Below are 55194 nucleotides of genomic sequence, written 5' to 3'. Positions count from 1 at the left end.
GGGCGAGCGCCTCACCGACTGACCCGGCCCGACCGGGCCTTGAGGGCCCCGCACTTCGCCTGCCCGGCGGTGCGGGGCCCTCAGCTTTGGCCAGCGTTGTCGACAAATACCCCGGCAGACCGACCATTTCACCCACGGCACGTCAACACCGCTCCAGAGAAACCTCAATTCGCGTCGCTCGACCGAGTGACTAAATGTCGCCAAATCATCACCGACCGCTACGCTCGCTCGCGTGACGCACTCCGCCAACTACACCCAGAAGCCGCGCCGAGCCCACCGAGGCCCCGCGCGCCGCATCGGCCGCACCCTCGCCCTCGTCCTGCCCGTGATGCTGGTGCTCTCCGGCACCCTTGCTGTCACCAGCGTCAACTGGTCGGGCAACTCGTCGGACTCGATGCTCACCGCGTCCGCCGGCGACCTCTCCGTACCGGCCAAGTCCCGCGCTCCGCAGGACGTCCTGCGCGACCGGCTGCTCCTGGAACTCCAGGACAAGAACCCGGGCGTCGCTCTCACCCACCTCCAGCAGGAGGTGAACCGCCACCCGTCGCTCGCCCGGCACTGCGCCTCCATCGCCCGCGCCCTCGGCCGTGCGGCCGTGCGGGCGTACGGCCCGACGCGCGCCCAGTCGTACGCGCGCCCGGTCTGCGACACGTCCTTCGCGACGGGCGTCGCCGCCCACCAGAACGGCTGACAGGGGCGCCACGTAGGGTTTCCGGCATGACCGGCGACCCCCACGCACCCAGGCCCACACAGGCCGTAGTCCTGGCCGGAGGCCAGGGCTCGCGCCTCCGTCCGTACACCGACGACCGGCCCAAGCCGATGGTCGAGATCCCCGGCACAGGGACCCCGATCATCGGCCATCAGCTGTCCTGGCTGGCCGCGGAGGGCGTCACGGACGCGGTCGTCTCCTGCGGCCATCTCGCCGAGGTCCTCCAGGAGTGGCTGGAGTCGGCGGACCTCCCGCTGAACGTCACCACGGTGGTCGAGAAGGAACCCCTCGGCCGCGGCGGCGGCCTCAAGTACGCCGCCCGTCAGCTGCCGCACGCGGACCGCCCCTGGTACGCGACGAACGGCGACATCTGGACCCGCTTCTCGCTGCGCGACATGGCGGCCTTCCACGCCGAGCGCGACGCCACCGCGACCCTCGCCCTGGCCCGCCCCCGCATCCCGTGGGGCGCCGTCGAGACGGACGCGTTCGGCCACATCACGGACTTCATCGAGTCCCCGCCGTCCCCGTATCTGATCAACGCGGGCGTGTACGTCTTCTCCGCCTCCTTCACGGAACTCCTCCCCGACCGCGGCGACCACGAGCGCACCACCTTCCCGCGCCTGGCCCGCGAGAAGAGCCTGGCGGGCTTCCCGCTGCCGCAGGGCGCGTACTGGCGGGCGATCGACACGGCGAAGGACCTCACCGAGGCGGCCAAGGAGCTTGCGGCACAGGGTCGTTGAGGCCCTTTCCTCCCCTTGTACGTGACTGGGGCCCGCACAGCTTCTGTGCGGGCCCCAGTCACGTACATACACGGCGCAGGACCGGTCACCCGCCGCCGAGCAGACCGCCCACGAGCCCGTCGTTGCCGCCGGTGCTGCCGCCCTCGGGCGCGCCGGTGCTGCCGCTGGACGTCGGGCCCGCGCCGGTGGACGACGGGGGCTGCTCAGGCGACGACTGCTGCGGCGGGGCCTGCCCGGTGCCCTGCGTCTGGGTCGGCTGCTGCCCGGAGCCGACAGTGCCGGTCTCGCGCGCCTCGGCCGGAGCGGTCGTGCCCGCGCCCTGCGTGGGGCTCGCGGAACTGCCCTGTGTCGGCGCCTGGGAGGCCGTGGGGCTCTGCGAGTGGCGCTGGCGCTGCTGCTTCTTGCCGGGCTCACCGGGGAGCGGTGAGCCGGGCAGTTCGTTGCGCGGCGCCTCGCCGGGCCCGGGCACGGTCACCCGGTCGGCGTCGCGCACGGCGCCGCCCAGCATGGAGCCGATCAGCAGCGTCAGGCCGACGACCAGCGCCGTGACGAGGGCGCCGCGCCGCAGCACACGCCGCCGCAGCTCCCAGATGTCGACGCGCGGACCGAGCGTCCGCCAGGCCTCGCCGGCGAGGCGTCCGTCGATGGAGTAGACGGGCGCACCGGCGATGATCAGCGGCGACCAGGCGGCCAGATAGATGATGTCGGGCGCGTCGTAGGCGGGGACGGTCTTCCAGCTGACGGTGACGATGAGCGCGGCGGACAGCAGTACGCCGACGCCGGCGGCGACCCGCTGCCAGAGCCCGAGCACCGTGAGCACGCCGACGATGATCTGCAGGAAGGCGATGCAGAGCCCCGCGCCCACCGGGTGCTGGAGGGCGAAGTCCCGCAGCGGCTCGGCGAGCGCCCAGGGGTGCAGCGAGTTCAGCCACTTGACCATGGAGCCGCGCTCGCCGCCGTCGAAGTAGACGGGGTCGCAGAGCTTGCCCATGCCGGCGTAGATGGAGATGAACCCGAGGAAGACGCGCAGCGGGAGCAGCACGACACCGAGGTTCATCCGCCGCCCGGGGTAATAGGCGTGCCGGACGGGATCGGCCCCGTGGCGCCGCCCGGGGGTCTCGCCGCTCTCCTCGAAATCGTCGTCGTCGTACGGGAGTTGCTCCCGCTCGTCGAGATCGCTGCCCGGCATCCGCATCTGCGGGAGCAGCCGGGTGCCGGAGTCGGGTTGGCGGGGCCCGATGACGGCGGGGGTGGCCTGCGTGATCTCGAGGTCGTCGTCGAGGTCGATGCGCGGGATGACCTGGGTGGCACCCCCGTCGTCGAAGGGGTCGGCGCCGCCTGCGGCCGATTGGCGCACGCCGGTGCCGCGCACCGCCTGCAGCAGTCCGGTCGCTCCGGGGTCGCCCGGATCCGACTTCCCGCTCCAGACGACGGGCGCGCGGCGCCGTGCGGCGGAGCCGACCGCGGGGATGCGCATGGTGTCACCGGCATTGCTCAAGTGCCGGGCGATACGCGGGGATTGGGTCCACTGCGCGGCGGGGAGCTGCACGCGGAAGCTCGCGTGATTCACGATGACCTGGGCCGGGTCGCTCGGCACCTTCACCATGCTCAGCGCGGGAGCTTCGTCGAACCCTGACGAGCTTCCCCCCGTGGGATTGCGGGGTGTTCTGGTGTCCACACTCATCTAACCGAGTGATGTGTGCTTAGGACACTGCCTTGACCGTGTGGAAATGTCCGGACCGCGTCAAAGATCGTCTTGCGTGCACCGCTTCACAAAAAACGCCGGAGGGGCCGTCTCCGGCCCCTCCGGCGTTCGAGAGCGATCTACGCCCGATGGCGAGAGGCCTCGTACAGCACGACACCCGCCGCGACACCGGCGTTCAACGACTCCGTGCCACCCGGCATCGGGATCCGCACGCGGTAGTCGCACGTTTCGCCGACCAGGCGCGAGAGGCCCTTGCCCTCGCTGCCGACGACGACCACCACGGGTCCTGACAGCGCCTCGAGGTCGCCGACCTCGTGCTCCCCGTCCGCAGCGAGGCCCACGATGGCGAGCCCCTCCTTCTTGTACGCCTCAAGGACCCGCGTCAGGTTCGTCGCGCGGGCGACCGGCGTCCGCGCCGCCGCACCGGCGGACGTCTTCCACGCACCGGCGGTCATGCCCGCGGCACGCCGCTCGGGAACGACGACACCGTGGCCGCCGAACGCGGAGACGGAACGCACCACGGCGCCGAGGTTCCGCGGGTCCGTCACACCGTCGAGCGCGACGATCAGCGGGTCCTGCCCCGCGTCGTACGCGGCGGCGGAGAGCTCCTCGGGGTGCGCGTACTCGTAGGGCGGCACCTGGAGCACGAGCCCCTGGTGGTTCAGTCCGTTCGTCATGCGGTCGAGCTCGGGCCGCGGCGCCTCCATGAGGTGGATGCCGCCGCGCTCACCGGCGAGCTGCAGCGCTTCGCGCACCCGCTCGTCGTTGTCGATGAACTGCTGGACGTAGAGCATCGACGCGGGCACGCCCTCGCGCAGCGCCTCGACGACGGAGTTGCGCCCGACGACCATCTCGGAGCTGCCCTTGCCGCCGCGGCCCTTCACGGGACGGCGGCCGCCGGGGGACGACGCGGAGCGCTTGGCCTTCGCGTTGGCGAGGCGGTTCTTCACGTGTCCCTTGCGCGCCTCGGCGGGCGGCGTCGGGCCCTTGCCCTCAAGGCCGCGGCGTCGATTTCCGCCGCTGCCGACCTGCGCGCCCTTCTTGCCGGACATGCGGCGGTTGTTAGCGGCCATGACCTACCTGTCTGTCGTGTCGCGTGCGGCTGCACGCCTACTGCGTATGTCTATGAAGTGTGCACGTCCGCAGGCGCGGATGCGTATGCGTACGTAATGAAGTGTGCCGCCCGGGTCGCCGGGCGGCACATCACGAGGTCAGAGCGCTCAGCGCGGGCCGAGCGTCCACCGCGGTCCGGAGGGGCCGTCCTCGATGACGAGGCCGGACTGGTTGAGCTGGTCACGGATGGCGTCGGCGGTCGCCCAGTCCTTGCGGCCGCGCGCCGCCTCACGCTGCTGGAGCACCAGGCGTACGAGGGTGTCGACGACCCCGTGGAGGTCTTCGCCGCGGTCGCCCTCGCCGGCCCAGTGCGGGTCGAGCGGGTCGAGGCCGAGGACGCCGAGCATCGCCCGGACCTCGGCCAGGCGCGCCACGGCGGCTTCCTTGTCGTCGGCGGCAAGGGCGCTGTTGCCCTGCCGGACGGTGGTGTGCACGATCGCGAGGGCCTGCGGCACGCCCAGGTCGTCGTCCATGGCGTCGGCGAAGGCGGGCGGCACCTCGGGGGCCGGCTCGACCACCCCCCCGGCCTTCTCCACCACCCGCTGCACGAAGCCCTCGATCCGCGCGAACGCGGACTCCGCCTCGCGCAGCGCCTCCTCCGAGTACTCGATCATCGAGCGGTAGTGCGGGGTGCCCAGGTAGTAGCGCAGGACGATCGGGCGCCACGTCTTGACCATCTCCGAGACGAGCACCGAGTTGCCGAGCGACTTCGACATCTTCTCGCCGCTCATGGTGACCCAGCCGTTGTGCACCCAGTACCGCGCGAACGCGTCCCCGAAGGCCTTGGCCTGCGCGATCTCGTTCTCGTGGTGCGGGAAGATCAGGTCGATGCCGCCGCCGTGGATGTCGAACTCGCGGCCGAGGTATTTGTGCGCCATCGCCGAGCACTCCAGGTGCCAGCCGGGACGGCCGCGGCCCCACGGGGTCTCCCAGGACGGCTCGCCCTCCTTGGCGGCCTTCCACATGGCGAAGTCCCGCTGGTCACGCTTGCCGGTCTCGCCCTCGCCCTCGGGCTGCAGGAGGTTGTCCAGCTCCTGGTTGGACAGCTCCAGGTACCCGGGGAAGGAACGCACGTCGAAGTAGACGTTGCCGTCCGCCTCGTACGCGTGGCCGCGCTCGATCAGGCCGCGCATCATCTCGATCATCTCGGTGATGTGCCCGGTCGCCCGCGGCTCGTAGGTCGGCGGCAGGCAGCCGAGGACGTCGTAGCCGTCGTTGAAGGCCCGCTCGTTCTCGTAGCCGATCGACCACCACGGCCGGCCCTGCTCCGCCGACTTCCGGATGATCTTGTCGTCGATGTCCGTGACGTTGCGGATGAACGTCACGTCGTAGCCGCGGTGGGCGAACCAGCGCCGCATGATGTCGAAGTTGAGCCCCGACCGGATGTGCCCGATGTGCGGGGCAGCCTGCACCGTGGCGCCACACAGGTAGATCGAGACACAGCCTTCGACGAGGGGGCTGAAGTCACGGATCTGCCGGGCGCTGGTGTCGTACAGGCGAATCGTCACCACACCAGGGTAGTGGGCGCAGCACAGTGCCCTGCGACCTCCTGGGCCAACAGGGCACGGAACTGTGACATGCGCCCGGACTCACGTCGGCTCACATCAGACGCGCGTCGGACTCAGATCCGGCCGACGACCTTGCGCGGGGTGACGCGGACGACGACGCGGGGCGCGTCGTGCACGGACCGCGGGTTCCACTCCACGTACTTCAGACCGGTGTACTTGAGCGAGAGCTCGTTGATGAGCTCCTGCCCGCCTTCCGTCGTCATGCTCGCCTCGCCGCGGATCTCGGCGTACGTGTACGGCTCGTCGAAGGGCTGGAGCAGCACCGTCACGCGCGGGTCGCGCCGCAGGTTGGTCTCCTTGCGGCGGCCGATCGTGGTGGAGAACAGCACGTCGTCGCCGTCCCGCTTCACCCAGACCGGTGACACCTGGGGGCTGCCGTCGGGCTGGATGGTGGCGACGGCGACGAACACCGGGGAGTCGAGCCGGGCCTTGAGCTTCTCGGACAGTTCGGCGGGCATGGAAGTCCACTCCTCTACTTCGACTGCTTGGGCGGCGCTTCGGGCCCTACACACCTACCCGCTGTCGCCGTCAGTGCGACGTACGCACCACCAGAGCCGTGGCGATGGCCGCGAGTCCGTCGCCCCGGCCCGGGAAGCCGAGCCCGTCGGTGGTGGCCCCGGAGACCGAGACGGGCGCGCCCGCGGCTTCGGAGAGCACCTGCTGCGCCTCGTCGCGCCGCTTGCCGATCTTGGGCCGGGGGCCGATCACCTGCACGGCCACGTTGCCGATGGTGAATCCGGCGTCCCGGACGATCCGCGCGGCCTCGGCGAGCAGCTTGATGCCGGGGGCGCCGGACCACTCGGGGCGGCCGGTGCCGAAGTGCGCGCCGAGGTCGCCGAGGCCCGCAGCGGAGAACAGCGCGTTGCAGGCGGCGTGCGCGACGACGTCCGCGTCGGAGTGCCCGGCGAGGCCGGGCCCCTCGTCCTCCCACTTGAGGCCGGCGCACCACAGTTCGCGGCCCTCTTCGAAGGCGTGGATGTCGGTGCCGATGCCGACCTGCGGCAGGACGACCGGCGGGGTCTCAGAAGCCATCGTTGAGCCTCCTGCGGGCGAGCACGGCCTCGGCGAGGACGAGGTCGAGGGGGCGCGTCACCTTGAAGGCCTCCTCGTGGCCGGGTACGACGACGACCTGGAGGCCCAGCTGCTCGACCATGCTCGCGTCGTCCGTGACGTTGTCGGTGACCGTCTCGTGGGCGCGCACGAGGATGTCGCGGTCGAAGCCCTGCGGGGTCTGCACGGCGCGCAGCCGGGCCCGCTCGGGGGTGGCCACCACGGGCTCGGGCTGACCGGGCTCGCCCGGCTCGACCTCCTTGACGGTGTCGGCCAGGGGCAGCGCGGGCACGACGGCGGGCGCGCCCTCACGGACGGCCTCGATGACGCCGTCCACCGTGTCGACGGGCACCAGGGGGCGGGCCGCGTCGTGCACCAGGACGACGCCGATGCCGGGCGGCAGCGCGTCGAGGCCGAGCTTCACGGACTCCTGGCGGGTGTCGCCGCCGGGGACCACGACGAAGTCGGTGCGCTCGGGCAGTGCGTGGTCGTCCAGGAGGGTCTTGACCTCGTTCGCGCCGTCCGGGGGCGCCACCACGACGACCAGGGAGACCGCGCGGGAGGCGGCCATGGCCCGGATGGCGTGGATGAGCATCGGAGTGCCGTTCAGCGCGCGGAGCGCTTTGGGGGCGCCCGGGCCGAGACGCACGCCGCGTCCGGCGGCGGGAATCACGACCGCGGTGCGGGATTCGCTAGACATCGGTTCCGTTCAGGTTTGTACGCTCGGCAGACATGGGTATGGCCACACCGTGCCGGGCGCGACGCCTTGACCGGACCCTTCCGTGACATCTGGTCGAGCCAGCTGCCCGAGCCCGGCACGCCAAGCAAGCATCGGGGGATTCTCGAAGAGAAGATACGTTCGGATACGAACATGCCGCAGCGCCCGGCGACACCATTGAGGGTCAGCGGGCACCGCGGCATTTCATGGCGCCAAGACGTATGCGTATGTCAGGACGCGATCAGGACGCGAGGACCTCGTCGAGCAGGGCCTCGGCCTTGTCCTCGTTCGTGTTCTCCGCGAGGGCGAGCTCGCTCACCAGGATCTGCCGAGCCTTGGCGAGCATGCGCTTCTCACCTGCGGACAGTCCGCGCTCACGCTCCCGACGCCACAGGTCACGCACGACTTCCGCGACCTTGATGACATCGCCGGAGGCGAGCTTCTCGAGATTTGCCTTGTAGCGACGGGACCAGTTCGTCGGCTCTTCGGCGTACGGCGCGCGCAGCACCTCGAAGACCCGGTCGAGCCCGTCCTGACCGACCACATCACGCACGCCGACGAACTCCGCATTGTCCGCAGGCACACGTACCGTCAAGTCGCCCTGAGCGACCTTCAGCACCAAGTAGGTCTTGTCCACGCCTTTGATCTGGCGAGTTTCGATGGCCTCGATCAGCGCGGCCCCGTGATGGGGATAGACCACGGTGTCGCCAACCTTGAACGTCATGTGACAGGTACCCCTTCCGTGGCTATCCATCCTAACACGAGAACGGCCTCTTCTGAATGGCGTTTTCGCAGGTCAGGGCATATCTCGGGGCTTGACAACAGCAACAGGAACGTGCTGCGGACGGCTAGCGGAGCGGGGTATTCGCAGGTGGGAGCCGCTCTCCGGGGAGGGTGAAACGTGCCCGTCACACGCCCTCCGAGAGCGCTCCACCAGGCCGAACGTCCCGGTTTGCCGGGTTCCAAGCGGTGAACTTCCGCTACTCCGTTCGGCGACGGAAGGGAGGTGCGACTCTTCGTTCGGCGCGAATCCGGAATTGATCAAGCGATCCTCGTGATCAATTTCCGGCACTTCCCCGGACCGCCATGCATTCCTTACCGGAAATCCGCAAGGCGGGCCGTGATGACTCTTGACGGCGCTTATGTGAATGGTGAACGAGAGAACAATGATCTCGCCGTGACAGAAGGGAAGCGGGTGGTGAGACGAGGGCGCCGTGGGGAGGCCGGCGGTGCCTAGGGGCGGGTCGGGTGCGGTGGTGCGGGAACGGCTCGGTAACCTAAGCCCGCTGACACACCCTTAGGGCGGCTTTACAGCCGCCCGCCCCTCCCGTACCGCTCTCGTTCAAGGAGTTGCCGCCGCCGTGAGCCGCAGCCTTCGACGTGGCGTCATCGCCGCCACTGCCATCGCGTTCTCGCTCACCTCGCTCGCCGCGTGCGGGGCCGGCAACGACGCCGCGACCAACGAGATCAAGCCGGACAACGCCGCGACCGCCGTCGGCGACATCAAGATCCAGAACGCCATGGTCATCACCCAGCCCGACCTGGAGTCGACGGGTCCCGCGGTGATCGCCGCGACGATCTTCAACAACGGCTCCACCGCCCAGACCCTGGACGGCATCACGGTCGTCGGCACCGGCAAGAAGGCCAAGATCACGCCGGGCAAGGACGACAAGAGCTCCAAGCGGGGCGGTCCGCTGACCATCCCGGCCGGCGGCTCGGTCATCATCGGCGGCAAGGACAACGCGTCCGCCGTCCTGCCCAGCAGCCGCGAGGCCGTCAAGGACGGCAACGCGCAGTCGGTCACCTTCGCCTTCAGCAAGACCGGCGACGTGAAGATGAAGACCTTCGTCATCCCGGCCGAGAGCTACTTCAAGAAGTGGGGCCCGAGCGAGGTCCCGAAGGCGCCGGACGCCAAGCCGTCCACGAAGCCGTCGGGCAGCGCGTCCACCGACCCGTCGGGCGCGGCCTCCACCAACCCGTCGGGCGCGCCGTCCGACGGCGTGAGCACCGACCCGTCCGGTGCGGCCTCCACGCCTGCCGACGGCGGTGCCGCCTCGCACGGCGCCGGCGAGGGTGCCGCCGAGCACTGATCGACGTACGTACGCATACGGAAGGGCGGGAACCCCGAGGGGTTCCCGCCCTTTCCCGTGTTCCTCGCGGTTTACGGCTCGAACTTGTAGCCCAGGCCTCGCACCGTCACCAAGTAGCGCGGCGCCCCCGGGTCCGGCTCGATCTTGGCGCGCAGGCGCTTGACGTGGACGTCGAGGGTCTTGGTGTCGCCCACGTAGTCGGCGCCCCAGACTCGGTCGATGAGCTGCATGCGGGTCAGCACGCGGCCCGCGTTGCGCAGCAGCATCTCCAGGAGGTCGAACTCCTTCAGGGGCAGGTCGACCTTGGAGCCGGAGACCGTGACCACGTGGCGGTCGACGTCCATCCGGACCGGGCCCGCCTCCAGGGCCTGCGGCGTGACCTCCTCCGGCTCGCCCCTGCGGCGCAGGACCGCACGGATGCGGGCCACCAGCTCGCGGGACGAGAAGGGCTTGGTGACGTAGTCATCGGCTCCTATTTCGAGGCCCACGACCTTGTCGATCTCGCTGTCCTTGGCGGTGACCATGATCACCGGGACGTTGGAGCGGCCGCGCAGCTGGCGGCAGACTTCCGTGCCGGGCAGGCCCGGCAGCATCAGGTCGAGCAGGACGAGGTCGGCGCCGTTGCGCTCGAACTCGTCGAGTCCGTCCGGGCCGGTGGCCGCGATGGCGACCTCGAAGCCCTCCTTGCGGAGCATGTAGGACAGGGCGTCGGAGAAGGACTCCTCGTCCTCTACGACGAGCACTCGGGTCACGGAAGGACCTCCGGGGCAGGGATGGGTTCGTACGCTGTGGTCTCGTCGGGCCGTGCGGTGTCGGCGTCGTTGCCGAGTCCGCCGTGACCGGATCCGCGGTCGCGGGTCGCGGCTGCTTCGGGCAGCCGCAGGGTGAAGGTGGAGCCCTGTCCCTCCGAGCTCCACACGGTGACCTCCCCGCCGTGCGAGGCGGCCACGTGCTTGACGATGGCGAGGCCGAGGCCGGTGCCGCCGGTGGCCCGGGAGCGCGCCGGGTCTACGCGGTAGAAGCGCTCGAAGATGCGCTCCTTGTCCTTGTCGGAGATGCCGATGCCCTGGTCGGTGACGGCCACCTCGATGAGATCCCCGCCGGGTGCGGTGACCCGGCGGGCGGCGATGCCCACACGGGTGCGGGCCGGGCTGTAGTTCACGGCGTTCTCGACGAGGTTGCCGAGCGCCGCGGCGAGCTGGCCGCGGTTTCCCCATATCTGCAGGTCGGCGGTGCCGCCCGCGGCCATGGTGATCTGCTTGTGGGAGGCCTGGTGACGGCTGCGGTCGATCGCCTCCGCCACCAGTTCATCGACACGGACGGGTTCGGCGTCCTCCAGGGGGTCGTCGTTCTGGACCCGGGAGAGGTCGATGAGCTCCTGGACGAGGCTGGTCAGGCGGGTCGCCTCGATCTGCATCCGGCCGGCGAAGCGCTCGACGGCCTCGGGGTCGTCGGAGGCGTCCATGACGGCCTCGGAGAGGAGGGAGAGAGCCCCTACCGGGGTCTTCAGTTCGTGGCTCACGTTCGCCACGAAGTCACGTCGTACGGCTTCGATGCGGCGGGCCTCGGTGAGGTCCTCGACCAGGAGGAGCACCAGGCGGGAGCCGAGCGGGGCGACGCGGGCGGAGACGGCGAGTGCCTCGCCCCGGCCGGTGCCGCGGCGCGGCAGGTCCAGCTCGACCTGGCGTATCTCTCCGTCGCGGCGGGTGTCCCGCGCCATCTGCAGCATGGGCTCCACGGCGAGCTTGCCGCCGCGGACCAGGCCAAGCGCGTACGCCGCGGAGCTGGCCTTCACGACGCTGTCCGCCTCGTCGAGGACGACGGCGGACGAGCGGAGCACGGAGAGCACCGTGTCGACGCCCGGTGGCAGTACGGGGTCGGTGTGCAGGGATGTCCGGGTGGGGCGTTTCAGGTCGCGCTCGCTCCAGCGGAACGCCAGCATGGCGATGACACCGGTGCACACCCCGGCGATCGCTGCCGCTGCGGCGACCGCCGCGTTCACGTCCATGCCTCCAGGTTATGCGCCCTTTACGCACCGGCCACAGCCATACGGGTGCGGCCTCGAACACTCGTCGCCCAGAGTTCACCGAGGGGACGGGGATGGTTCACTTCGACCGAACGGGCCGACCGGGGCCGGGCAGGGGTCTCTCCGGGGCGGACGTTCCCCGTCGCCCATAGTTCACCTTGGTGACAGTGACGGTTCATTTGGGATGTCGGAAACGGACGCGTCCGACCCGCACCGTGGGAGCGTGGGGGTCACCCCCCGGGACGTACTAGAGAGGGACATCCACATGCGGGACGCGTACCACGAGGAACTTGACTCGATCGGCGAGGGCCTGGTCGAGATGGCCCGGCTCGTCGGGTCGGCGATCGGGCGCGCCACCACGGCCATGCTCGACGCCGACCTGAAGATGGCCGAGAGCGTGATCGCCGCTGACCAGAAGGTCGACGATCTGCAGCACGAACTGGAGGCCCGCGCGATAGCCCTGCTCGCGCGGCAGCAGCCGGTCGCCACCGATCTGCGCATCGTCGTCACCTCGCTGCGGATGAGCGCCGACCTGGAGCGCTCGGGCGACCTCGCCCAGCACGTGGCCAAGCTGACCCGGCTGCGTTTCCCCGAGTCGGCCGTGCCGCGCGATCTGCACGCGACCATCCTGGAGATGGGGCAGCTCGCGCAGCGGCTGATGGCGAAGGCCGCCGAGGTCATCATCACCAAGGACGTCGATCTCGCGCTGCAGCTCGAGCAGGACGACGACGAGATGGACCTGCTGCACCGCACGCTCTTCCAGCACCTGATGGACGACCGGTGGAAGCACGGCATCGAGACCGCCGTGGACGTGACGCTGCTGGGCCGTTACTACGAGCGGTTCGCCGACCACGCGGTTTCCGTGGCCAAGCGGGTCGTGTACCTCGTCACCGGTGAGCACGCGGATGAGATTCAGCAGGCGGGGGCGCCTGTGGAAGGGGCCTGAGGCCTCCTTCTCCCGCTCGCATTCGCCGGCTCACGTAAAGGGTGTGCCCCGCGCTTTCCGCGCGGGGCACACCCTTTGGCGTGGTGACTGCTCGGCGTGGTGACTGCGTTACCCGCAGCCCCCGCCGCACTGGCACGATCCACCCTGCTGGCAGCCGCAGCCGCAGCCCGAGCCGCAGCCACAGGCTCCCAGCAGGACCAGTTCGGGCAGGCCTGGTGTCACGGTCGGCTGCTCCGGGGTGAACACGGGGTTGGGGGACTCGGCCATGGGTCTCCTCCTCGAAGGCGTACTGCCTGTCTCCCATCTCATGCCCAGACCTGACGGCGCATCAACGGCGCACGCGAGCGCGGGCGTCGGCTGCGGGAGCCTCCTCTGCGGTCTCTTCCGCGGTCCCTTCCGCGGTCCCTTCCGCGGTCTGCGAAGCCGGAGCCACCGGCACGGCCCCCGCCCCCACCTCGGTCTCCTCCTCCGGAAGCCCCCTCATCAGCGTCCAGTAGCCGAGCGCCGCGAACGTACCGATGACGGCGCAGATGCCCCACAGCCAGTCCGCCCCGAAGCGGTCGATCACGAAGCCGGACATCAGCGGGGCGACGAGCGCGGCCACGGCCCACGACATGGTGTACATGCCCTGGTAGCGCCCCCTGCCGTGGAGGGGCGAGAGCCGCACCACAAGTCCCGTCTGTGTTGGCGCGTTGACGATTTCGGCCAGCGTCCAGACGCACACGGTCAGCGCGAAGACGCCGATCGACCCGGCGAAGGCGGTGAGCCCGAAGCCGTATCCGGCGAGCAGCGCGGAGATGATCAGCAGCCGCTGCGGGTCCCGGTGCTCGATGAAGCGGGTGACCGGGATCTGCAGGACGACGATCAGTACGCCATTGACGGCGATGGCCATGCCGTAATCGGCGGGCGTGAAGCCGGCCTCGCCCATGGCGACGGGCAGCCCCACGGACCCCTGTTGAAAGATCAGCGCGATAAGGAACGAAAGACCCACGACCCCCATGAACCGCCCGTCCCGCAGGACCGTCCCGAGCCCCGCCTCCGGCTCGGCGTCCTTCTCCAGGGCGGTGCGCACGGGCCGTGACTCCGGCAGTTTCGCGAAGACGACGATCGCGCAGGCCATGGTCATGGCGGCCTCGATGAGGAACCCGGCGAGATAGCTGAACTCGGCGATGAAGCCGGCGCCCATGGCAGAGATCGCGAACCCGAGGTTGATCGCCCAGTAGTTGAGGGAGAAGGCCCGCACCCGGTCCTCGGGCCGCACGATGTCCGCCATCATCGCCTGGACGGCGGGCCGGGAGGCGTTGCTGGCCATACCGACCAGGAAGGCCACGGCGGCGATGGCCAGCGGGTCCTTCATGAACCCGAGCAGGGCGACGGAGAGCGCCGTGGAGGACTGGGCGATGAGGAGGGTGGGCCGCCGCCCGAGCCGGTCGGTCATGACGCCCGCGCCCAGCGAGGAGATGACTCCGCCGAGCCCGTGCAGGGCGGCGACGAGCCCGGCGTACGTCGCGGAGTAGCCGCGGTCCAGGGTCAGATAGAGCGCCATGAAGGTGGCGACGAAGGCGCCGAGCCGGTTGACGAGGGTGCTGGTCCACAGCCACCAGAACTCTCGGGGCAGCCCCGAGACGGACTCTCTTGCGGCACGTCTCATGGCGGCGAGCGACATCGGTTTCCCCCACAGATCAGGCAGGCGCGCGAACAGCGTGTGCAAGCCTGTGTAAGCGTCCACGTGTAAGCGTCTCTAGCGACGACTGCACATTACGATCCCGATGGTTCGGGGAGCCACCGGATTAACAGAAACCGTCAACTGACCACCCTGCGGCGGGGCCTGTGTCCACGCCCCGGCCGGGCGCGCGGGGCGCCCGACGGTTCGATTACGCTCAGGGGCATGGCCGACGCACCGTACAAGCTGATCCTCCTCCGCCACGGCGAGAGCGAGTGGAACGCGAAGAACCTGTTCACCGGCTGGGTGGACGTCAACCTCAACGAGAAGGGCGAGAAGGAGGCGGTCCGCGGCGGTGAGCTGCTCAAGGACGCCGGCCTGCTCCCCGACGTGGTCCACACGTCGCTCCAGAAGCGCGCGATCCGCACGGCGCAGCTCTCCCTGGAGGCTGCCGACCGCCACTGGATCCCGGTCCACCGCAGCTGGCGCCTGAACGAGCGCCACTACGGCGCCCTCCAGGGCAAGGACAAGGCGCAGACCCTGGCCGAGTTCGGCGAGGAGCAGTTCATGCTCTGGCGCCGCTCGTACGACACCCCGCCGCCGGCCCTTGACCGCGATGCGGAGTACTCGCAGTTCTCCGACCCCCGCTACGCGACGCTGCCGCCGGAGCTGCGCCCCCAGACGGAGTGCCTCAAGGACGTCGTCGTCCGCATGCTCCCGTACTGGTTCGACGGCATCGTCCCGGACCTCCTGGACGGCAAGACGGTCCTGGTCGCCGCGCACGGCAACTCGCTGCGCGCCCTGGTCAAGCACCTGGACGGCATCTCCGACGAGGACATCGCGGGCCTGAACATCCCCACGGGCATCCCGCTGGCCTACGAACTGGACGCCGAGTTCAAGCCGGTGAAGCCGGGCGGCACGTACCTGGACCCGGAGGCGGCGAAGGCTGCCATCGAGGCGGTCAAGAATCAGGGCAAGAAGAAGTAGGCAGAGCTGAAGAAGCCCCCTACCCGCGGATTCTCTGCTGGTAGGGGGCTTTTTGCTGTGCTCACCCGCGAGGCCGGACGGCGATGGTCCGCGGCTGCGAAGAGGTCATGTGCCTATGGGATGGTGGTCGGGTGACGACGCTGGAGGATCTGGTCCGGTTGCGCCGGGCCCGCGACACCATGGATCGCGACTACGCCGAGCCGCTCGATGTCCCGGCGCTCGCCCGCGTCGCCCTCATGTCGGCGGGCCACTTCTCCCGCAGCTTCCGTGCCGCCTTCGGTGAGACGCCGTACAGCTATCTGATGACGCGCCGCATCGAGCGGGCCAAAGCGCTGTTGCGGCGGGGCGACTTGACGGTGACGGATGTCTGCTTCGCCGTGGGCTGTACGTCCCTCGGGTCCTTCAGCTCGCGGTTCACCGAGCTTGTCGGTGAGAGCCCGAGCGCGTACCGGGCCCGGAGCCATGATGAGGGCGCCGACGTCCCTGCCTGCATCGCCAAGATCCACACGCGACCGGTCAGGAACGGAGAAGCCGGATCCGGCGCCCGACCGTAGCGTGGAGCGCATGGACATCAAGCTTTCCCAGACCTTCATCGCCGTCGACGACCACGACAAGGCGCTCGCCTTCTACCGCGACATTCTCGGCCTCGAGGTACGGGGCGACGTCGGGTACGCGGACATGCGCTGGGTGACGATCGGGGCGCCCTCGCAGCCGGACGTGAACATCGTCCTGGAACCCCCGCTGGCCGACCCGAACGCATCGGAGGCCGACAAGCAGGCCATGGCCGAACTCCTCGGCAAGGGCCTGCTGCGCGGCGTCGTCTTCTCGACCGACGACGTCGACGCGACGTTCGAGCGCATCAGCACGGCGGGCGGCGAGGTGCTGCAGGAGCCGGTCGACCAGCACTGGGGCGTCCGCGACTGCGCCTTCCGCGACCCCGCCGGGAACATGGTGCGCTTCAGCCGGCCGCGCGGGAAGTGAGCGCCAGGTGTCACGGGCTGCCCACCTCAGTGACGCCCTGCGCGACCTCACCCACGGCGTCCAGGATCCCCTGCCCGAAGGCGGTCGGGGCGATCAGCACCCCGAAGACCAGCACGACGGCCATGGTCATTCCTGTGTCGAGCCGCGTCCGAGGCGCTACGCGTCTACGCCACAACAGGACGATGACGACAGCCAGCAGAACCGCGAGATCGATCGTCAGCACCACTGGGCCAGTCCTCCCGTCAGGCAAGAACGTTCCAGTCCTCCTGTGTAGCCCGAACCACGCGCCGCGGTCGATCAGTTACCGACGGTTGGCGACATTGTGTGCATCCGGGGCCGGATTGACTCATGCCCGGCGCCTATGCCGGATGCACGCTGCGCCTCGTACAAGTTCCGGGGCCGGACCACATCCGTCGTCCCATAGAGCTCGATGCGCGAGTGCAGCTCTCCGGAGAAGTCGGGTACGTCGATCTGGTCGAACTCCCGTACCTCGTTGATGCCCACCGTGGCGCTGTGGGGCGCCAGGCCGTCGATCTTCATCAGGCCCGCGCGGTGGTTCGTCACGCGGATGTTCCAGTGCGTGAAGCGGGCGCCGAAGAGCGGGCCCGCGCCGGCGTCTCCGCCGTGGCGGCCGTTGTTGTTGACGGTGATGTCCGTGCGGACGTTCGCGAAGGGCATGCCTCGGTGGCTGTCGAAGGTGCCCATGTCCATCGTGCCGCGTGACCAGACGTTGTAGGAGGAGAGGCCTTCTACGTTGATGCCGTGGAGCTGGGTTCCTGACGGGGCCGGGACCGTGCGCTGCTCGATGGTGAAGTCCTCGATCAGGTTGTCGTGGGAGCCCTCGCGGCAGAAGTACGGGTGGTGCGAACCTCGGCCCGCGACACGGGTGTTGCGGAGGGTGCAGGCGGATGCGCCGACGAGCCCGAAGCCGTTGTCGACATGGCGTACGACGATGTCGTCCGCCCAGCAGTCGTACGCGCACTGGAACGTGACGCCGTTGTAGCCCTTGTCCAGGAGGTGCGGGGACTGGGGCGTCTCGACCGCCTCGAGGGTGAGGCCCTCGACCCCCGCGTTCGTCAACGCCTGGACGTGGGTGGTGAGTCGGGGGTCCCACTCCGGGCGTACGTCCAGGGGGAGGGGGCGTTCGAGGGTGACGGTGCTCTTCTTCACTGAGGTGATGCGTACCGGCCACTCGTACGGGACGTATGAAGTCAGTTTCGTCTTGTCGTCCCAGGTGTAGGCCTCCGGGCCCGGTCCTCCGCCCGCCATGTGTTTGAGGAGCGTGTGGTCGGCGTCGTCGGCGAGGCGGAGCAGGACCAGGTCGCCCTTGCGCAGGCGGGAGGTGTCGGTGACCTTCAGGGTGCGGTCGCCGCGGTGTGCCGGGGCGGTGGTCGTGAGGGTCTGCCACTCGTCCCGCTTGTTGCCCGTCCAGCCCTCGATGGGCCAATCCTTCGCCTTGATGGCGGTGGTGAGGGATTCCCAACGCCCTTGTGGACAGAGCCAGATGAGGCCGCCGGCCCAGGACCAGCTGCTCTTGTCGCCGCCGTAGCGGGAGCCGTAGGGGCCGATGAGTTCGGTGAGGTTCTTGGTGGCGTGGAGGGTGGTGCGGGCGCTGCCTGCACCTCGGAGGACGACGTTGTCGTGGGCGATGCGGATGACGTCGTCGATGCGGTACGTACCCGGTGGGATGAGGACGGTGCCGCCGCCGTTCGCTCCCGCTTCGGCCAGGGCGCGGTTGATGGCGGGGGCGGCGTCTGACGTGCCGTCGGGCTTGGCTCCGTAATCGCGTACGTTCGCTACGACTTCGGGGCGGGGCAGGTGGCGGCTGCCGGCTCGGGCGCCGGCTCGGCCTATGTAGGGGATCTGGGGGTGGGTGTACGGGGCCTTCGTGAACTCCCGCCAGAGGGCGGGGGTTTCACCTCGCGGCCGCTGGCCGGCCGCCCACGCGGTTCCGCCGACCGCCGCGCCGCCGGTGGCCGCTGCCGCCGCCGCGACGGCTATCGCGCCGCCGAGTACGCCGCGTCTGCTGGGGTGCTCCATGCCTGTGCCCATATCCGCCTCCACTTTCCATGGATGTGAACGTCGTTCATATTTGCGGTGGCGGTGAGCATGCCATGGGGTTGGCGGCTGGGGAAGGTGTGTGGCAGGCGGGGGCTTTGGTGGGGCTGTGGTGGTGTTCTTGCCGGGGCCGCCCGGTTGTCCTGAGGTTGGCGGTTCCGGGCCGGGCGTCAAGGGCGCTCCGCTGCGCTGCGCGTCGGCTGCGCCGATTCCGCTTCGCTCCACCCTTGACACCCAACCCTCCACCGCGAGAAGCGAATTGACCGGGCGGCCACGAAGCGGGGCTCTTGGGGACGGATCCTTGGGGCGTCCGGCTTGTCTGCCGGGTGCGGACTAGTTCGTCGCAGCGTGCCGCCAACTGAAGGGGCGGGAGGGTGTGCGCGGTCCGCTCGGGATGGGTGGCCGGTTTCGTCAAGCGTCTACCGACCGGCCCCGGCCCCGGCAGCCCCGGCCAGGGGGTATGGGGAACCTACTTTGGGAAAGTTGCGTTTCGCAGTGCCGCGCGCCCCCCTTGTGCCAGAACACTACTTTTCCAAAGTAGGTCCCCCACCCCCCACCCAGTCTGTGATGCGTGACGGTCACCCCGGAAGATCCGGCCGTCCGACGCTTGACGAGACCGGCACCGCTCCCCGGACCGGCCGCGCACCCCTCCCACCCCTCCAGCGGGCTGCGCTGCTACGAACTAGTCCGCACCCGGCAGTGAAGCCGGATGACCCGCCGGGTGGTCCCCGTGAGCCCCGCTTCGTGGCCGCCCGGTCGTCTTCCTTCTCGCGGTGGAGGGGTGGGTGTCAAGGGTGGAGCGCAGCGGAATCGGCGCAGCCGACGCGACGAAGGAGCGCCCTTTACACCCGGCCCGGAACCGCCAACCTCAGGACAACCGGGCGGCCCCGGCGCCAATCAACCGCCGGGAACCCACTACTCCTGAGTCAAGTGAGTGAACGCGTCCAGATTTCGCGTGGGCTCGCCCCGCGACACCCGCCACGCGTACTCCTTGCGGATCGCCGTGGCGAAGCCCAGTTCCAGGAGCGTGTTGAAGGGGCCGTCCGCGTTCTCCAGGACCGAGCCGAGGAGGCGGTCCAGTTCCTCGGGGGTCACCGCGGACAGTGGCAGCTTGCCGGTGAGGTAGATGTCGCCCAGGGAGTCGATCGCGTAACTCACGCCGTACATGCGCAGGTTCCGCTCCAGGAGCCAGCGGTGGACCGCCGCGTCGTTCTCGTCGGGGTGGCGTACCACGAACGCCATCAGCGTCAGCGCATGCTTGCCCAGTTTGAGCGAGAGCGTCGTCGAGAGTTTGCGGGTGCCGGGGAGCTTCACCACGTAGGAGCCGGGCTGCGGGTTCTCCCACTCCAGCTCGGCGTCGTTCAGCGTCTGCTCGATGATCGCCGGTGCGTCAGCCTGATCAGCCATGATGCGAGCGTACGCGACGCCGGTGCTCATGCATCGCCGCCGTGTAGACGTCCGCCGTGGCGGACGCCGCCGTGTCCCAGCCGAAGGATTCCGCGTGCAGCGCGGCCGCCGCGCCCATGCGGTCCACCAGGTGGGGGTTCTCGGCGAAATCGCGCAGTACGCGCGCGTAGTGGGCCGGCTCGTGGCCGGAGATCAGGAAGCCCGTCGTCTCGTCGCGCACCGCGACCGGCAGGCCGCCCACCGACGCCGCAAGGACCGGCGTACCCGCCGCCTGCGCCTCTATGGCCACCAGGCCGAAGGATTCGCTGTAGGACGGCATGACGAGGACCGATGCAGCTCGGAACCAGTCCGCCAGTTGCTCCTGGCCCACCGGGGGCTGGAAGCGGACCACGTCCGCGATTCCCAGCCTGGCCGCCAGCTTCTGGAGGCCCTCCGGCTTGGCGAGGCCGCTGCCGCTGGGGCCGCCCACCACGGGTACGACGATGTTCGAGCGCAGCTCGGGGCGCTGGTCGAGGAGGACGGCTACCGCGCGGAGTAGTACGTCCGGCGCCTTCAGCGGCTGGATGCGGCCCGCGAAGAGGGGGACCAGAGCGTCCTGGGGGAGGCCGAGGCGGTGGCGCGCCGCCGCGCGGCCGTCGGCCGGGCGGAAGCGGTCCAGGTTCACGCCGGGGTGGACGACAGCGACCTTGCCCGCGTCCGCTTCGTAGTGGCGTACGAGTTCGTCGGCCTCTTCGGAGGTGTTGGCGATCAGGCGGTCCGCCGCCCGCACGATCTGTGTCTCGCCGATCACGCGGGCGGCGGGCTCGGGGGTGTCGCCGGCCGCGAGCGCCGCGTTTTTGACCTTTGCCATGGTGTGCATGGCGTGTACCAGCGGCACGCCCCAGCGTTCGGCGGCCAGCCAGCCGACGTGGCCGCTCAGCCAGTAGTGGGAGTGGACCAGGTCGTAGTAGCCGGGGCGGTTGCCGGCCCACGCCTGCATCACGCCGTGCGTGAAGGCACAGAGTTGGGCGGGCAGCTCCTCCTTCGCCAGGCCCTCGTAGGGGCCCGCGTCCACGTGCCGGACCAGGACACCGGGAGCGAGCTCGACGGCGGGCGGCAGCGCGCCCGTGGTCGAGCGCGTGAAGATCTCGACCTCCACGTTGATCGCGGCGAGGCGCTTGGCCAGCTCGACGATGTAGACGTTCATGCCGCCCGCGTCGCCCGTGCCGGGCTGGTGCAGTGGTGAGGTGTGCACGCTCAGCATCGCCACGCGGCGCGGGCGGCGGTGCGTACCGGGGAGCCGGAGTCTGCCGGGCGCTGCCGGAGAGAGGCGACCGAGCCTGGACACGTACTGGGTCACGTGGCGGTCCTCCTTGCGCGCGCGGGCATGGCTTGCGGGAGAGCCCGCAAGAGCCCTCCAGAGGGAGAACATCGGAAGGGCCGCCTCCATTTCCTCTTTGCCAAATCATTACTGGGGCCCGCTCAACCGTTACCGGCTCTCGCGGGCGCATACCCTTTTCCTCATGGCCTCCCGCACCCCTTCCCGCCCCGTGGGAACGGTGACCCGCGGGACCACCAACCCCAACCGGCTGCGCCGCATGGACCGCTGGATCGCCGCCACGCACGGCGCCGAGCTGCGGCGCGCGGCCGACCCCGTGGCCGTCGACCTCGGCTACGGGGCCGCGCCCTGGACCGCCGTCGAGCTGCTGGTGCGGCTGCGCACCGCCGCGCCCCACGCGCGCGTGGTCGGCGTCGAGATCGATCCCGCGCGGGTCGCGGCCGCGAAGCCGTACGAGAGGGAAGGGCTCTCCTTCCGGCACGGCGGCTTCGAGGTGCCGCTGCCCGGCAGGCCCGCGCTGATCCGGGCCGCCAACGTCCTGCGGCAGTACGACGAGGAACAGGTCGCCGCCGTGTGGGAGCGGCTGTGCGCGCGGCTCGCGCCCGGCGGGCTGCTGGTGGAGGGGACCTGCGACGAGATCGGGCGGCGGCACGTCTGGGTCGCGCTCGGCCCCGAAGGCCCGCGCACGGTGACCTTCGCGACCCGCCTTGGCTCGCTCGACCGGCCGTCCGACCTCGCCGAGCGGCTCCCGAAGGCGCTGATCCACCGGAACGTGCCGGGCGAGCCCGTACACGCGTTCCTGCGCGACTTCGACCGGGCCTGGGCGGCAGCGGCCCCGTACGCCTCGTACGGGGCGCGGCAGCGGTGGATCAGGACGGTGCGCGAGCTGGCCGCGGACTGGCCGGTGGCCGATCGGTCTTCGCGCTGGCGGCAGGGTGAAGTGACCGTGCGGTGGGAGGCGTTGGCGCCCCGTCAGGTGTGAACCGCGCCCGGCGGGGAACGGGTCCCCCCGGCCTGACCTGCAGGGAACGATCTTCCAGTGCCGTTCGTCACATGAGACGGGCGGCGGGATGGGAGTTGCCTACGCGCTCTGTCGTATTGCGCGCGGACATGGCACCATCCCCGGGGCAACCACAAGTTACTGACGGTAAATCAGTTTTGGGGGAGGCGGGACGTGACCGGGAAGCGGAGTTCGACGATGGCTGGCATGGCGCTGATCTGCGCGGTGACGGTGCTGACGACACCCGGCACGGCCTTCGCGAGTCCGGCGAAGCCAACGCCCGGCAAGGCCAAGTCCCTTGAGGACGTACGCAAGGAGATCGACCGCCTCTACCACGAAGCGGGCGTCGCCACGGATGCGTACAACGCGGCCGAGGAGAAGTCGAAGAAGCAGTCCGAGCAGATCGTGAAGCTCGCCCGCTCCATCACCAAGGGCCAGCAGAAGCTCGACAAGCTCAAGTCCCGTGCGGGCGCCGCCGCCCGCGCCCAGTACCGCAGCGGCGGGATGCCCTCCGAGGCCCAGTTGATGCTCAGCGACGACCCGCAGGAGTTCCTGGACGGCGCGGGGCGGATGCGGCAGGGCGAGAAGGCCACCAAGGGCATGCTGACCGAGATGGGCCGGACGCAGGAGGACCTGCGGATCTACGCCAAGGACGCCACCGCCCAGTGGAAGAAGCTGGAAGCCAACCGCAAGGCGAAGGCCGCCTCGAAGAAGAAGATCAAGAAGAAGATCGAGGCTGCCGAGGAGATGGAGTCCAAGCTCGAGAAGAAGGAGCGCGAGCGGCTCCGGAAGCTCGAGGAGGAGGCCGCCCTCAAGAAGCAGTCGGCGTGGGTGAGTTCGGGCGTCCTGAAGGACATCAAGGGCAAGGCGACAGGACAGGGCAAGAAGGCCGTCGAGTTCGCCACCGCGCAGATCGGCAAGCCGTACGTGTGGGGCGCCGAGGGCCCCTCCTCGTACGACTGCTCGGGGCTCACCTCACAGGCCTGGGCCGCGGCGGGACAGGGCATTCCGCGTACGTCGCAGGAGCAGTGGAAGCAACTGCCGCGCATCGACATCAAGAACATGCGCCCCGGCGACCTGATCATTTATCACCAGGACGCCAGCCATGTCGGGATGTACCTGGGCGACGGCGCGATCGTGCACGCACCGCGCCCCGGACGCGATGTCACCATCGCCGGAGCGGGATCGATGAAGATCCTCGGGGTCGTACGGCCCGACAAGTAGCCCGGCCGCCGGCCAGAAGCGGCCGACAAGTGACCGTCCCTGTGCGGTGAGTCAGTTGCGCGGCCCTTCTGTGCCGTACGTCATGTGACCCACCGCACCCCCACGTTCCGTGCTCAACCCCTCCGGCGTGATGTTCGTCATCCCCGGTGGGAGCCATCGTGCCCAATTGCAGCCCTACATGCGGCATATGACGGTGGCTGTTTGCGGCTCGGCATTCCAATGGGGCCGTGGCTAACGCTATGGTCCCCGTCGGTGGTGCGGCGACCGTCGCCCCACCATGCCCTCGGGGGGAGGGAAGGAACAAAACCGATGCCCGTACCCATACCGCGGCAGAGAGCGATCCCGGCCGCGGAAAGCGGTCAGGCTCACGCTCTGCCGGCGCCCGTACCCACGTCCGCGGACGTGGGCGCAGACCACCGCCCGACGGAGCAGACAGGCGGCACCGGACTCAGCCTGCTGGTGATCGAGGACGACCCGGCGGGTTCCCTCAGCGTCCCCGCGCTGCTCGACTCCGCGGGCAAGCCCATCCGCATCCGCACCGCCCGCAACCTCACCGAGGCCGAGCGGCTGCTCACCGACGACGTGCACTGCATCCTGCTCGACCTCGCCCTGACGGGCGCCGGCGCCCCCGGGACCGGTGCCTCCGAGGCCGACGAGGACGAGCTCGCCATGCTCAAGCACGTGCTGCGCCTCGCGCCCCGGCACGCCGTCCTCGCGCTCACCGCGAACGGCGACGCCGAGCGCGGTGCCGAGGCGGTGCGTGTCGGCGCCCAGGACTATCTCTTCCGCGACGAGCTGGACGAGCGGCTGCTCAGCCGCGCCATCCGGTACGCCGTGGAGCGCAAGCGCGCCGACGCCGCCCAGCGCCAGCTGACGGAGTCGCGCCTGCGGGCCCAGGAGAACGCCCGTCTGGAGCGCGGCCTGCTGCCCACGCCGCTGCTCGACGGCTCACCGCTGCGGTTCGCGGCCCGCTACCGCCCCGGCCGCTCGCGGGCGCTGCTCGGCGGCGACTTCTACGACACGGTGCGCACCCCCGACGGCTCGGTGCACGTCATGATCGGCGACGTCTGCGGCCACGGCCCCGACGAGGCCGCGCTCGGCGTCGAGCTGCGCATCGCCTGGCGGACGCTGACCTTCGCGGGCCTGTGCGGCGACGAGCTGCTCTCCACCCTGCAGAAGGTCCTTGAGCACGAGCGCGCCGACGACGAGATCTTCGCGACGCTCTGCACCGTCGACATCGCCCCCGACGGCCGCCGGGCCGGACTCTGCCTGGCGGGACACCCGTCCCCGCTGATCGCCCGCGACGGACGGCTCGCGGAGCTGCTTCCGTACGAGAACAGCGGCCCCGCGCTCGGCCTGCTGCCGAACGCCCGCTGGCCGCGCCGCCAGGTGGAGCTCGGCGGCAGGTGGAGCCTGATGCTCTACACGGACGGCCTGATCGAGGGCCGCATCGGCCAGGGCAAGGAGCGCCTCGGCCAGGAGGGCATGGTGGAGATGGTCCGCCGCAAGATCGCGGCGGGGCTGCGGGGCGACGAGCTCCTGGAGGCCGCGGTCAACGAGGTCCGCGACCTCAACGGCGGCGACCTGACGGACGACGTGGCGGTGCTGCTGCTCGACCGGGACCGCTGAGGCCCCGGGCGAGCTGACTACCGGCCGCCGTTGTACGGCCCGTACGGCCCGTCGCTGCTGGAGCCGCGGCGGCCACCGCCGCCTCCGCCGGTGATCTGCTTGATCGCGGGCCGCACGTCCACCATGTACACGATGGTCGCGATGAGCCCGATGATCGGCAGGAACGACAGGATCGGGAAGAGCAGGCTCACCACGAAGGCGATCCCGAGGATGATCAGCCAGAACGGCTTGGTCTTCTTGTCCGCGGCCCGGTAGGCGTCCTCGCGCCGGATCGCGGCGTCGAGCAGCGCGAACCCGCAGAAGACGATCAGGGCCAACGACAGCAGCCACATGAAGTTTGCGAACCCCTGCATCAGCACAACGTCCACCACCAGTCCCGGCTCGTGAGGCCTTCGAAAGTCTTGAGTACGCGAGTCTCGAGTACGCGGACACCGTACCCGCTACCCCGAGAACGGGCCGGGCACTCCGAGAGTGCCCGACCCGGTCCTACGGCAGCAACGGCCGCGACACGCGCCTACTTGGCGGGCGACGTGGTCTTCTTGGCCGTCGTCTTCTTCGCGGTGGTCTTCTTCGCCACCGGCTTCTTCGCCGGGGCGGCGGCCTGCGAGTCGGCGGGCTTCGACTCCGCGGCGGCCGGCTCGGCGTCCGGCTCGACGGCCTCGGCCAGCTCCGAGATCTCATCGGCGGCCTCGCCGCGCCAGGTCTTCACGGCCTGCTCACCGTGCTCGGCGACCTCCTCGTACTTCTCGCGCGCCTTGACCGCGTACTCGGCGGCCACGCCGACCGAGCGCAGCGCCAGGTCCTGAGCGCTCTCGCCGAGCTTCTTCAGATCGGTGTCGAGGGTGCCGATGAACTCGGTGACCTTGGCCTGGATCGTCTCCTGCGCCTCCTTGGCGCGGGTGGCGGCCTTGTCCTGGACGGCCTTGGTGTCGGTGTTGCGCACGGCGTCGAACCGGGCCGGCGCCTCGGCGATCAGCTGCTCGATCAGGCCCGGCACCTTCTTCGCCTGCTGGTACGCCAGGTCCGCGGTGCCCGCGGCGAAGTAGGCGGGGGTGGGGTCGCTGAGGGTCTTGTACAGGTCGTCCTTGATGGCCATGGCGATGGTCCTCCCGGATTCGCTTCAGCTTGAGGGGTGGTCCTTGGGGCTGGCACCACTGCCGTCGGCCGTGCGGGGGCCGTCAGCGGTGGCGTCCACTTCATCTGAGAACGAGGAGCCGTCCGCGTACGCAACATCGTCCGCGTACGACGAGACCTCGAAGCCGTTCTCCTTGCGGAACGACTCGTAGATCTGCAACAGCACTTGCTTCTGCCGCTCGTTGATGGACGGGTCGGCGAGGATGACGGCGCGCGTCTCCAGCTCGTCCCGCTCCTTCTCGTCGAGGATCCCGGCCCGGACGTACAGCGTCTCGGCGGAGATCCGCAGCGCCTTGGCCACCTGTTGCAGGACTTCGGCACTCGGCTTGCGCAGGCCGCGCTCGATCTGGCTCAGATACGGATTGGACACCCCGGCGGCGTCGGCGAGCTGCCGCAGCGAGAGCTGCGCGTTGCGCCGCTGCTCACGCAGATACTCACCGAGATTGCCGACGTTGAGTGATGCCATACGCCGATACTGCCCTGCCCTTGCTAACTATTGCAAGCACATGCTTGCAAAAGTGCGCCATGCCACGTCATGCGCCGGAGATCAGGAGCCCGAGAGATCAGGAGCCCGAGAGATCAGGTGCCGGACAGATCAGGATTCGAGAAGCGCGGGCCCCCGGGCGCCGCATACCGTGAGGCAGGCGACGGAGACCGCGCAGGCGGCCCGCACGACGGATGGAGACGCGATGAGTACGGCCAAGAGGAAGAGCACACAGCCGCCCGCGCCGCACGCCGCCGACAGCCACGACATGATCCGCGTCCACGGCGCCCGGGTGAACAACCTGAAGGACGTCAGCATCGAGATCCCGAAGCGGCGCCTCACGGTGTTCACCGGCGTCTCCGGCTCGGGCAAGAGCTCGCTGGTGTTCAACACCATCGCCGCCGAGTCGCAGCGGATGATCAACGAGACCTACAGCGCCTTTTTGCAGGGCTTCATGCCGACCCTGGCGCGGCCCGAGGTCGACGTGCTCGACGGCCTGACCACCGCGATCACCGTCGACCAGCAGCGGATGGGCGCCGACCCGCGCTCCACCGTCGGCACCGCCACCGACGCCAACGCGATGCTGCGGATCCTCTTCAGCCGGCTCGGCAAGCCGCACATCGGCCCGCCGAGCGCGTACTCCTTCAACACCGCTTCGGTCCGGGCGAGCGGCGGCATCACCGTCGAGCGCGGCGCCGCCAAGACCAAGACCGTGAAGGCGACCTTCAACCGCACCGGCGGCATGTGTACGCGCTGCGAGGGCCGGGGCGCGGTCTCCGACATCGACCTCACCCAGCTCTACGACGACTCGAAGTCGCTCTCCGAGGGCGCGTTCACCATCCCCGGCTGGAAGTCGGACAGCCAGTGGACCGTGCAGGTCTACGCCCAGTCCGGCCTCGTCGACCCGGACAAGCCGATCCGCAAGTACACCAAGAAGGAGCTGCGGGACTTCCTGTACGGGGAGCCCATGAAGGTCAAGGTCAACGGCGTCAACCTCACCTACGAGGGGCTGATCCCCAAGATCCAGAAGTCGTTCCTGTCCAAGGACAAGGAGGCGATGCAGCCGCACATCCGGGCGTTCGTGGAGCGGGCCGTCACGTTCACCGTCTGCCCCGAGTGCGACGGGACGCGGCTCAGCGAGGGGGCCAGGTCCTCGAAGATCAAGCGGGTCAGCATCGCCGACGCCTGTGCGATGGAGATCCGGGATCTGGCCGAGTGGGTCCGGGGCCTCAAGGAGCCTTCCCCAAGCTCTTCGAGCAGGGGATACCCCACTGTCGCTCCCCTGCTCACCGCGTTGCAGCACACCCTCGACTCGTTCGTGCAGATCGGCCTCGGCTATCTCGCGCTCGACCGGCCCGCGGGCACGCTGTCGGGCGGCGAGGCGCAGCGCGTCAAGATGATCCGGCACCTCGGCTCCTCGCTCACCGACGTCACATACGTCTTCGACGAGCCCACCATCGGCCTGCACCCCCATGACATCCAGCGCATGAACGACCTGCTGCTCCAGCTGCGGGACAAGGGCAACACGGTGCTCGTCGTGGAGCACAAGCCGGAGGCGATCGCCATCGCCGACCACGTCGTGGACCTCGGGCCCGGCGCGGGCACGGCGGGCGGCACCGTCTGCTTCGAGGGCAGCATCGACGGGCTGCGGGCCAGTGACACCGTCACGGGGCGCCATCTCGACGACCGGGCCAAGCTCAAGGAGACGGTGCGCGAGTCCACCGGCACGCTGGAGATCCGCGACGCCACCCGCAACAACCTTCAGGGCGTGGACGTCGACGTGCCGCTCGGGGTGCTGTGCGTCGTCACCGGCGTCGCCGGATCCGGCAAGAGCTCGCTCATCCACGGCTCGGTGCCCACCGAGGCGGGCGTGGTGTCGGTCGACCAGGCGCCGATCAAGGGGTCGCGGCGCAGCAACCCGGCGACGTACACCGGACTGCTCGAACCGATCCGCAAGGCGTTCGCCAAGGCCAACGGCGTGAAGCCGGCGCTGTTCAGCGCCAACTCCGAGGGCGCCTGCCCCACCTGCAACGGCGCCGGAGTCATCTACACCGACCTCGGCATGATGGCGGGCGTCGAGTCCACCTGCGAGGACTGCGAAGGGAAGCGGTTCCAGGCCGAGGTGCTCACGTACACCTTCGGCGGCAAGGACATCAGCGAGGTGCTCGCGATGTCGGTGGCCGAGGCCGAGGAGTTCTTCGGCTCCGGCGATGCGCACACCCCGGCCGCGCACAAGATCCTCGACCGGCTCGCCGACGTCGGGCTCGGCTATCTCAGCCTCGGCCAGCCGCTCACCACGCTGTCCGGCGGCGAGCGGCAGCGGCTCAAGCTGGCCACGCACATGGGTGACAAGGGCGGTGTGTACGTCCTCGACGAGCCGACCACAGGCCTGCACCTCGCCGATGTCGAGCAGCTGCTCGGCCTGCTCGACCGGCTCGTGGAGGCCGGCAAGTCGGTCATCGTCATCGAGCACCACCAGGCAGTCATGGCGCACGCCGACTGGATCATCGACCTCGGGCCCGGCGCGGGCCACGACGGCGGCAAGATCGTCTTCGAGGGGACGCCCGCCGAGCTGGTCGCCGACCGCTCCACGCTCACGGGCGAGCACCTCGCGGCCTACGTCGGCGCCTGACCGGGGCCCCCTGTCATACGCGGGAAGGCCCGCCGGTAGTCCCCCGGTGACACGCCCACCTGCTTGAGGAAGTGGTGGCGGAGGTTGTTCGCCGTGCCCAGGCCGCTGAGTACGCCGATGCGCTCGATCGGCAGGTCCGTCGACTCCAGGAGGCTCTGGGCGCGCGCAAGGCGCTGGTTGAGCAGCCACTGGAGCGGGGTCGTGCCGGTGGCCGCCTGGAGGCGGCGGTACAGCGTGCGCGGGCTCATGGCCGCATGCCGGGCCAGGTCGTCGACCGTCAGGGGGCGGTCGAGGCGGGCGCGGGCCCATTCCAGTACGGGCGCAAGGCCCTCGTCGTCCGTCGCGGGCACCGAGAGGTCGATGAACTGGGCCTGGCCGCCCGGCCGGTGGGCGGGCACGACCATCCGCCGGGCGAGCTGGTTGGCGACGTGCGCGCCCAGGTCGCGGCGGACCAGGTGCAGGCACAGGTCGAGGCCCGCGCTCACGCCCGCGCTGGTGAGGATGTCGCCGTCGTCCACGTAGAGCACGGAGTCGTCGACGTCCACCTTCGGGTAGCGCTCGGCCAGTTGGGCCGTGTGCATCCAGTGCGCGGTGGCCCGGCGGCCGTCGAGCAGGCCCGCTTCGGCGAGCGCGAAGGCGCCGGTGCACAGGGAGACCATCCGTGCGCCGCCCTCGTACGCACGGCGCAGGGCGGGGGCGAGGCCCGGCGGCAGCGGTGCGCCGTCGTCGACACAGGCATCCGGGACCGACGTCACGATGACGGTGTCCGCGCCGGTCAGGTCGTCGAGTCCGTACGGCGTACGCAGCGATAGGCCGGTGTCCCCGGCGCCGCCGGCACCCCCGCCTTCGGACCCGCTGCACAGCCGGAAGTCGTACCAGTGGTCCGACAGATCCGGCTGGGGCTTGCCGAACACCGTGCAGGGGATGCTCAGTTCGTACAGATCCCAGGACGGGATCGCTATCTCCTCGGTCACGACCAACGCGACGGAACCAGCGCTCATGCGGCGAGGGTAGGACGCGGGTCTGACATCGCGCGGCCCGGAACCGTCACCGTGCCTCGCGCAGCCGGAGCAGGTACGTCGCGGTCAGCGCGACGGCGCGGTCTCCGTCCTGCGACAGCTCCACGAGGGCATGTGATGCCGTCCGGCCCGGGATGCCCGCAAGCGCCTGGGTCAGGCGTCCGCGTGCCGGCGCTTCCGTGCTGTCGTGGGCGAGGCGGTCGACGAGCCCGGCCGCGATCTCGTCCGCCGCCGCGGTGTCGCTCGCAAGGACGCTCAGGGCATCGGCGGCGTCGGTGTCGTTCCGTCCCGCCACGATCATGTCGATGAGCGTGGGGACCGCATCGGCCACCCCACGTGTCCCCAGCGCCAGGGCCGCAGGGCCGCGGACCACCGCGTCGGGGTGCGCGAGGGCATCCCGCAGCCGCGCGGCGGCTTCCTCGCCGGGCATCTCGGCGAGGGACTGGACGGCACGTTCGCGCACCGCGGCCACCGGTGAGCCGAGGCCTTCGGCCAGCAGTGCCGGGCCGCCGTCGCCCGATCGCGCGAGGGCCCATCGAAGGGCTCCGGCGACGTTCGGGTCCGTCTCGCTCAGTGCCGCCTCGACCAGGGCCTCCACCGGCACCGGCACCTCGTCGGCCGAGGAGAGGGCCGCCCGCTGGCGTGCGTCGGCGCTCTTGGACCCCAGTGCCTGAAGGAGCGCGACGATCTGGAGGACGTCCTCCCATCCTGCGGGGTCAGCGGCATCGATCCGGCGCAGCCGCGTGAGCAACTCGGTCTCGGCCGCGATGCGTTCGCGCGTCTGACGGATGAGGTCGTCGACGAGCGCCGACGGCGTGCGGCCGGGATCGTCGAGCGCGCGCCCGATCTCCCGCAGCGAAAGACCCAGCGACCGCAGGCTCTCGACATGGAAGATCCGGCGGATGTCCTCGCCGGAGTACTCCCGGTATCCGGAACCCGTACGCCCCGAGGGCCGCACCAGACCGAGCGACTCGTAATGCCGGAGCATGCGGGCACTGACCCCGGACCGCCGCGCCACCTCACCGATCAACACGCCCTATCGTCCCTCCTGGCCGGACCCGCCGAGGGCCACGACGCGCTTCGCCTCCTCGATCGCGGACTCGAACCCGGCGTCCGGGTCGCGCAGCAGCCGTTCCGTGGCGAGCGCGTGCGTGCGCGTACGCGGGTCGGGGGCCGCCGTCGCGGCACGCAGCGCCGGCCCGATCGCCTCGCCCAGCGCGACCAGGGCCCGGCTGAGGCTCAGCTGCGTCTCCCGCTCACCGCGCCCGAGCTGCGTCGCGAGGACCTCGGCCAGCGCCGGCTCATCGCCTTCCGGTACGAGCACGACCGCGGCCCGCCAGGCGCTGCGCGCCACCTCGTCATCGGCGTCGGACAGCAGCGCCCGCGTGATCGCAGGCCACGCCCGCCGGTCCCCGATCTTGGACAGCGTATGCAGCGCCTGGCTCCGTGCCTGCGCACGCTGCGAGCGGACTTCGCGGAGCAGCCGCGGAAGCGTCATGGACACCGGGTGGCGGGTGAGCGCCCAGGTCAGCATGTCGCGTACGAAGAACTCGGGCTCGACCGCGCTGCGCTCGACGAGCTTGTCCACGAAGCGCGGGTCGGGCGCCGTGCCGACCGCCAGAGCGGCCCGCAGACGCACGGACGAACGGTCGTCCGCCAGCCCCCGGAGCGCTCGCGTCACATCGGTGTCCTGTGTCGTGATCGTCATCGAGACCATCACCTCCTTGGCGAGCAGTGAAGGCCTTGTCACCGTGTCAAGGTCAAAGAGGCCGCTGTGCACGGGGGTGGGAGGTGGGAGTGGGGGTGGCGGGAATTTGGTGGTCCGCGTCACCCCTGTCACTGTCCGGTGGCGGCGCGCGCTGCGAGCGTGGTCCGCATGAGCACAGAGATCAACGCCACGGGCACGGAGATCAACGCCACGGGCGCACAGACCACCGAACTCCCGCAGAAGACCCCCGTCACCGTCATCGGCCTCGGCAACATGGGCGCGGCGCTCGCCGCCACCCTCCTGGACGCCGGCCACCCCACCACCGTCTGGAACCGCTCCCCCGGCAAGGCCGACGCCCTCGTCGGCCGGGGCGCGAAGCTCGCCGCGACGCCCGAAGAGGCCGTCGCCGCCGGTGAGTTGATCGTCGCCTGCGTACTGGACCACGACGCGCTGCACGCCGTCCTCGACCCGGTCGCCGCCGCCGGCGGGCTCGCGGGCAAGGCCCTGGTCAACCTCACGTCCGGCTCCCCCGAGCAGGCCGTCGAGGCAGCCACATGGGCGGATTCCCTTGGCCTCGGCTACCTCGACGGGGCGATCATGACCACGCCGCCGGGGGTCGGGAGCCCGGAGATGATGTTCCTGTACAGCGGTTCGGGTGATGTCTTCGCAGCGCACCGCCCGGCGCTCGCCGCCCTGGGCGACCCGCTGTACCTGGGCGAGGAGCCGGGCCGCGCCTCCCTCTACGACGTCGCGCTGCTCGGACTGATGTGGGCCACGTTCACCGGCTGGCTGCACGGCACGGCGCTGCTCGGCGCGGACACCAAGGCCACCGACTTCACCCCCGTCGCCATCCGCTGGCTCTCGCACGCCGTCACCGGTTTCCTCGCCACGTACGCGCCCCAGGTGGACGCCGGGCACTATCCGGGCGACGACGCCACCGTCGACGTACAGATCGCGTCGGTCGGCCATCTCATCCACGCGGCGGCCGACCGCGGACTCGACAACGCGCTGCCCGAACTCCTCAAGGCCACCATGGAGCGGGCGAGCGCCGCGGGGCACGGCTCCGACAGCTATGCGAGCGTGATCGAGGTGCTTCGGGGGGCGCCTGTCGTGTGACTGTTCGGAAACAACGGCGGAAAGAGCCGCGGCCGTGCACATGATGGACCCCTACACATGATGGACCGGCATCATGTCCTGGTGTCACGGGTCTTGGGGGGACCGCATGAACAAGCCGCTGCGTCACATAGCCCTTTTCTGTGGCGTGCTGACGCTCGCCCTGCTGCTGCGCGCGACGTGGATCCAGTTCGCCGAGAGCGACAAGCTCTCGACCCACGAGAAGAACCGCCGCGTCCAGATCGAGGCCTTCTCGCACCCGCGGGGCGACATCATCGTCGGCGGGAAGCCCATCACCGGGTCCAAGGAAGTCAGCGGGACGGACTTCAAGTACCAGCGGGTCTTCAAGGAAGGCCCCATGTACGCCCCGGTCACCGGCTACTTCTCGCAGGCCCAGGGCTCGACGTTCCTGGAGGGCGTGCACAACGGCGTCCTCAGCGGTGACGACGACCGGCTCTTCATCCGCCGCACCCTGGACATGCTGACCGGCGAGAAGCGGCGCGGCGGCGACGTCATCACCACCATCGACCCGAAGGCCCAACGGGCCGCCTACCAGGGCCTGGTGGACCTCGACGCGCGCGGCGCGGTGGTCGCACTCGACCCGCGCACCGGCAAGGTGCTCGCGTTGGCGAGCACTCCTTCGTACGACCCTTCCTCCTTCGCCGGGATCTCGGCGAAGGAGGGCAAGGAGTTCACCCGGCTCGGCAAGAACAAGGACAAGCCGCTGTCCAACCGGGCGCTGCGCGAGATCTATCCGCCGGGCTCCACCTTCAAGGTGCTCACCGCGGCCGCGGCCCTGGAGCACGGCGTGGTCGACGACATCGACAAGCCGACCGGCGCCAAGGCCCCCTACAAGCTGCCGCTCAGCTCCACGACGATCGGCAACGACGTGCCGGGCGCGCCCTGCGACAAGGCGTCCCTGAAGGTCGGCATGCAGTGGTCGTGCAACAACGTCTTCCTCGACACCGCGCTGAAGGTCGGCGACGACGACATGCGCGAGACGGCGGAGAAGTTCGGCTTCAACGAGGAGCAGTTCATCCCCGTCCGCTCGTCGGCGAGCAGCTACCCGGAGGACCTCGACAAGCCGCAGACCGCGCTGACCGGCATGGGCCAGGGCTCTCTCACCAGTACGCCGCTGCAGATGGCGATGGTGGCGGCGGGGCTCGCCAACGACGGCAAGGTGATGAAGCCGTACATGGTCGAGGAGCTGCGCGGCCCCGACCTCTCGGCGATCGAGAAGGGCCAGCCGGAGGAGCTGAGCCAGGCCGTCTCCGCGGACACCGCGCAGAAGGTGCAGAAGATGATGGAGCACACCGTCGACGAGGGCACGGCGAACAAGGCCCAGATCGACGGCGTCACCGTCGGCGGCAAGACCGGCACCGCGCAGCACGGCTCGAACGTCAACGACGAGCGGCCGTATGCCTGGTTCATCTCCTACGCCAAGCTGGACGATGGCTCTTCGCCGGTCGCGGTGGCGGTGTTCGTGGACCCTAAGGACATGGATATCCCGCGGTCTGAGATTGCGGGTGGGCGGCTTGGGGGGCCTATCGCCAAGTCGGTTATGGAGGCTGTGCTGGACGACTGAGCGGAGTCGTGCGCGTCTGCGGGTGCCTTGTGGCTGGTCGCGCCCACGCGGCGGAGCCGCACATGTCACAGCCCCGCGCCCCTTCGGGCCCGTCACGCCTCCAGCAGCTGGCCCGCAAGCCGCTCGATTCGCGCATGCCAGGCCGCCAGCACAGCGTCCGCGTCCTCCATGGCTCCCGTCTGCGTGAGGACCAACCGGGCGCCGTGCCCCGTGCCCTCGCCGAACTCCCACCGCACCTCGCCGTTCGGGTGGACCGCGTACGTCAGTGAAGTCGGCGCCGACACCTCGGTGACCGGACCCGCCGAGATGCCGTCCGCGAGGAAACCGTCGGGCGCGGTGTCGCCCTTCAACGGCTCCTCGCCCGCGCACAGTTCGGCCCACACCTTGTCCGCGAAGCGGACCAGCTGCCGCTCGAAGCGGATGCCGTCGCCGGTCACCTCGCCGCGGCCGAGGTCGAACTGCTCCAGATACGCCTCGTGCAGCTCCCCCGCGTCCTGGCTCACCTCGGCCCCGCTTCCGTCGAGGAACTGGGCGAGCGCCGAGAGGCACAGGTGCCAGCCGGACGCGAAGCTCGCGGCGCCGTAGCGGTCGCCGAAGGTGTGCTCGAGGGTGAGGAGCGAGCCGCCGTCCCCGTCAGGGGTGATCTCCCAGCGGAGATGGTCGTCGCCCCAGCTGAAGGCGAAGACGCGGGGCTCATCGGCGTCGGTGACCTCGCCGGTCATGCCGGGGCCCTCGTCGCCGGGGAAGTGGAACCCCATCGCGCCGCCCGGCTTCAGCTCGAGCGTCACCTCGGAGGGGAACCAGTTGGCCAGGTGCGCGGGTTGAGTGATCGCGGCCCACACCTTGGCGGGCGGGTGCGCGAGGCGGCGCTCCATCCGCAGGACGCTGTGCCGGCCGTCGTCGGCGGGGCCGAGGGTGTCGGAGTGCGGGTTCATGAGGAGTCACCGTCCATGTTCATCGTTCATCAGGACTCACGGTCCATCACGTCGAGGTGCCGTTCGAGGGCGTCGAGGCTGCCGGACCAGAGGTGCCGGTAGTGCGCGAGCCACGCGTCGAGCTCTTCGAGAGGCTCGGGCCGCAGCTCGTACCAGCGGCGCTGCGCGTCCTGCCGTACCCGCACGAGCCCGGCGTCGCGCAGCACCCGCAGATGCTTGGACGTGCCGGGCTGGCTGATGCCGAGCCGCTCGGTGAGCTCACCCACCAGGTGGGGGCGCTCCAGGAGCAGATCGAGGATCTTCCGGCGGCTGGGCTCCGCGAGGACGTCGAACGGTATGGGCATACCTCGAACATACTCCGCGAGCTATATAACCGCAACGGCATGCACAGTGCGGGTGGCTGTGCTCAGTCCCGCCCCTCCCACGGCAGCCCCCTGCTGTGCAGCACGTCGAGCCGGGACACCGCCCTGGTCAGGACCACGTACAGACGGCTCGGTCCGCGGCTCTCCGCCTCCGCGATGGCCGCAGGCTCGACGGCGACCACGTGGTCGTACTCCAGCCCCTTCGCGACGGACGCGGGCAGCACCGTCACGCGCGCGCCGAGCTCGTCCGGGCCCGCGCTCTCGATGCCCGCGGCGGTGAGGGCATCGCGGAGGCCGGGGGTGTCCGCGTCGGCCGCGATGACGCCGACGGAGCCCTCGCGGGTCAGCGCGGCGCGCACCGCGTCGACGGTGGCGGCGCCCACGTCACGTACCTCCTGAATCCTCAACTCACCGTCCCGGCGCAGGGATTGGGCAGGCGGAACATCTACGTCGAGGGTGGCGAGGACACGGTTGGCGAGCCCCACAACCGCCTTGGGGACACGGAAGCCGGTGGTCAGCGGGGCGACGACGGCATCCGGCTTCCCCAGATGGGCGAGGAGTCCGGGCCAGTCGCGGGCGGCCCACGGGGTGGTGCCCTGCGCGAGGTCGCCGAGGACCGTGAGCGAGCCGAAGCCGGCGCGGCGGGCGATCGCGCGGGCCTCCATCGGGGAGAGGTCCTGCGCCTCGTCGACGACGATGTGGCCGTACCCCTCGGGCCGTTCGATGAGCCCGGCGAGCTCGTCGAGCAGGACGAGATCGGCGCCGGACCACTTCGCCGACTTGTACGAGCGCGGCGCCCTGGCCCAGCCGATCGCCTGCTGCTCCTCGGCCGTGAGGACGCCGTCGGCCGCGGCGGCGAGCGCTTCCGGGTCGGCGAGCAGGGCGGCGAGCACCTCTTCGGGCCGCGTCCTCGGCCAGGCCGCGTCGACGAACGCCGATACGGGGCGGGCCCGGGAGATCTTCTGCAGCCAGGCGTTGTTCACGGCGCCGGCGCGGCGCTCGGCCTGGAGCTGGATGTGCCGGACGGCGCGGGTGCGGACGCGCTCACGCCCGACGGCGTACGGGGGTTCCTCCGCGCGCACGTCCTCGATGATCCGCTCCAGCTCGTCGAGCGGGACTCTCCAGGTGTACGAACCTTCGGGTACGGCAAGGGAGTCGGCGGGCGGCGCGACGCGCTCGTAGAGGGCCCTTCGCAGGACGACGGCCATCCGGGCGTCGTGCTTGACGCGGGCCGCGGCCTCCCTGTCGCGGGCACGGACGGGGGCGGTGGGGCGGGCGATCTCGTCCTCGACGGTGGACTGCCGTACGCCCGTCTCGCCGAGGGAGGGGAGCACCTCGGCGATGTAGCGGAGGAAGGTGCGGTTGGGGCCGAGGATGAGGAGTCCGGCGCGCTGCACTCGCTGGGGGTAGGTGTAGAGGAGATACGCGGCGCGGTGCAGTCCGACGGCCGTCTTCCCGGTGCCTGGCGCGCCCTGGACACAGACGGAGGCGCCGAGTTCACCGCGTACGAGGTCGTCCTGCTCGGGCTGGATGGTGGCGGCGATGTCCCGCATGGGGCCGACGCGGGGGCGCTCGATCTCGCCGGTGAGGATGCTGCTGGTCCGCGTGGGCGGCGCGGGCGGCGCGTCCGGGGTGTTCGGGCTGTTCGGCGCACTGCCGGCCAGCGGCTCGTCCTCCAGGCCGGTGAGGTCTGCGGATTCGCCCTTGCTGCCGGGCGCCCAGCCGAAGCGGCGGCGGACGGCGACGCCCTGCGGGTCGCGCGCTCCCGCCTGGTAGAAGGCGCGCGAGACGGGGGCGCGCCAGTCGACCACCAAGGGTGGGGCGGAGGGATGTTCGGTGATGCGGAGACGGCCGATGTGATAGCTCTGCCCACGGTGATCACCCGCTTCGTGGGCGGCGGGACCGGCGGCGGCGAAGTCCAGACGGCCGAAGAAGAGGGGCGCTTCGGGGAGTTCGCGCATCGCTTTGGCGTGGCTGCGGAACTCGTAGCCGAGAACTTCGGCGTCGGCGCCGGACGCGGAGACGTCCGCTCCCCTGACGACCCGCTCCTTCGCCCCGTCGACCATGCCGGCCAGGGCGGCGCGGCAGGTGTCGTGGTAGCCACGTTCTTGGGCGAGGGCGCGGTCGAGAGCGCGGTCGAGGGAGGCGTCGGGGACCGGGTGGGGATCAGAGTCCGGGTCCGGGTCCGGGTCTGGGTCAGGAAGGGCATCGAAGGGCGTCACACCGACGAGAATAATGTAACCGAGTTAAATTTGCCTCCCGGTAAAATTCGTAACCGCGAATCACGCGTGCGCTAGGCTGCCCCCATGACGGACGAAGAGGCGGCGGCACCCGGGCCCGGGGCCCCCGGCCTGCGGGAGCGCAAGAAGCAGCGGATGTATCAGGCGATCTCGGAGGCGGCGATCGCGCTCTTCCTGGAGAAGGGCTTCGAGAAGGTCCCGGTCGCGGAGGTGGCCGCCGCGGCCGACATCTCCAAGCCGACCCTGTTCCGCTACTTCCCCACCAAGGAGGACCTCGTCCTCCACCGTTTCGCCGACCACCAGGACGAGGCGGCCAGAGTCGTCACGACCCGCCCCGCCAAGCGCACGCCCTTGGACGCCCTGCAGCGCCACTTCCTCGACGGCCTGGAACGCCACGACCCGGTGACGGGCCTCTGCGACCACCCGGCGGTACTCGCCTTCCACCGCCTGCTGTACGGGACGCCGTCCCTGGTCGCCCGCCTCTACGAGTACCAGGACCACTCGGAACAGACCCTGGCCGAGGCCCTGGGCGGCGACGACCCCCTCACCGCACGCCTCGCCGCCGGCCAGATCATCGCCGTACAACGCATCCTCGCCATGGAGAACTGGCGCCGGATGGACGCGGGCGAGAGCGCGGACGAGGTATGGCCGGACGCGGTGGCAGCGGCGAACCGGGCGTTCGGACAACTGCGGTCGGGGCTTTCAACGCAGCACGGCTGAGGTCCGGCCGACCGGCCAACCTCCCTAAGAACCCGACGAGTTGTCCACCAGCACGGCAATCCCGTCCAAGACCCGAGCGATCCCGAACTCGAAATCGAACTCCGCATCCTCGGCGCCTGCCCCGGCATCGGCGCCGACGTCGGCATCGGCATCGGCATCGGCCACATCCAGAACCCCCGCCCCCAGCAGCCGCCGCAGCGCGGGAAAGCGTTCGGGTTCGGACGAGGTCAGGGCGTCGACGGTCCGCGCGTACCGCCGCATCGCCTCGCCGGGATCCTGCCCCCGCTCCCGCATGCCCGCGTCGAGATCGGCCATCAGCGCGACATCGCTGCGCACGAAGCCGCTCACGAGCATGAGCACCGACAGCTTCCAGCCCTCCTCAAGGCCACTGTCGTCGAGCGCGGCGAGCCCCTGCTCCATCCACTCCAGCTGGTGCGGTGTCGCGGGCGGCGAAGTGATGGGGATACGGACGATCCACAAGTTGCCCCGCAGAACATCGCGCTGGGCCCGCGCCCACCAGTCCAGGCGGGCCCGCCACCCCGTGACGTCGGCCGGCATCGCGGGAGGCGCCCCCGTGGCGGCGTCCTGCATCAGGACGTACAGCTCATCCCTGGAGGAGACGTACCGGTAGAGGGACATGGGCGAGGCGCCGAGCGCCTTCGCGACCTTCCCCATGGAGACGGCGCCGATGCCGTCAGCGGCCGCGATGGAGATCCCCGCGTCGACGATGCGGTCCAGCGTCAGGCCGGGCTTCGGCCCCTTGGGCGACCGCTCGCGCAACCCCCAGGCGGTCTCGAGGCTGGGGGAAAGACCCGTACCGCCCGCAGCACCATCCGCCGCCTCCGCCATACGCCGCCGCCTCCTCCTGAGCTGCCGTGCTTGACACACATCGTAGTTCTGCGTAACCCTTACTCAGTATTGCGTAAGGGTTACGCAGAAAAGAAGGGCTCGCCCTCATGCCGCCACCAGTCGCGTCCATCACGGCCAGCGGACTGACCAAGTCATACGGAAAAGGCACCCGAACCGTCCCGGTCCTCCGCGGCGTAGACCTCCAGGTCGCCCCCGGTACGGTCTTCGCCCTCCTGGGCCCGAACGGCGCCGGCAAGACGACGGCGGTCCGCATCCTCACCACGCTCACCACCCCCGACGCGGGCACGGCACGGGTGGCGGGCCACGACATCCGCACGCACCGCCGCGAGGTCCGTCGGACGATCAGCCTCACCGGCCAGTTCGCCGCGGTCGACGAGACACAGACCGGCGCGGAGAACCTGCGCATGATGGCGAGGCTCGCGGGCCTGCCACGCCGGGCGGCCCGGGCCCGCGCCGCCGAACTCCTGGACCGTTTCGGCCTCATGGACGCCGCGGACCGCCTGGTGCGCACGTACTCGGGAGGCATGCGCCGCCGCGTCGACCTGGCGGCGGGCCTGGTGGGCGACCCGGAGGTCATCTTCCTGGACGAGCCGACGACGGGCCTGGACCCGCGCAGCCGCCAGGAGATGTGGCGGGTCGTACGCGACCTGACGACGCACGGCAAGACGGTCTTCCTCACAACCCAATACCTGGAGGAGGCAGACCAACTGGCCGACCACATAGCGGTGTTGCACGAGGGCCGCATCGTGGCGGAGGGCTCGGCAGCGGCCCTGAAGTCACGCGTGGCGGGCCACCGCCTGGACGCGACACTGACCACCCCGGAGGCCTACATGCGCCTGTCCACCCGAGCCACGCACCACGCCCCCGAAACCCTCACGCTGGGCTTCCCGACGGACGGAACGGCACGCGACGTACGAGGACTCCTCTCCGAACTGGACCCGGACTGCACGCAGTTCAGAACATTCACCCTGACCACGGCAACGCTGGACGACGTATTCCTGACGCTCACGAGCCCTGAACCAGAAGGGCTGACCCATGTCTGAAGCCCTGATCATGACCGGCCGGGCGATCCGCATCAGCCGCCGCAACGTGGACGCCCTGATCACCTCGATGGCGCTCCCGGTGATGCTGCTCCTGATCTTCGTCTACTTCTTCGGCGGCGCGATCGACACGGACACACCCTCGTACGTGACGTACGTGGTCCCCGGAGTCCTCCTGCTCTGCGCCGGCTTCGGTTCGTCGAAAACCGCGTTCGCGGTCACGGAGGACCTCAAGGGCGGCATCATCGACCGCTTCCGCTCCCTGGACATCGGCGGCACGCAGATCCTCACGGGCCACGTCCTGGCCTCGGTGGCACGCAACCTGATCGCGATGACGCTGGTCCTGGCCCTGGCTTTCGCGATCGGCTTCCGCCCCTCGGCAACACCCCAAGGCTGGCTGGCGGCCACCGCGGTCCTCTCGGCCTTCATTCTAGCCCTGTCCTGGCTCTCGGCGACGGTCGGCCTCCTGGCCAAGTCCCCCGAAGCGGCGGGAGGCTTCACCTTCTTCGTGAGCTTCCTCCCCTACCCGAGCAGCGCCTTCGTCCCCACGAACACCATGCCGAACTGGCTCCAGCCGTTCGCGACCCACCAGCCGGTGACCCAGGTCATCGAGTCGATCCGGGGCTTGCTCCTCAACCAGCCTGTGGGAACCACGCCTTGGGCGGCGGTGGCTTGGTGTGCGGGGATTCTGGGGGTTTCGGCGGCGGGTGCGGGGGTGTTGTTCAGGTGGCGGACGGGGTGATGGGGGGTACGACCGGCTGCCGACGCCACGAAGGCGTGGCCGCCAGCTTCCACACGCCTTCGAAGTGACTGATGTGCATGGCAACAGCCGCCTCGGCAGCCTCAGTCCCCTCCTTTCGTGATCGGACAGAAAGGTCCGTGTCATAGCCCTTTGGGTCGTAGACGTCGCAATCAGGATTCTGTGTAGGCATGATGACGGCGACGTCGTAGAGACCGTGCAGCACAAGATCCCTGTTGAAGATGCATACCTTGTCCCGTGGATCACCGTTGTACAGGCGGTACTCGGAGTGAACAGTCACCCGACCGTCGCTGGTCAACCGCTCCGCGAGCCGGGACAGAATCTGGTCGTAGTCACGGCACTTGGCCTCGAGCCTCGCCCGAAACTCGGGGTAGTCGACGGGACTCCCATCGGGACCCACACGCGACGGCACCCTCATCTCACGCCCGAAGTCCGGTATCAGCATCCTGATCGACACCGATTTTGTCTGCCCCGGGTTGTCCAGAAGTCTCGAAAGCCGGTAGTAAAGCTCGTTGTAGAGCGTCTCCCCCGTGTAGCCGAGGAAGCAGATTTCTACGTCCTTGGCACGGAAGGCCTCGCTCACGAGCCCGCCCAGCTCACGAGATGTGACCAGAGTGGAGTCAGGCGACCGGAACGAGGCGGTGAGCTCCACAACCGCGCTGTACAGCAGGTATCCCACCAGACTGAGCAGGGCGGCGCCCAGGTACGCCTGCTCCTGGAGAGCATCCCCGACCGGCTTCACAAACTGAGCAATCAGCCCGGTCACAAAGATGCCCAGTAGCAGAATCCGTGTGGCAACCGACTCGAATCGAGTACGGTACCGGCGCAACCATCCGCCTAAGCCACCATCCGCCGCCCCGTTCCCACTACCCGTCACACGTGCCCTCCCCCGAGCAGGCCACTACTGCATTTATCTCACCACTCCATGCTCACCGCACGGAAGGGCACGGGCAAGACTAGGGTTGGCCATCGGACTGGCGCGGAGCCCCAAGGCAGCAGTCGCAGCAGCCAGTGTCATCGCATACGAATCCACAGCACGTCGCACATTCGGGGCGTCCAGACCTGTGCTGGTGACCAGCCGGTCCAGGTCCACATAAGCGGACCGGACGATCTCGATCCATCGGTACACCCGCCAGTCGTTTTCCCATCCACCCGTGAAAGCACTGGAGAGGCTTCTGCTCCACCGGGCGAACATGCGACGCCTGATCTCGGCACGGATCGGTGTCAGATGCATATGGCGGACCAAGTCATACAAGGGATCGCCCACCATCGCCATCTCCCAGTCGATGATGGTGAGTTCGCCCTCATTGCCATGGCGTACGAGATTCCAGGGATTCAGATCGCCGTGCAGCAGGGACGCTCTACGTGGGCTCACGTGGTGGCGGCCCAGAATCTCCCTCAGCCGGGACGCGGTCGGCAGGCCAAGCTCCCTTGCCAGCTTCTGCGACTCCTTGGGCAACTCCACGACCAACCTGACCAGTTCGTCGCAGAGCGAGCTGTAGAAGTCCGAAGGCCCACCCGTGGGGTCCAATTGACAGACATCGATGCGAGTTATCGCAACCAGCTGCTTCACCAAATGGTCGGCCTCGTTGGGACGCAAGCCGTCTACTGGGTGATCCGGCGGCAGGTCACCGGGGCCGGATCCCTCGTAGGAATGGATGGCGAACTGGTCCTTCAGATAGCTGGTCCCCAGAGCCAGCACGCGAGGTGCCCGCACTGGCAGCTTCGCCTGCTCAATGGCCCTGAGCACCGCGTGTTCACTCAGGATGCTCCGCTCGCGCCGCCCGGCAGAGCTCAGCTTGCGCCGCACCACGACCGGGCTCCTGATGCCGGCCACCCTGACCACTGAGTTGAGGTGAGCTGTTCCTTTGAAGACTCGGGAGGCAGGGGCAGTCCCCTCAGCGACCAGAGCCTTGACCACGACGGACCGTGGGAAGTCGGAGCGTTCCGGCACACGTTCGCTCGGCTCCCAGGAGAACGCGGTCGCCTGCGGGGCGCGTACCCCAGACCGGGCGGTCGCCCAGCGGAAGAGGGTCCGCTGGATCTCTTCGACCTCTGGCACTCGCGTCAACTGCAGGGGTGCTGCAGCGACCTCGAGTGCCTCGCGTACGGCCAGGCCGGCTTCGTCCACACCTCGCTGGCCGGGCGCATTCTCCAGCGATTTGGCCGCACGTATCACGTCCGGATAGACGGACTGGGCCTGTTCGAAGGCGACGTAGTGATCCAGGTCCCGGGTCAGACCTTTGGTAGCCATGGGCCTGAGGGCTTCCATAGCGTCCCCCCACGCTGCGATCACCTCGCCCCACTGGTCGTCCGGGTACCGCATGCGGACCAAATGGGTCGCCAGATCGTGCAGTGGGTCGCCGTAGCTGGCTAGTTCCCAGTCCACGCAGATCATTGGCGGGGCGCCACCGTAGGAGAAGATCACGTTGTCGCGATGCAGATCCGTATGAAGCAGGCTGTAAGGCCGCCGGGCCATGCTCGGTACGTGCTCAGCAAGCCTGAGCAGTGCGTCTTCAGGGACACCGAGGGCTGCGAACAGCCCACCGAAATCATTCCAATTGGGCTGCCGGATCTGCCGCTCCGCGAGATGCACGAGAGTCCGCAGGAACGACTGCCCGCCCTTGTCGCTACGAGGCCAGGAGGCCGGCAGCGGCGGCAGCGATTCCCGTCTCACCTGAGTCATCTGCGCGAGCAGGTCGGCCAAGGCCTTGATCAGCAAGGAGTCGACCGGTTTGCCGTTCTGGCAGATGCTGGAGAACGGCACGCCTTCCACATAGCTGTGCACCGCGGAGTCGCCCCGCTTGGCAAGGCACTCGGGCACATGCGGCAGTACGCCCTTCACCGCACGCAAGATTGCCGACTCGTCCTGCCAGGTCCTGATGACAACCGGCAGTGCGTCCTTGATCCGCAGCCGCACCGTGACCGGCGTCCCCGGATCACGGCCCACCAGGCACGCCATGGGTTCCGTCAGTGGAAGCACATAGTTCCGGTTGTGGTGCCCCCTGCTCATGTCCCCATTCCGCAGGGCGTGCCTGACGAAATGGTCGTACGCGTCGTCCTCGTCGCGCTCCTCCGTGGAATCCAGGGAAGGGGAACTGGGCACAGGCAAGTCGCCCACAGGCCGCTCCTGGATAGTCACGCGGGAAAGCCGAAAGTGATGCACACCCTAGTGGCGCATGAGGGCAGGGACGACTACAGGGCGGTAAACGATGGTCTCAACGAGGTACGTGCCGCTCCTTGGATGACGTCACGTTCGAGAAGCTGCCGTTTAGTGGCGGTTCGCTTACGGCTTCGCGAGATGCTCCCAGCAGGACTCGAACCAGGCCTGCATGCTGTCGACGAAGAGAGTTCCCTGCGAATCCGGGGTGTCGTCCCGCACATAGTGAGTGAGGACAGATCCGAGGCCAAGCACGTCCAGTGCGTCGATCTCCTCACCGTCGTCCAGCTGGATACGACGCTCCATCACCTGATACGGCCCGTGCAGCGCCTCGGTGCCGTTGAGCAGGTAGAGCTTGAACGCGGGCGTCAGAGGCGCTCGCCGCGCTTCCACGCGTACGTCCGGAACCAGCCCTTCGGTGTGCAGATCCCGCAGCGCGTTGCGCAGCGACGCAGTGTGCCGCCTTGTGATGTCGCGCAGGCGCTGCTGAGGGCGCGGGTCGGCCAGGTCGTCCTTGGCGCGGGGGTAGGGGAGGTCCAGGTCCTCGGCGGGCAGCAGGATGCGGACGCCGATGCTCTCCGGGGTGATCTCTCCCACGCGTATACGTTCCGCTTGCACGCGGATGTGGGCGTCCAGCGACTCCGAGGTGAGGGTGTAGACGTCCAGAGTGACGTGCGGGGCCGCGAAGGCAGCCCCGATGATCGGCCCGAGTGAGACCCGCCCCGTCCCGTGCTCCCGCCGGCCGGCGGAACTCGTGTGGGCCAGCGGCACCATCACGACACGCGAGCCACTGCCTTGCCTGGACCGGATCAGGCCTTCACTGTTCAGCTCCCTCAGCACCCGCTGAATGGTGTCCCGGGAAACGTCGAGTTCACGCGCCAGCTCGCGCTGGGTGGGGAGCATACTTCCGAGCGGATACGTGTCATCGGCGAGCCGAGAGTGCAGCACGTCCGACACGCGCTGAAACTCGCTGCCACCACCGTCACCGGCCCGTTCGCTGACCACGCGCCGACCGTACCTCTGCCGGACACCGACCAGACTGCGTCCGGTCAAATTGGACGGAAAGTTGATCGCTTCGCCGGCTCCGGGCGAGGCCTCACGCCTGCCCCCGCAAAACCCTCAACACCAACTCCAGCGAACTCACCACATGCTCCGCCCCCGCCGCCCGCAGCACCTTCTCCTTGCGCTCATTACGCGCGTAGCCCAAGAAGCCCACCCCTGCGACCTGGGCGGCTTCGTAGTCCGTCGGGGCGTCGCCGATCATCAGGGCCGCGGCGGGCTCCGCGCCCATCGCGTTGAGGGCGCGGTTGAGGCAGTGCGGGTGGGGCTTGAGGAGGTGGAGGTCCTGGGTGCGGCCGTAGATGTGGGGGGTGAAGCAGTGGCTCAGGCGGCGGGCGGTCAGGTAACTGGTCACCGCTCTGGCGGAGTTGTTCGTGGTGATGGCCAAGCGGGAGCCCATTGCGTGCCACGTCATGATGAGCGGATCCGCGTACTGCGTGGGCCAGGCGGAGCTCACGGCCGTGAGTTCCTGCTGGGTGAGACGTTCCTCCAGTTCGGCCACCAGATCGCTGCCGGGATGCCTGCGGTCGACCGCGCGCAGCACCACGTGCGGATCCGGCTCCGCCCGTTCCTCCTTGGTCAGAAGGCCGCGCAGGCCCCGCTCCTCGAGCCAGCGCACCTGATCACCCGCGATCCGCTCCGCCGAATGCCCGGCGAAGAGCCGGCAGATGGGCCCGTCGAAGTCGAAGAGCACGAAACGGGCGGGAGTGATTAGTTCTCGAAGTTTCTCGGTCTCTTCTGCCATCCGCTCAGTCTGCGTCGTATCAGGAGTCACCAAGAGAGTGTCAGGTCAGTCGAGATGGTTTCCCAGAGGGCGGTGAACCATTTCTGCGACTCGTCGACGAATGCCGTGTCCCGATGGGTCGCCCCCGTCTCGAAGGAGAAGAGGGGGGATGTCAGGCCGCCCACGTCGTACGCCTCCACCTCCGTGGTGCCTACGTCCAGGGTGTTGCGCCCGATCGTGTAGTAGGCGAGCAGGGCCTCCCTGCCGTTCAGGAGGTATAGCTTCACGGGAGTGGTGAACGGCAGCGCGCGGAACGAGATATCGACCTCGATGCCGTGCGACTGCCGCAGCGCACGCAGGTTGTGGCGCAGCACCTGACCCTGGGTGTTGCGCAGTTGGAGCCAGCGCTGGTGGACCCTGCCCCCCTCGTCCTCGCCGTCGATCGGCTTCGGGAAGGCCAGGTCGATCTCGCTGCTCGGCAGCAGGATGCGTACGGAGATCGACTCGGGGCGCAGGGTGCCCTCGTGGATGAGGCGGACCGGCTCGCCCAGCGCGATCATCAGGGTTTCCGCCGTGAAGGACACCACGTCTATCCGGACATGCGGCTGCGAGAACGCCTCCGCGAGGCGTGGTGCGAGGCCGACCATCGATGCTTGTGGTTCCACGCCCGACGCGGCCGGTGCCGACGGGGCCGCGGCGACCCTCGGTGGACTCCCCTTGCTCACGTTCGCGAGCAGCCCGTCCCCCTGCAGCGTCCTCAACGCCTGCCGCACCGTGCCCCGTTCCACGCCGAACTCCTCCGCGAGCACCGCCTGCGTGGGAAGACGGTCACCCGGCTTGAGGGCGCCGGAGCGGATGCGGTCACGGAGGGCGTCGGCGATGTCCTGAGGGGAGAGCTTTCTACTGCCGTTCACTGCAACGTTCTCCTGGGTCACGACCAGACGATACAACTCCCCGCCATCTCACGGCAGTTGTCTTGAAGTTGTTTATGGCGTGGGACCAAGTGGGGACAACTTAAGTGAAGTTGGTTGCCAACTTACTCAAGATGGCAAAAGGGGGAACCACCATGACCGTCATAGCCCTCCTCGCAGCCGTGTTCGCCGTCACCTTCGAGCAGTTCGTGCAGTGGCAGTACGGGCCCATGGGCATCGTCGGACTGCTGCTGCTCACCGTTGGCATCAAGGCGAAGAGCCCCACCTGCAGTTCCATCGGCGCCGTCGTCCTCGCGCTGATGATGACCCGGCCCGCAATCTGAGGGGACCGGACTCAGCCCCGCGCCAGCTCCAGATCCTGGCTGATCGTCCCCCACAGCGCGTCGAACCACAGATGCGACTGCTCCACGAACGTCGTGTCCCGCAGCCCGTCACCCTGCTGGAAGGGGAAGAGCATCGACTGCGCGCCCTGGGCGTCGTACATCTCCAGGTGCTCGTGGTCGATCTCCTCGCTCTGCTTGGTGAGGGTGTAGTACGCGAAGAGCGCCTCCGAGCCGTTGAGCAGGTACAGCTTCACCGGCGGCGTGAACGGCAGGGCGCGGAACGAGACGTCCACGTCGATCCCGTGCGAGGTGCGCAGCGCGAGGAGGTTGTGGCGAAGCACCTGCCCCTGCGCGTTGCGCTGATCGAGCCAGCGGCGGTGTACCTGGCCGCCCTCGTCGTCACCGCTGTCCACCGGTGCCGGGAAGGCGAGGTCGATGCTGCGGCTCGGCAGCAGCACCCGGACGCTGACCTTGGCCGGTTTCCGCTGTCCGGCGTGAATCTGACGGAGGGGTTCCCCGATCGCCATCGTGAGCGAGATGGAGGTCAGACAGAGCGCGTCGATCTCTACGTGCGGGGCCTCGAACGCGGCGGCGATGCGCGGCGCGAGGCCGACCATGGTGGGCTGCGGCCTGACCCCGCCGGGCCCGGAGAGCGGGCGGCCACGGGTGTCGGCGACCGTCGCCGGGCTGCCCTTGGACACGTTCGCCAGCAGGTTCTCTCCCTGGAGGATGCGCAGCGCCTCGCGTACGACGCCTCGCTCCACACCGAACTCGTCGGCCAACTCCGCCTGGGTGGGCATGCGTTGGCCCGGCCGCAGCGCACCGGACCTGATCCGTTCGCGCAACTCGTCGGCCACGTCGCGGTGCGACGTGTGCGGCCTCTTCATCCCATTGACGGGGGCATGTTCCGGGCTCACAACCAAACAGTACAACTTCGCGCCATCTTTGGGGAGTTGCTCGGAAGGTGGTTATGAGTCGAGCCATCGCGGAGATAACTCAGATGAAGTTGGTAGCCAACTTAGGCAACCTGGCAAGACCCTCCGGGGTTGGCCACCAGCCGTTGGCCGTCGGATGGCTACCAGCCGGATGGGACCGGGTCCCCGCCCGGTCCCGAAAGGGGGAACGTCATGCCGCTCATCGCCATCGTCATAGCCGCCCTCGCCATTGGGTTTGAGCAGCTCATCCAGTGGAAGTACGGACCGTTGGGCATCGTCGCCTTCGTCCTGCTGACCGTGGGCATCAAAGCCAAGAACACCAAGATCAGCGGGGTCGGGGCCGTGCTGCTCGTCCTGCTGCTTGCCCAGTCGGGCTGATCAGACGGGCTGACCGGGCTCCCATCCGGAGGGGAGCCGGGAGTCCGGTCAGTCGCTCAACTCGAAGAAGTTCAGAAGAAGTTCAGAAGATGTCCGGGCACCACGGGCGCCTGGGTGTACGGAACAGCGAGTCGGCGGCAGCGGCCGCGCCCGCCCGCTCCTGAGTCACCCGCCCCGCCCCGGCCAGCCGCACCGCGGACTCGTCACCGAGCCACAGCGTCCCCAACTCACCGACACCGAGGGACAGTTCGGCCGGGTCCGCGGTCGGCGCACAGACCGCCCCGTCCGGTGTCGCGTCCAGCCGGTAGCGGCCGGCAGCGAAACCCGCGGGGTCGGCGATCTCAAGCACCAGAGACCCCGACGTCCCGTACGTACGCGATTCCAGCGCCCGTACGACATCCAGGATCCGCACCCACAGCCAGTCCGTCTGCCTGCTGAGGCGGGCGGCGCGCGGGTCGGGCAGGAACAGCGGGAGCAGGTCGTCGGGGGCCCGGTTGTCGGTCTTGACCGTGGTGACCCAGTCGATCGAGCAGAGGTAGCGCCACAGGGCGCGCTCGGCGTCGGGCGTGGTGGCGATCAGGCTCAGCACGGTCAGGGTGTTCTCGGGCTGACTCGAGTCGCTCCACTTCTCGTCCGTCTTGTACGCGACGAGGCCTTCGACCTCGCCGGACGGTGCACGGTAGAGCGCGTAGAAGGGCTCGGTCCACGGGTTCTCGGGGGTGATCAGCTGCCCGGTGTTCTGCAGCCACCAGCGCTCGTCGCGGTCGACGACACCCTGCGTGCGGGCCCGCAGCCGATCGTGCAGTGCGGGACCTTCCTTGCGTACGTCGCCGCCGTCCACGAGGTCGATACGGGCGCCCTTCGCCGGGCCCGCCCAGCGGGGGTCGAGGCCGGACCGCGCCACGTCGATCGTCCACTCGGTGGCGACCGTGGCGGGCCCGAAGCCGTAGCGCCCGTAGATCGGGTACTCGGCGGAGATGAGCGTGGCGACGACGTCACCGCGCTCCTTCGCCGCGGCGAGGTCGGCGGACATCATGCGGTTGAGGAGGCCGCGGCGGCGGTGCGTCGGGGAGACGGTTACGTTCGAGACGGCGTCGGCAGGGACGGGGGTGCCGCCGGGCGCGGTGAGCTGCTGCGCGAACGACCTGAAGGTCGCGACGATGCGGTCGCCGTCGAAGGCACCGAGCGTGCGCGCGTAGTCGATGCTCGCCCTGCGGTTGGCGACCACCTCGTCGGAGACCTTCGCCAAGGGGTGGAGGAAGCCGGCGTTGCAGGCGCGGATCCACTCCGGGAGCTCGTCATCTGCGATGGGCCTGACGGTGATGTCGTCGCTCATGGAGTCACGCTAGGCCGGGGGCCGTCTGGGTCGCATCCGGTTTCTTCTTCGGCCGCGGGTCCGTCGTGGCTGGTCGCGCAGTTCCCCGCGCCCCTTCGGAGCGCTGGCGAACTCAGAACGCCGCCCGGATCTCCCCCACCTCGACGGCCCCGCCAAGCAGCGGCACCCGCCCCACCCGGGCGAGCACATCCGCCTCCACCCCGGCCAGGCTCAGCGCCCTCGCCAGCACAGGACCCAGCGCCCGCAGTCCGCCGTCGTCCACCTTGAAGGCGAGCGCGCGGCCGTCCGGCAGGGCGAGGGCCTGGACCGCCTCGGCGCCCATCTTGGAGAGGGTGCCCGGCAGCTCCCGCATGAGCCAGGTGTCGGGGCGGCGCGTCCCTGCGACGTACTCGGGATGGGCCCGCATCGCGTCCGCGACCCGGCGCTCGGCGCTGCCCTCGGGGGCCAGGACGAAGTGGCGGAAGGCGCGGGCGAGGCCGGTGAGGGATATCGCCATCAGGGGCGCCCCGCAGCCGTCCGTGCCGACGGCGGCTACCTGCTCCCCCGCCGCCTCCTCGACGACCGTCAGGATCAGCCGCTGGAGCGGGTGCTCCGGGTCGAGGTACGCATCGGCGTCCCAGCCGTTCAGCTCGCAGACCGCCAGCATCGCCGCGTGCTTGCCCGAGCAGTTCATCGTGACCCGGTCACGAACGGCACCCGCTGCCAGATATGTCTCGGCCTCGACCTGGTCGAGCGGCAGATCCGGCGGGCACTGCAGGTCCGCGGCCGTCAGACCGTGCTCCGCCAGCATCTTCTGGACGAGATCCCGGTGGAATCCCTCACCGGAGTGGCTGGCCGCGGCCAGCGCGAGGCGCTCGCCGGAGAGGTCGAGCCCCGCCCGCAGAATCGCCGCGGCCTGCATCGGCTTGTTCGCCGAACGCGGGAAGACCGGCGCCGTCACGTCCCCCATCGCCAGTTCCACGCCGCCGTCGGCCGCGAGCAGCACCAGGCTCCCCCTGTGACGGCCCTCGACGAAGCCGGATCGTACGACCTCGGCGAGGACCGGAGGTATGAGGGGGGCAGCGGTGGAGGTCATGTTTCGGCCTTCCGGGGCGGAGGTGGCGTGACGGCCGCCCGCGGAAGCCGGGATCACCGGGTCACGAGAGCAGATCGTCTACTTGTGCTTCGCCTTCACGGTACCTGCGGGCGATCTCCGCGCTGCAATCGTCCGCCGTGTGCTGCAGCTCCTGGCGGCGGCGGGAAACCTGCTGTTCGTAGCGGACCAGGCGCCCCATGGCGGTGTGCAGCTCGTCGTCCGTACGGGCCTCCAGGTCGGAGAGCTCGACCTCGGCGAGCATCTCCGTGGCAAGGAGGCCGTACTCCGCGCTGTGCGGGGTGCCGAGCGTCACATGGCGGGCCGACGAGCGGTGCCGGGCCGGGGCGTCCCGCAGGATCTCGTGCAGCCGGTCGACGACAGGACCGATCTGCCGCTGCGGGTCCGGCACCCGCGGGTCCCCGCGCCGGGCCGCCTCCGCCCGCAGGATGTCGATCCGTCCCTGCAGCAGACGTCGTACGTAACTGAGATCCGCCTCGTTCCGCTGTGCGTCACGGCGCAGCTCGCGCAGTTCGCGCAGGAGCAGCGCGGACAGATCGCGCTCCACCGGATCGGGCAGCACCGGGCTGCCCGTGCGCTGCGTGGGCGGCCGCGGCACGTTCGTACGTCGTGCGGCGCTCATGCGGGTCAGCGACACAGGTCCGGGCGGCTGTCCCGTACTTGGTGTGCTCATGTGTCTCTACCGTCCCCTCGACCGGCGCGGTACACCGCGTGTGAGCATCGTGCCACCCCGGGTGGCCGCTATGTGAGCGAGTGCCCCCAATCGGCCCCAGATGGGGGGTTCAGGTGCACCCTTGGAGCGAGGCCTCGCCGCCGTACGGGGCACGGGGACGGCACGGCATGATGGTCCGTATGCGTGCTGTGGTGCAGAGGGTGGACGGGGCGAGCGTCGTCGTCGAGGGCGAGACCGTCGGCGAGATCAAGGGCGAGGGGCTCTGTGTCCTCGTGGGGGTCACCCACGAGGACACCAAGGAGAAGGCGGCCCAACTGGCCCGCAAACTCTGGTCCGTTCGGATGCTGAACGACGAGAAGTCCTGCTCGGACATCGACGCGCCGCTGCTCGTCATCAGCCAGTTCACGCTGTACGGCGATGCGCGCAAGGGCCGCAGGCCCACCTGGAACGCGGCGGCACCCGGCGATGTCGCCGAGCCCCTGGTCGACGAGGTCGTCGCCCAGCTGCGGGCGCTGGGCGCGACGGTGGCGACGGGACGCTTCGGCGCCCAGATGCGGGTCTCGCTGACGAACGACGGCCCCTTCACGGTCCTGCTGGAGATGTGAGCCCGGGGCCGATTGCCTACGGCTCGACCACGACCTCCTGCGCCGCGGCCGTCGTGCCCGCGACCAGCTCCGCGTCCACCGGTACGTTCCGCTTGATGAGCCCGAGCGCGATCGGGCCCAGCTCGTGGTGGCGTACGGCCGTCGTGATGAAGCCCAGCTTGCGGCCCTCATCGCCCTCGGACGCGAGGCGCAGCTCCGTGCCGGCCACCGGCAGATGCACCTCGCTGCCGTCCAGGTGCAGGAAGACCAGGCGGCGCGGCGGCTTGCCCAGGTTCTGGACGCGGGCGACCGTCTCCTGGCCGCGGTAGCAGCCCTTCTGCAGATGGACCGCGGAGCCGATCCAGCCCAGCTCGTGCGGGATCGTGCGGTGGTCGGTCTCGAAGCCGAGCCGCGGCCGGTGCGCCTCCACGCGCAGCGCCTCGTAGGCCAGGATGCCGATCGCCGGGCCGTTCTCATCGGCGTACGACTCAAGGGACGTACGCGGCAGGAACAGGTCCCTGCCGTGCGGCATCTCGCGTACGACGACGCCGTCCGGGACCGGCGCGATCGAACCGGCCGGCAGGTGCACGACCGCGAACTCGTCGGTGCGGTCGGCGACTTCGACCCGGTTGTAGAACTTCATGCTCTCCAGGTACGCGACCAGCGCGTCCTGCGTGCCGGGCTCGACGTGCGCCCACACCGTCTCGCCGTCGTCGACGAGGGCGAGGTGGTGCTCGATGTGGCCGTTCGCGGAGAGGATCAGCGCCTCGGTGGCCGTTCCGGCGGGCAGCTCGCTCACATGCTGGGTGAGCAGCAGGTGCAGCCAGCTCAGCCGGTCGGGTCCGGAGACGGTGACGACGCCGCGGTGCGAGAGGTCCACGAGACCGGTGCCGTCGGCGAGGGCGCGCTGCTCACGGAACAGATCGCCGTAGTGGGCGGCGACGCCTTCGTCCACGCCCTCGGCGGGGACGGCGCCGGGCAGGGACAGGAGGGGGCTCTTCATGTTCACCAACACTACGACCCGGTAGGCCGCGCGCTTATTCCTTGGTCTGTCCCTTGGCCGAACAGTTCTCGCAGCGCCCGAAGATCGCGAAGTGCTTGAGATCCGTGTCGAAGCCGAAGGTGTCCCGCAGTTTCGCGGTGAACTCCGCCGTGACGGAGACATCGGCCTCGATGACGTTCGTGCAGTCCCGGCAGACCAGGTGGATGTGGTGGTGGCGGTCCGCCAGGTGGTACGTCGGCGCCCCGTGCCCCAGGTGCGCGTGGCTGACCAGGCCGAGCTCCTCCAGGAGCTCCAGGGTCCGGTACACCGTGGAAATGTTGATCCCCGACGCCGTCTTCCGCACTTCGCCGAGGATGTCGTCGGGGGTCGCGTGCTCAAGGGTGTCGACGGCTTCGAGGACAAGCTGGCGCTGCGGAGTCAGCCGGTAGCCGCGCTGCCGCAGATCGCTCTTCCAGTCGGTGCTCACCACACCTCGGAGTGTAGGCCTACTTGAAGAAGGCGATGCCGTCGTCCGGCAGATCACCCAGGCCGCGGGCCATCTCGGCGACCTCCTCGGGCGAGACGACCTTCTTCAGCTGCGCCGACATGTACGGCCGCAGCGGAACCTCGGGGGTCTGCTTCTCGCCGACCCACATCAGGTCGCTCTTCACATAGCCGTAGAGCCGCTTGCCACCGGTGTACGGGCCGGACGACGCGGTGCGTGCGACGGCGTCCGTGACCAGGTCGATCTGCGGCTTCTGGTCGGCGAGCTCGCCGTACCAGATCTCCACGACGCCGCTGTCGCGGACCATCACGACCTCGACCTTGCGGTCCTTGTCGATGCGCCAGTAGCCCGTCTCGGACTCCAGCGGCTTGACCTTGTTGCCCTCGGCGTCGAGGACCCAGGTGTTCGAGCGGTACTCGATGAAGTCGCGCCCGTCATGGCTGAAGGAGACTTCCTGACCGAAGTTCGCCTTCTCGGCGCCGGGGAAGTCGGTGACGCCCGCGCCGGCCCAGTTGCCGAGGAGCCAGACGAGGGGAACGAGGTCGGGGTGCAGGTCGGACGGAATCTCGATCATGGGAGGCTCAGGCGTTCTCTAGACGGCGTACGGGTGGAGAAAGGCGTACGGGCTCAGCGCTGACCCTGGTACAGCTTCTTCAAGGTGAGACCGGCGAAGGCGATCACGCCGACGCAGACCAGAACCAGCAGGGCGGAGAAGAAGGCCTCAAGCACGGGGTGCTCCTCGGTGAGCTATGGGGGCAGGTATCAGAGCCGCTCCCACTCTAGTAGGGAGCGGCCGGACTCTCCCGGCGAGGTGGCCTTACGATGCGGCCATGGCGAAGAAGCTCGTGATCAAGGTGACCGCGGGGGCCGATGCCCCCGAGCGCTGCTCGCAGGCGTTCACGGTGGCGGCCGTGGCCGTGGCCAGCGGGGTGGAGGTCTCGCTCTGGCTGACCGGCGAGTCGTCCTGGTTCGCGCT

56 protein-coding genes (2 of these 56 cut by a window edge) are annotated in these 55194 nt (G+C 69.6%); 21 read left to right on the top strand and 35 right to left on the bottom strand.

The features are described 5' to 3' along the window. The 3 genes from ugpC to AB0G47_RS30220 form a co-directional block, all read left to right on the top strand. Positions 1-22, top strand: partial view of a sn-glycerol-3-phosphate ABC transporter ATP-binding protein UgpC gene (gene ugpC / locus AB0G47_RS30230; RefSeq protein ID WP_360776485.1) — the 3' end only. Its footprint begins 1115 nt before the window's first position; 22 of the gene's 1137 nt are visible here — the last part of the coding sequence; the start codon falls outside the window, past its left edge; the stop codon is at positions 20-22. Positions 23-232: 210 nt separating this feature from the next. Beyond that, positions 233-691 carry a hypothetical protein gene (locus AB0G47_RS30225; RefSeq protein ID WP_360776483.1) on the top strand — a complete coding sequence of 153 codons (459 nt, stop codon included), beginning with the start codon at positions 233-235 and terminating at the stop codon, positions 689-691. Positions 692-717: 26 nt separating this feature from the next. Then, entirely contained in the window at positions 718-1449 is a 732-nt protein-coding gene (locus tag AB0G47_RS30220) for a nucleotidyltransferase family protein (RefSeq protein WP_360776481.1), read from the top strand. A gap of 85 nt (positions 1450-1534) precedes the next feature. Here the strand turns inward: AB0G47_RS30220 and AB0G47_RS30215 are convergent, their stop codons facing one another. The 7 genes from AB0G47_RS30215 to AB0G47_RS30185 all read right to left on the bottom strand — a co-directional run bounded on the left by AB0G47_RS30215 (position 1535) and on the right by AB0G47_RS30185 (position 8327). Further along, positions 1535-3133: a DoxX family membrane protein gene (locus AB0G47_RS30215; RefSeq protein WP_360776479.1), complete on the bottom strand. Its 1599-nt coding sequence runs from the start codon at positions 3131-3133 to the stop codon at positions 1535-1537. Positions 3134-3273: 140 nt separating this feature from the next. Further along, complete coding sequence (gene rlmB / locus AB0G47_RS30210; RefSeq protein WP_360776477.1) at positions 3274-4227, bottom strand: 23S rRNA (guanosine(2251)-2'-O)-methyltransferase RlmB; 954 nt, start codon at positions 4225-4227, stop codon at positions 3274-3276. A gap of 147 nt (positions 4228-4374) precedes the next feature. Further along, on the bottom strand, positions 4375-5775 hold the full coding sequence (gene cysS / locus AB0G47_RS30205; protein WP_360776475.1) for a cysteine--tRNA ligase: 1401 nt from the start codon (positions 5773-5775) through the stop codon (positions 4375-4377). Positions 5776-5888: 113 nt separating this feature from the next. Further along, complete coding sequence (locus tag AB0G47_RS30200; protein WP_360776473.1) at positions 5889-6293, bottom strand: PPOX class F420-dependent oxidoreductase; 405 nt, start codon at positions 6291-6293, stop codon at positions 5889-5891. A 70-nt stretch (positions 6294-6363) separates the two neighbouring features. Beyond that, on the bottom strand, positions 6364-6867 hold the full coding sequence (gene ispF / locus AB0G47_RS30195; protein WP_360776471.1) for a 2-C-methyl-D-erythritol 2,4-cyclodiphosphate synthase: 504 nt from the start codon (positions 6865-6867) through the stop codon (positions 6364-6366). Next, positions 6857-7585, bottom strand: a complete 729-nt coding sequence (ispD, locus tag AB0G47_RS30190; protein WP_360776469.1) for a 2-C-methyl-D-erythritol 4-phosphate cytidylyltransferase — start codon at positions 7583-7585, stop codon at positions 6857-6859. The genes ispF and ispD overlap by 11 nt, the downstream gene beginning before the upstream one ends. Before the next feature lie 259 nt (positions 7586-7844). Next, positions 7845-8327, bottom strand: coding sequence for a CarD family transcriptional regulator (locus AB0G47_RS30185; RefSeq protein ID WP_003953493.1), 483 nt, complete (start codon positions 8325-8327; stop codon positions 7845-7847). A 637-nt stretch (positions 8328-8964) separates the two neighbouring features. Between AB0G47_RS30185 and AB0G47_RS30180 the strand changes: the two genes are divergently transcribed. Continuing rightward, complete coding sequence (locus tag AB0G47_RS30180; protein ID WP_360776467.1) at positions 8965-9693, top strand: DUF461 domain-containing protein; 729 nt, start codon at positions 8965-8967, stop codon at positions 9691-9693. Positions 9694-9764: 71 nt separating this feature from the next. Here the strand turns inward: AB0G47_RS30180 and AB0G47_RS30175 are convergent, their stop codons facing one another. Next, the gene (locus AB0G47_RS30175) at positions 9765-10445 is read right to left on the bottom strand and encodes a response regulator transcription factor (protein WP_111665435.1); all 681 of its coding nucleotides are present in this window, start codon (positions 10443-10445) and stop codon (positions 9765-9767) included. Then, a complete protein-coding gene (locus AB0G47_RS30170; protein ID WP_360776465.1) occupies positions 10442-11701 on the bottom strand; it encodes an ATP-binding protein in 1260 nt (419 codons plus the stop codon). The genes AB0G47_RS30175 and AB0G47_RS30170 overlap by 4 nt, the downstream gene beginning before the upstream one ends. A 283-nt stretch (positions 11702-11984) precedes the next feature. On the opposite strand from AB0G47_RS30170, the gene phoU reads away from it, so the two are divergent. Continuing rightward, positions 11985-12665, top strand: coding sequence for a phosphate signaling complex protein PhoU (gene phoU, locus AB0G47_RS30165; protein WP_360776687.1), 681 nt, complete (start codon positions 11985-11987; stop codon positions 12663-12665). Positions 12666-12993: 328 nt separating this feature from the next. Here the strand turns inward: phoU and AB0G47_RS30160 are convergent, their stop codons facing one another. Next, positions 12994-14331 (bottom strand): MFS transporter, encoded by a 1338-nt coding sequence (locus AB0G47_RS30160; protein ID WP_360776463.1) that lies wholly within the window; start codon positions 14329-14331, stop codon positions 12994-12996. Between the two features lie 222 nt (positions 14332-14553). On the opposite strand from AB0G47_RS30160, the gene AB0G47_RS30155 reads away from it, so the two are divergent. From AB0G47_RS30155 to AB0G47_RS30145, 3 genes are all read left to right on the top strand, one after another. Then, a complete protein-coding gene (locus AB0G47_RS30155; RefSeq protein WP_360776461.1) occupies positions 14554-15315 on the top strand; it encodes a phosphoglyceromutase in 762 nt (253 codons plus the stop codon). Positions 15316-15494: 179 nt separating this feature from the next. Then, positions 15495-15869 carry a helix-turn-helix transcriptional regulator gene (locus AB0G47_RS30150; RefSeq protein ID WP_266869720.1) on the top strand — a complete coding sequence of 125 codons (375 nt, stop codon included), beginning with the start codon at positions 15495-15497 and terminating at the stop codon, positions 15867-15869. Between the two features lie 10 nt (positions 15870-15879). Beyond that, positions 15880-16296 carry a VOC family protein gene (locus AB0G47_RS30145; protein WP_360776459.1) on the top strand — a complete coding sequence of 139 codons (417 nt, stop codon included), beginning with the start codon at positions 15880-15882 and terminating at the stop codon, positions 16294-16296. A gap of 297 nt (positions 16297-16593) precedes the next feature. Here the strand turns inward: AB0G47_RS30145 and AB0G47_RS30140 are convergent, their stop codons facing one another. The 3 genes from AB0G47_RS30140 to mshA all read right to left on the bottom strand — a co-directional run bounded on the left by AB0G47_RS30140 (position 16594) and on the right by mshA (position 21100). Next, positions 16594-18348 carry a glycoside hydrolase family 55 protein gene (locus tag AB0G47_RS30140; protein ID WP_360776457.1) on the bottom strand — a complete coding sequence of 585 codons (1755 nt, stop codon included), beginning with the start codon at positions 18346-18348 and terminating at the stop codon, positions 16594-16596. 921 nt (positions 18349-19269) lie between these two features. Further along, a complete protein-coding gene (locus tag AB0G47_RS30135; protein WP_360776455.1) occupies positions 19270-19761 on the bottom strand; it encodes a YbjN domain-containing protein in 492 nt (163 codons plus the stop codon). Further along, positions 19754-21100, bottom strand: a complete 1347-nt coding sequence (mshA, locus tag AB0G47_RS30130) for a D-inositol-3-phosphate glycosyltransferase (RefSeq protein WP_360776453.1) — start codon at positions 21098-21100, stop codon at positions 19754-19756. Before mshA ends, AB0G47_RS30135 begins: the two co-directional genes overlap by 8 nt. 163 nt (positions 21101-21263) lie before the next feature. On the opposite strand from mshA, the gene AB0G47_RS30125 reads away from it, so the two are divergent. The 3 genes from AB0G47_RS30125 to AB0G47_RS30115 all read left to right on the top strand — a co-directional run bounded on the left by AB0G47_RS30125 (position 21264) and on the right by AB0G47_RS30115 (position 24932). Continuing rightward, positions 21264-22061: a class I SAM-dependent methyltransferase gene (locus AB0G47_RS30125; RefSeq protein ID WP_360776451.1), complete on the top strand. Its 798-nt coding sequence runs from the start codon at positions 21264-21266 to the stop codon at positions 22059-22061. A 216-nt stretch (positions 22062-22277) separates the two neighbouring features. Next, positions 22278-23303, top strand: coding sequence for an NlpC/P60 family protein (locus AB0G47_RS30120; protein ID WP_360776684.1), 1026 nt, complete (start codon positions 22278-22280; stop codon positions 23301-23303). Positions 23304-23612: 309 nt separating this feature from the next. Next, entirely contained in the window at positions 23613-24932 is a 1320-nt protein-coding gene (locus AB0G47_RS30115; RefSeq protein ID WP_360776449.1) for a SpoIIE family protein phosphatase, read from the top strand. 17 nt (positions 24933-24949) lie between these two features. On the opposite strand, the gene AB0G47_RS30110 is transcribed toward AB0G47_RS30115, so the two are convergent. The 3 genes from AB0G47_RS30110 to AB0G47_RS30100 form a co-directional block, all read right to left on the bottom strand. Beyond that, a complete protein-coding gene (locus AB0G47_RS30110) occupies positions 24950-25285 on the bottom strand; it encodes a DUF2516 family protein (protein ID WP_266865021.1) in 336 nt (111 codons plus the stop codon). A gap of 161 nt (positions 25286-25446) precedes the next feature. Beyond that, complete coding sequence (locus AB0G47_RS30105) at positions 25447-26028, bottom strand: hypothetical protein (RefSeq protein WP_360776446.1); 582 nt, start codon at positions 26026-26028, stop codon at positions 25447-25449. Between the two features lie 24 nt (positions 26029-26052). Beyond that, the gene (locus tag AB0G47_RS30100) at positions 26053-26532 is read right to left on the bottom strand and encodes a helix-turn-helix transcriptional regulator (RefSeq protein WP_360776444.1); all 480 of its coding nucleotides are present in this window, start codon (positions 26530-26532) and stop codon (positions 26053-26055) included. 223 nt (positions 26533-26755) lie between these two features. Between AB0G47_RS30100 and AB0G47_RS30095 the strand changes: the two genes are divergently transcribed. After that, the gene (locus AB0G47_RS30095; protein WP_360776442.1) at positions 26756-29182 is read left to right on the top strand and encodes an excinuclease ABC subunit UvrA; all 2427 of its coding nucleotides are present in this window, start codon (positions 26756-26758) and stop codon (positions 29180-29182) included. On the opposite strand, the gene AB0G47_RS30090 is transcribed toward AB0G47_RS30095, so the two are convergent. Genes AB0G47_RS30090 through AB0G47_RS30080 form a run of 3 tightly spaced genes read right to left on the bottom strand, consistent with a single transcriptional unit; the run spans position 29167 to position 31909 of the window. Further along, on the bottom strand, positions 29167-30183 hold the full coding sequence (locus AB0G47_RS30090) for a helix-turn-helix domain-containing protein (RefSeq protein ID WP_360776440.1): 1017 nt from the start codon (positions 30181-30183) through the stop codon (positions 29167-29169). The genes AB0G47_RS30095 and AB0G47_RS30090 overlap by 16 nt on opposite strands. Positions 30184-30229: 46 nt before the next feature. Next, a complete protein-coding gene (locus tag AB0G47_RS30085) occupies positions 30230-31234 on the bottom strand; it encodes a MerR family transcriptional regulator (RefSeq protein ID WP_360776438.1) in 1005 nt (334 codons plus the stop codon). Positions 31235-31237: 3 nt separating this feature from the next. Continuing rightward, positions 31238-31909: a HEAT repeat domain-containing protein gene (locus AB0G47_RS30080; protein ID WP_360776682.1), complete on the bottom strand. Its 672-nt coding sequence runs from the start codon at positions 31907-31909 to the stop codon at positions 31238-31240. A 168-nt stretch (positions 31910-32077) separates the two neighbouring features. Between AB0G47_RS30080 and AB0G47_RS30075 the strand changes: the two genes are divergently transcribed. Further along, complete coding sequence (locus AB0G47_RS30075; RefSeq protein WP_360776436.1) at positions 32078-33025, top strand: NAD(P)-binding domain-containing protein; 948 nt, start codon at positions 32078-32080, stop codon at positions 33023-33025. A 106-nt stretch (positions 33026-33131) separates the two neighbouring features. Then, positions 33132-34607, top strand: a complete 1476-nt coding sequence (locus AB0G47_RS30070) for a penicillin-binding protein 2 (protein ID WP_360776434.1) — start codon at positions 33132-33134, stop codon at positions 34605-34607. A 92-nt stretch (positions 34608-34699) separates the two neighbouring features. Here AB0G47_RS30070 and AB0G47_RS30065 read toward each other — a convergent pair whose 3' ends face one another. From AB0G47_RS30065 to AB0G47_RS30055, 3 genes are all read right to left on the bottom strand, one after another. Next, on the bottom strand, positions 34700-35542 hold the full coding sequence (locus AB0G47_RS30065; protein WP_360776432.1) for an SRPBCC family protein: 843 nt from the start codon (positions 35540-35542) through the stop codon (positions 34700-34702). A 29-nt stretch (positions 35543-35571) separates the two neighbouring features. Then, positions 35572-35886 carry a metalloregulator ArsR/SmtB family transcription factor gene (locus tag AB0G47_RS30060; protein WP_360776430.1) on the bottom strand — a complete coding sequence of 105 codons (315 nt, stop codon included), beginning with the start codon at positions 35884-35886 and terminating at the stop codon, positions 35572-35574. A 62-nt stretch (positions 35887-35948) separates the two neighbouring features. Next, complete coding sequence (locus tag AB0G47_RS30055) at positions 35949-38126, bottom strand: AAA family ATPase (protein ID WP_360776428.1); 2178 nt, start codon at positions 38124-38126, stop codon at positions 35949-35951. An 84-nt stretch (positions 38127-38210) separates the two neighbouring features. Here AB0G47_RS30055 and AB0G47_RS30050 point away from each other — a divergent pair, with 84 nt between their 5' ends. Then, on the top strand, positions 38211-38864 hold the full coding sequence (locus tag AB0G47_RS30050; RefSeq protein WP_360776426.1) for a TetR/AcrR family transcriptional regulator: 654 nt from the start codon (positions 38211-38213) through the stop codon (positions 38862-38864). Positions 38865-38888: 24 nt separating this feature from the next. Here the strand turns inward: AB0G47_RS30050 and AB0G47_RS30045 are convergent, their stop codons facing one another. Further along, a complete protein-coding gene (locus tag AB0G47_RS30045) occupies positions 38889-39713 on the bottom strand; it encodes a TetR/AcrR family transcriptional regulator (protein ID WP_360776424.1) in 825 nt (274 codons plus the stop codon). A gap of 107 nt (positions 39714-39820) precedes the next feature. Between AB0G47_RS30045 and AB0G47_RS30040 the strand changes: the two genes are divergently transcribed. Both AB0G47_RS30040 and AB0G47_RS30035 read left to right on the top strand, forming a co-directional pair. Beyond that, a complete protein-coding gene (locus AB0G47_RS30040) occupies positions 39821-40777 on the top strand; it encodes an ATP-binding cassette domain-containing protein (RefSeq protein WP_360776422.1) in 957 nt (318 codons plus the stop codon). Beyond that, positions 40770-41516, top strand: coding sequence for an ABC transporter permease (locus AB0G47_RS30035; protein ID WP_360776420.1), 747 nt, complete (start codon positions 40770-40772; stop codon positions 41514-41516). Before AB0G47_RS30040 ends, AB0G47_RS30035 begins: the two co-directional genes overlap by 8 nt. On the opposite strand, the gene AB0G47_RS30030 is transcribed toward AB0G47_RS30035, so the two are convergent. The 5 genes from AB0G47_RS30030 to AB0G47_RS30010 all read right to left on the bottom strand — a co-directional run bounded on the left by AB0G47_RS30030 (position 41497) and on the right by AB0G47_RS30010 (position 47418). Next, the gene (locus tag AB0G47_RS30030) at positions 41497-42300 is read right to left on the bottom strand and encodes a hypothetical protein (protein WP_360776418.1); all 804 of its coding nucleotides are present in this window, start codon (positions 42298-42300) and stop codon (positions 41497-41499) included. The genes AB0G47_RS30035 and AB0G47_RS30030 overlap by 20 nt on opposite strands. Positions 42301-42444: 144 nt before the next feature. Next, a complete protein-coding gene (locus tag AB0G47_RS30025; RefSeq protein WP_360776680.1) occupies positions 42445-44547 on the bottom strand; it encodes an aminoglycoside phosphotransferase family protein in 2103 nt (700 codons plus the stop codon). Positions 44548-44820: 273 nt separating this feature from the next. Then, on the bottom strand, positions 44821-45651 hold the full coding sequence (locus tag AB0G47_RS30020; RefSeq protein ID WP_360776678.1) for a winged helix-turn-helix domain-containing protein: 831 nt from the start codon (positions 45649-45651) through the stop codon (positions 44821-44823). Between the two features lie 139 nt (positions 45652-45790). Further along, positions 45791-46498 (bottom strand): HAD-IA family hydrolase, encoded by a 708-nt coding sequence (locus tag AB0G47_RS30015; RefSeq protein ID WP_360776416.1) that lies wholly within the window; start codon positions 46496-46498, stop codon positions 45791-45793. Positions 46499-46524: 26 nt separating this feature from the next. Continuing rightward, a complete protein-coding gene (locus AB0G47_RS30010) occupies positions 46525-47418 on the bottom strand; it encodes a GntR family transcriptional regulator (RefSeq protein ID WP_360776676.1) in 894 nt (297 codons plus the stop codon). A 125-nt stretch (positions 47419-47543) separates the two neighbouring features. Here AB0G47_RS30010 and AB0G47_RS30005 point away from each other — a divergent pair, with 125 nt between their 5' ends. Continuing rightward, positions 47544-47732 carry a hypothetical protein gene (locus AB0G47_RS30005; protein ID WP_360776414.1) on the top strand — a complete coding sequence of 63 codons (189 nt, stop codon included), beginning with the start codon at positions 47544-47546 and terminating at the stop codon, positions 47730-47732. An 11-nt stretch (positions 47733-47743) separates the two neighbouring features. On the opposite strand, the gene AB0G47_RS30000 is transcribed toward AB0G47_RS30005, so the two are convergent. Then, the gene (locus AB0G47_RS30000) at positions 47744-48619 is read right to left on the bottom strand and encodes a GntR family transcriptional regulator (RefSeq protein ID WP_360776412.1); all 876 of its coding nucleotides are present in this window, start codon (positions 48617-48619) and stop codon (positions 47744-47746) included. A 240-nt stretch (positions 48620-48859) separates the two neighbouring features. Between AB0G47_RS30000 and AB0G47_RS29995 the strand changes: the two genes are divergently transcribed. After that, on the top strand, positions 48860-49045 hold the full coding sequence (locus AB0G47_RS29995) for a hypothetical protein (RefSeq protein ID WP_360776410.1): 186 nt from the start codon (positions 48860-48862) through the stop codon (positions 49043-49045). An 82-nt stretch (positions 49046-49127) separates the two neighbouring features. Here AB0G47_RS29995 and AB0G47_RS29990 read toward each other — a convergent pair whose 3' ends face one another. The 3 genes from AB0G47_RS29990 to AB0G47_RS29980 form a co-directional block, all read right to left on the bottom strand. Further along, positions 49128-50381 carry a GNAT family N-acetyltransferase gene (locus tag AB0G47_RS29990; protein WP_360776408.1) on the bottom strand — a complete coding sequence of 418 codons (1254 nt, stop codon included), beginning with the start codon at positions 50379-50381 and terminating at the stop codon, positions 49128-49130. A gap of 112 nt (positions 50382-50493) precedes the next feature. Next, on the bottom strand, positions 50494-51456 hold the full coding sequence (locus tag AB0G47_RS29985; protein WP_360776406.1) for an asparaginase: 963 nt from the start codon (positions 51454-51456) through the stop codon (positions 50494-50496). 61 nt (positions 51457-51517) lie between these two features. Beyond that, the gene (locus tag AB0G47_RS29980; RefSeq protein WP_360776404.1) at positions 51518-52147 is read right to left on the bottom strand and encodes an aerial mycelium formation protein; all 630 of its coding nucleotides are present in this window, start codon (positions 52145-52147) and stop codon (positions 51518-51520) included. Positions 52148-52326: 179 nt separating this feature from the next. Between AB0G47_RS29980 and dtd the strand changes: the two genes are divergently transcribed. Then, a complete protein-coding gene (gene dtd / locus AB0G47_RS29975; protein ID WP_360776402.1) occupies positions 52327-52752 on the top strand; it encodes a D-aminoacyl-tRNA deacylase in 426 nt (141 codons plus the stop codon). Positions 52753-52768: 16 nt separating this feature from the next. On the opposite strand, the gene AB0G47_RS29970 is transcribed toward dtd, so the two are convergent. Genes AB0G47_RS29970 through AB0G47_RS29960 form a run of 3 tightly spaced genes read right to left on the bottom strand, consistent with a single transcriptional unit; the run spans position 52769 to position 54792 of the window. Further along, positions 52769-53734 (bottom strand): folate-binding protein, encoded by a 966-nt coding sequence (locus AB0G47_RS29970; protein WP_360776400.1) that lies wholly within the window; start codon positions 53732-53734, stop codon positions 52769-52771. Positions 53735-53768: 34 nt separating this feature from the next. Further along, positions 53769-54203, bottom strand: a complete 435-nt coding sequence (locus AB0G47_RS29965; protein WP_266864971.1) for a transcriptional repressor — start codon at positions 54201-54203, stop codon at positions 53769-53771. A gap of 16 nt (positions 54204-54219) precedes the next feature. Continuing rightward, on the bottom strand, positions 54220-54792 hold the full coding sequence (locus AB0G47_RS29960) for an FABP family protein (RefSeq protein ID WP_360776398.1): 573 nt from the start codon (positions 54790-54792) through the stop codon (positions 54220-54222). A 256-nt stretch (positions 54793-55048) separates the two neighbouring features. Between AB0G47_RS29960 and AB0G47_RS29955 the strand changes: the two genes are divergently transcribed. Next, positions 55049-55194, top strand: partial view of a DsrE family protein gene (locus AB0G47_RS29955; protein WP_266864967.1) — the start only. 217 nt of this gene lie beyond the right edge of the window; 146 of the gene's 363 nt are visible here — the first part of the coding sequence; its start codon is at positions 55049-55051; the stop codon falls past the right edge of the window.

Origin of the sequence: Streptomyces sp. NPDC021622 (genome assembly GCF_040640795.1) — a bacterium.
Lineage (GTDB): Bacteria > Actinomycetota > Actinomycetes > Streptomycetales > Streptomycetaceae > Streptomyces.
The sequence above is the reverse complement of the archived record's forward strand: the minus strand, read 5'-3'. Positions and strand labels throughout refer to the sequence as shown.

Bases quoted from the DNA above. Each gene is read 5' to 3' on its own strand.
- AB0G47_RS30220 (WP_360776481.1), top strand. From the start codon at position 718: ATGACCGGCGACCCCCACGCACCCAGGCCCACACAGGCCGTAGTCCTG.
- AB0G47_RS30215 (WP_360776479.1), bottom strand. From the start codon at position 3,133: ATGAGTGTGGACACCAGAACACCCCGCAATCCCACGGGGGGAAGCTCG.
- rlmB (WP_360776477.1), bottom strand. From the start codon at position 4,227: ATGGCCGCTAACAACCGCCGCATGTCCGGCAAGAAGGGCGCGCAGGTC.
- AB0G47_RS30200 (WP_360776473.1), bottom strand. From the start codon at position 6,293: ATGCCCGCCGAACTGTCCGAGAAGCTCAAGGCCCGGCTCGACTCCCCG.
- ispF (WP_360776471.1), bottom strand. From the start codon at position 6,867: ATGGCTTCTGAGACCCCGCCGGTCGTCCTGCCGCAGGTCGGCATCGGC.
- ispD (WP_360776469.1), bottom strand. From the start codon at position 7,585: ATGTCTAGCGAATCCCGCACCGCGGTCGTGATTCCCGCCGCCGGACGC.
- AB0G47_RS30185 (WP_003953493.1), bottom strand. From the start codon at position 8,327: ATGACGTTCAAGGTTGGCGACACCGTGGTCTATCCCCATCACGGGGCC.
- AB0G47_RS30170 (WP_360776465.1), bottom strand. From the start codon at position 11,701: ATGGACGTGAACGCGGCGGTCGCCGCAGCGGCAGCGATCGCCGGGGTG.
- phoU (WP_360776687.1), top strand. From the start codon at position 11,985: ATGCGGGACGCGTACCACGAGGAACTTGACTCGATCGGCGAGGGCCTG.
- AB0G47_RS30160 (WP_360776463.1), bottom strand. From the start codon at position 14,331: ATGTCGCTCGCCGCCATGAGACGTGCCGCAAGAGAGTCCGTCTCGGGG.
- AB0G47_RS30155 (WP_360776461.1), top strand. From the start codon at position 14,554: ATGGCCGACGCACCGTACAAGCTGATCCTCCTCCGCCACGGCGAGAGC.
- AB0G47_RS30150 (WP_266869720.1), top strand. From the start codon at position 15,495: ATGGATCGCGACTACGCCGAGCCGCTCGATGTCCCGGCGCTCGCCCGC.
- AB0G47_RS30145 (WP_360776459.1), top strand. From the start codon at position 15,880: ATGGACATCAAGCTTTCCCAGACCTTCATCGCCGTCGACGACCACGAC.
- AB0G47_RS30140 (WP_360776457.1), bottom strand. From the start codon at position 18,348: ATGGGCACAGGCATGGAGCACCCCAGCAGACGCGGCGTACTCGGCGGC.
- AB0G47_RS30135 (WP_360776455.1), bottom strand. From the start codon at position 19,761: ATGGCTGATCAGGCTGACGCACCGGCGATCATCGAGCAGACGCTGAAC.
- AB0G47_RS30125 (WP_360776451.1), top strand. From the start codon at position 21,264: ATGGCCTCCCGCACCCCTTCCCGCCCCGTGGGAACGGTGACCCGCGGG.
- AB0G47_RS30120 (WP_360776684.1), top strand. From the start codon at position 22,278: ATGGCTGGCATGGCGCTGATCTGCGCGGTGACGGTGCTGACGACACCC.
- AB0G47_RS30115 (WP_360776449.1), top strand. From the start codon at position 23,613: ATGCCCGTACCCATACCGCGGCAGAGAGCGATCCCGGCCGCGGAAAGC.
- AB0G47_RS30110 (WP_266865021.1), bottom strand. From the start codon at position 25,285: ATGCAGGGGTTCGCAAACTTCATGTGGCTGCTGTCGTTGGCCCTGATC.
- AB0G47_RS30105 (WP_360776446.1), bottom strand. From the start codon at position 26,028: ATGGCCATCAAGGACGACCTGTACAAGACCCTCAGCGACCCCACCCCC.
- AB0G47_RS30100 (WP_360776444.1), bottom strand. From the start codon at position 26,532: ATGGCATCACTCAACGTCGGCAATCTCGGTGAGTATCTGCGTGAGCAG.
- AB0G47_RS30095 (WP_360776442.1), top strand. From the start codon at position 26,756: ATGAGTACGGCCAAGAGGAAGAGCACACAGCCGCCCGCGCCGCACGCC.
- AB0G47_RS30090 (WP_360776440.1), bottom strand. From the start codon at position 30,183: ATGAGCGCTGGTTCCGTCGCGTTGGTCGTGACCGAGGAGATAGCGATC.
- AB0G47_RS30080 (WP_360776682.1), bottom strand. From the start codon at position 31,909: ATGACGATCACGACACAGGACACCGATGTGACGCGAGCGCTCCGGGGG.
- AB0G47_RS30075 (WP_360776436.1), top strand. From the start codon at position 32,078: ATGAGCACAGAGATCAACGCCACGGGCACGGAGATCAACGCCACGGGC.
- AB0G47_RS30070 (WP_360776434.1), top strand. From the start codon at position 33,132: ATGAACAAGCCGCTGCGTCACATAGCCCTTTTCTGTGGCGTGCTGACG.
- AB0G47_RS30065 (WP_360776432.1), bottom strand. From the start codon at position 35,542: ATGAACCCGCACTCCGACACCCTCGGCCCCGCCGACGACGGCCGGCAC.
- AB0G47_RS30060 (WP_360776430.1), bottom strand. From the start codon at position 35,886: ATGCCCATACCGTTCGACGTCCTCGCGGAGCCCAGCCGCCGGAAGATC.
- AB0G47_RS30050 (WP_360776426.1), top strand. From the start codon at position 38,211: ATGACGGACGAAGAGGCGGCGGCACCCGGGCCCGGGGCCCCCGGCCTG.
- AB0G47_RS30045 (WP_360776424.1), bottom strand. From the start codon at position 39,713: ATGGCGGAGGCGGCGGATGGTGCTGCGGGCGGTACGGGTCTTTCCCCC.
- AB0G47_RS30040 (WP_360776422.1), top strand. From the start codon at position 39,821: ATGCCGCCACCAGTCGCGTCCATCACGGCCAGCGGACTGACCAAGTCA.
- AB0G47_RS30035 (WP_360776420.1), top strand. From the start codon at position 40,770: ATGTCTGAAGCCCTGATCATGACCGGCCGGGCGATCCGCATCAGCCGC.
- AB0G47_RS30025 (WP_360776680.1), bottom strand. From the start codon at position 44,547: ATGAGCAGGGGGCACCACAACCGGAACTATGTGCTTCCACTGACGGAA.
- AB0G47_RS30015 (WP_360776416.1), bottom strand. From the start codon at position 46,498: ATGGCAGAAGAGACCGAGAAACTTCGAGAACTAATCACTCCCGCCCGT.
- AB0G47_RS30005 (WP_360776414.1), top strand. From the start codon at position 47,544: ATGACCGTCATAGCCCTCCTCGCAGCCGTGTTCGCCGTCACCTTCGAG.
- AB0G47_RS30000 (WP_360776412.1), bottom strand. From the start codon at position 48,619: ATGAAGAGGCCGCACACGTCGCACCGCGACGTGGCCGACGAGTTGCGC.
- AB0G47_RS29995 (WP_360776410.1), top strand. From the start codon at position 48,860: ATGCCGCTCATCGCCATCGTCATAGCCGCCCTCGCCATTGGGTTTGAG.
- AB0G47_RS29990 (WP_360776408.1), bottom strand. From the start codon at position 50,381: ATGAGCGACGACATCACCGTCAGGCCCATCGCAGATGACGAGCTCCCG.
- AB0G47_RS29985 (WP_360776406.1), bottom strand. From the start codon at position 51,456: ATGACCTCCACCGCTGCCCCCCTCATACCTCCGGTCCTCGCCGAGGTC.
- AB0G47_RS29980 (WP_360776404.1), bottom strand. From the start codon at position 52,147: ATGAGCACACCAAGTACGGGACAGCCGCCCGGACCTGTGTCGCTGACC.
- dtd (WP_360776402.1), top strand. From the start codon at position 52,327: ATGCGTGCTGTGGTGCAGAGGGTGGACGGGGCGAGCGTCGTCGTCGAG.
- AB0G47_RS29970 (WP_360776400.1), bottom strand. From the start codon at position 53,734: ATGAAGAGCCCCCTCCTGTCCCTGCCCGGCGCCGTCCCCGCCGAGGGC.
- AB0G47_RS29960 (WP_360776398.1), bottom strand. From the start codon at position 54,792: ATGATCGAGATTCCGTCCGACCTGCACCCCGACCTCGTTCCCCTCGTC.